Source organism: Actinopolymorpha sp. NPDC004070 (assembly GCF_040610475.1).
In the GTDB taxonomy this organism is placed as follows: Bacteria; Actinomycetota; Actinomycetes; order Propionibacteriales; family Actinopolymorphaceae; genus Actinopolymorpha.
In genome coordinates this window covers 1-56,528 of sequence record NZ_JBEXMJ010000008.1, presented here as the reverse complement: position 1 = coordinate 56,528, position 56,528 = coordinate 1, and the positions used below count along the sequence as shown (strand labels likewise).

Below are 56,528 nucleotides of genomic sequence, written 5' to 3'. Positions count from 1 at the left end.
TTGCACCAGTCTGCCACTTCGGCCATGGCTGCGGCGCGACAGTGCCGACACGATGTGATGCGGCAAGCGGAGGCGAGTTGTTTGGTCCCACCACTGCCCGATCGCGCTTTCCTGGACTTGATCAGCGTCCATCGCGAGGCGCTCGAACCCGGGACCCGTCACGTCGACGCTCACCCTTGTCACCGTGGTCGCGGGTCGGGTCGTCGGATTGCAGCGTCTGTTTGCGGTCCAGTTCCCGGTGCGGCGCGAGGTTGCCAGTGGTTCCTGGCTGACAGCCGACTCCCGCGGGAGGGGCCTCGGGACCGACACCGCCGCTTCCGCCTCGACCGTGACAGGTGGGAGGCTCAGAGGCTTATCCCTGTCGAGATTCGCGGTCTCCGGCCCTGTCTGTCCATGTTCGGCGCCGTCTGAGTGCCGACTGCGTATCGATGATCAGCCCACCCAGGCCGCCCACTGCTCGCCGGCGTCGCGTTCGAGCGCCCTGAGGTAGACACTCAGCTTGCCGTAGAAGATGTACACCGCCTCGCGGTAGATCTGGTGCTGGACGAACGGCGAAGCGACGAAGCCGCCGCCGCGGTCGATACGGTCGATGTGCAAGTCCTCCTCCGTGAACCTGTCCAGCGCGCCCTTCATCGCGTCGTCCTGCGCGTCGAACCACGTGCGCAGACCGCCGACCGTCATCGGCGCTGGAGGCGGAAGCCGGCGGTGCGCCCAGTCGAGAGTGAAGTTGTCGAACGAGTGGGTGTAGACGCCCTGGAGCTCACCCAGCTCGACCAGGAGTCCGCCCAGGGTCGGGTTGTGGCCCGGAAGCTTGTAGCCGAGGTCGGTGTCGGAGAGCAGGGTCAGCAGGTGATCCCGCATGCTGTGGTGCCCGCGAATCTCCTCCTCGAACAGGCCGTTCATCGACTGTCTCCTCATCGCTTCGAGGCTGCCGACAAGGCCGTCGACCGCCGGTGTTCCTCATGGCCCGTGAGGATGGCAGAGGCCACCGACAAGCGCCACAGACCCACAGACGTCGACCGTTCTCGCAGACGTTCCGCTGCCGGCGAACGCGATCCGCTGTCAGCAGATGCGATGGACAGGTGCCCGCGCCGGCTTCGAGACGGGGCGTTGATCACGATGACGGCCTCCAACCGGAGCGGCGGCAATGACCGAAGGAGCTGCGTTGACACCGACGCGGTGACTCCCCTACGCAGGAACCGCGACTTCATGGTGCTGTGTGTGGACCGGGCACGCGTCCCACCATCACCTGCATGTCCGCGGCCATCACCGCCATGGTGCTCGTCGCTCCACGATCAGGCACATGCGCCTGGCCCCGGCGAGTGATCGGGAGAACGCTGACTGACAGGCAATGGGCGTGTGATCATGTCGCTGAGCGCGGGTGGAGGCGCCGCGTCAACCGGCAGTTGCGCTGGACCAACGGTCCCCCGGCGTGGCGATGTAGCTATCGGGTGAAGATCAGAACCAGGACAATCGTGACGATGAGCGAGAGCAGTACCGAGCCGATGCAACCCAGTCTGTTGCTGAAGAAAAAGAACATGGCGTACCTGTCCGGTCGAGAAGTGGGGGCGAAACGCTTGGGCTACCTTCTCCGGCGCGGCGTGCCCACGACGATACATCCGCCGGTGGCAGCATCGGGCGGCTGACCTCGGTTGATGGCGCACCCGACGGGCGGTCGAGCAGATCAGTTCGGCCGGCTCCGCTGAGTTTCCGCGCGAGCGCCGGTCTGTCCTTCAGCGCCCGACCGGTCGGGTCCGACATCGAGTGGGGAGACAGACATGGCGGTAGGAGTGTTCGCAGGGATCCCGGTGCGCGACTATGCCAGCGCGCTGGAGTGGTACAAGCGTTTGTTCGGTGCTGAGCCGACCTTCTATCCGAACGACGTCGAGGCGGTCTGGCAGTTGGCCGAGGACCGGTACGTGTACATCATTCAGGACCCCGGCAGGGCCGGCGGTGCCGTCAGCATGATCTGGGTCGACGACCCGACGGCCGAGGTGGCGAGGATCTCCGACCAGGGCCTGGAGCCGGTCGACGTCGAGAAGCACGGCTCGGTATGGAAGTACGTCTTCCATGACGGCGACGGCAACGAAACCGGAATCGGCGGCGAGGTCTCGACGGCCGGGTGACAACTGGCCCCGCGTTCCCGGGGCTTGGTTTGCCGTTGCTGCCTTCGTTTTCTCATGCGAAGTGACGAGCCGTCCACAATCGGTCGCCGCGTGCTTTCTCGTTCAAGCCCATCTGCCGGAACGTCGCCCAGGGACCGCTGCGCGTCGACACCCGTCGTTCGTACTCCGCCTGTGCTCGAAGCACCACCTGGACGAGTTCGCGGCTGGAGACACCGGCTCCGGTCGCGAAAGCCTCGAGCCGTGCGTGTCGGTCCGGGGGACTCGGGAAGCCCCGTTGGCCGGCTCGGTCATCGTCCATCAGGGGCACGGTGAACCACGCCAGATGGCCTGTGTCGTACCAAGGATCGCCGGGCCCCGCGAAGTCCCAGTCCAGTACGCCGACGACCCGCTGCCGGTCACCCCACAGGAGGTTCCAAGGTCCCAGATCGCCGTGCTGCAGCGCCTCGCCCGGTGTGGGAGCGCCCTCCGCACACTGCCATCGCGCGTCGGCCGCGCACGGGTAGGCGCTCAGGAGTTCTCGGAGGCGGCGCGTGAGCCGACCCAGTTCTTCAGCGCCCTCGTCGCTGAGGATTTCGGGAATGAACGGGAAGCCCTGGTCACGTCCCTCGATGTAGCTCAGCACCTCCCTGCCGTGCCGGTCGACACCTCGCGGATCGGGCGCGAGGTCGAACCCCCTGGCTCGAAGGTCCCCCAGGAGGTGCTGGACGGAGGGAGTCCAGTGACCGGCCGGACGCCGCACGGTGTCGCCGACACGTACCAGGTTTCGGTCTTCCAGGCCCGCGCCGGAGATGGGCTCCTCCGGGTACTCGTCCATGACCGCACCCTCGCGGAAGCCCGGCGCCACCGCAACTTTCGGCGGGCTGGGATCTACACCTGCGGTTCGGTGATGTCGCGAACCGGCTGCCGGAGGATGGTGCGCAGTTTCTCGGGTGCGGTCTTCCGGGGGTCGCTGAGATAGATCTCGTGGTGCTTGCCGACCATGCGAAGGCTTTGAGCAGGAATGAACTCGTGGTGCATCCGGGCGAGGACGTCGGCCTCGTCGTCGTACGACCCGACGTGCAGTGTCTGGACACACCGGCCCTCGGACAGCGTTTCCAGGCGGACGTCGCCGAGCCGTGCGGGTCGGTCCCTGGCGCCGGCCTGCTCGACGGCATCGTCGAACACCTGCTGGTCGATCCAGTCCGGAGTCATGATCATCAACGTCCAGTCCCACCGCGCCTTGTCGCGCGAGGCCGTGAAGGAGTCCATGTCCTCGGCCCACCACAGACCTTCCAGCGGCATGACGACGTAATCGCGTCCGAGGTCTCGCTTGCTGGCGAACTTCAGCTTGTAAGCGACTGGACAGAGCGCGTTGACCGAGTCGGCGTACGCGGGTGAGGTGTTCGGGTCGCCGTGACCGTCGATCATGAGGTACTGCATGTCGGGCACGTTCACGAGCCGGAACCGGCCTCGTTTCGCCTGGTAGGGGTCGAGGTCCTTCTTCAGGTCGAGCTTCGTGCCGGTCATCGGGCACCGGTCCCCCGGCCGCGTCGTTGTAGCTGGTCCGTCGATGCCCGCGCTGGGGCTCGTCGAGGGAGGCGGGTCAGAGGCCCTGCGATCGCCTGTGCCCCGCGGCGACGTTGTTCACTTCGTGTGTCGGGCTGGCGGGATTTGAACCCACGACCCCTTGACCCCCAGTCAAGTGCGCTACCAAACTGCGCTACAGCCCGTGGCCGGCGACTCCGCCGAACCGACCGAAACCTTACCGCATGGTCCGTCGGCGGTACGTCACCGGCTCCGAGTCCACGGTCAGCTCTTCTTCCGCTTCTCCCGTACCTTCACCGAGATCATGATCGGCGACCCGGAGAAGCCGAACTCCTCCCGCAGCCGCCGCTCCACGAACCTCCGGTACGACGCCTCGATGAAGCCCGTGGTGAACAGCAGGAACTTCGGTGGCGACGTCTGCGGCTGGGTGGCGAACAGGATGCGGGGCTGCTTGCCTCCGCGGACCGGGTGCGGATGGGAGGCGACGAGCCGGCCGAGGAACGCGTTCAGCTGCCCGGTGGGAATCCGGGTCTCCCAGCCGGCCAGCGAGGTCTCCATCGCCCGGACCAGCCGGTCGACGTGCCAGCCGGTGCGGGCGCTGACGTTGATCCGCGGCGCCCACTGGACGCGCACCTGCCGGTCGAGTTCCTTCTCCAGCCGCAGCCGGCGGTCCTCGTCCACGAGGTCCCACTTGTTGAATGCCAGGACCAGGCCGCGGCCCGCCTCCACGACGGTGGTGATGATCCGCAGGTCCTGCTCCGACAGCGGCTGGGAGGCGTCCAGGAGTACGACGGCCACCTCGGCGCGGTCGATCGCGGCGGAGGTACGCAGGCTCGCGTAGTACTCGTGCCCGGACGCCTCGCGGACCCGGCGGCGGATCCCGGCGGTGTCGATGAACCGCCAGGTCTTGTCGCCGAGTTCGACCAGCTCGTCCACCGGGTCGACGGTGGTGCCGGCCACGGAGTCGACGACCACGCGTTCCTGCCCCGCGAGCCGGTTCAGCAGGCTGGACTTGCCGACGTTCGGCTTGCCCACAAGGGCGATCCGCCGCGGCCCGCCGGTGCCGGGTTCGCGTTCGGGGGGCGCCTCGGGGAGCACCTCGAACACCGCGTCGAGCAGATCACCGGTCCCCCGCCCGTGCATCGCCGACACCGCCAGCGGCTCACCCAGCCCGAGCGACCACAACGCGGTCGCGTCGGCCTCCCCGCGATGGTCGTCGGCCTTGTTGGCGGCGACCACCACCGGCTTGCCCGACCGGCGCAGAATCTTCACCACGGTCTCGTCCACGTCGGTCGCCCCGACGGTGGCGTCGAGCACGAACAGCACCACGTCGGCGGCCTCCACGGCCAGCTCGGCCTGCGCGGACACCCGCGCCATGAAGCCCTTCGCCTCGGGGTCCCAGCCGCCGGTGTCGACCAGGGTGAAGCGGCGTCCGCGCCAGTCGGCGTCGTAGGCGACGCGGTCCCGGGTGACGCCGGGCAGGTCCTCCACGACCGCCTCGCGGCGGCCGAGGATGCGGTTGACCAGGGTGGACTTGCCGACGTTCGGCCGCCCGACGACGGCCACCACTGGTACGTTCTCGGCCGCCTCGTCCTCGGCCCCGAATGCCGTTCCGTCGAATTCTCCGAACCCGTCGATATCGTCGACGTAGTCCTCGACGCGGCGCTGCTCCTCGTTGCTCACAAAAAGTCCTCTATGTCGGGGCCGGTGTCCCAGGCCTCGGTCGCGGGCGCATGGGGGTGCCCGCGGTGGTGCTGAACGGTCGAGCTGTGCGAACTGCCCGTGCGCTCAGTGCCCCCGGCTCCGCCCCGGACGGGGCAGCCGGTGCGCTCAGGTGTCCAGGCTACGGCGTGACCACCGGACCGGGTTCGGGCTCGGGGTCGGCGACCGGTCCGGGCAGGTCCCGGCCGGTCAGCTCGCAGGCATAACGCAGGTGGCCCACCAACCATTTCTGCAGCCACTGCGCCTGCTCGCGGACCACGCCCTGGCGCCGGGGCCAGTCCGTGCGCGGCAACGTCACCGGCGGCCCGAACACCAGGTCGACCGGGGACCGCGCGGGCGGCACCGAACTGATCGAGGACCCCGACAGCCTGGTGCCCAGGCACACGACCGGAACCACCGGCGCTCCCGTGCACAGCGCGAGGTAGGCCACGCCGGACTTGATCACCGTGAAGTCGCCGGCCCCGCGAGCCCCCTCGGGGTAGATCGCCAGCGCGTCGCCGCGGTGGAGCACCGCCAACGCCGCCTTGACGGCAGCCGGGTCGGTGGCCCGGCGGTCGACGGGGATCTGCCCCATCCCGCGCAGTGCGCGGCCGACCGCGCCGCGGAACATCTCCTTCTTGACGATGGCGTGCACCGGCCGCCGGGCGACCGCGCACAGCACCGGGCCGTCGAGGATGCCGACGTGGTTGGACGCGAGGATCACCGGGCCGGTGGGGGGTACGTGGTGGTCGTCGTGCACCCGGACCTTCCAGGTCGCCCGCACCAGCCGCTCCACGAGGGGGCGCGACACCGCCAGGCTGCGCCGGGGCGGTCCGATCACGTCGTGCCAGTACGGAGTCACAGCCGGCTCACTCATCGTCGGCCCCCATCAGTCGCTTGCCCGGTCGCGCGGTCGGTCGCTCGGTCGCCCGGTCAGCGACGGCCGGGCGTGCCGGCGCGCTCGTCGGCGAGGGCGCAGATGCGCTCGATGACCTGGTTGAGGTTGAGCTCGGTGGTGTCCAGCACGATCGCGTCTGGCGCCTGGTTGAGCGGCGAGGCCGTCCGGGTGGAGTCCTTCCTGTCCCGGAGGGCGAGCTCCTGCTGGGTGAGGGTCACCTCGACCTTCGCACCGCCCAGGCCCTCGGCGGCCCGGCGGCGGGCACGCTCCTGCTCGTGCGCTGTCAGGTAGACCTTGACGGTGGCGTCGGGCGCGACGGTCGTCCCGATGTCGCGACCCTCGACGACGATCCCACCGGCGCCGATGAGCTCACGCTGCAACGCAACCAGCCGCTGGCGGACGGCCGGGACCGCGGAGACCGCGGAGACCGCGTTGGTCACCTCACGGGACCGGATCGGGCCGGACACGTCCACCCCGTCGACGGTGATCGTCGGGAGGTCGGGGTCGGTGCCGGCCCGCAGGTCGGGCTCGCCGGAACGCGCGGCCACCTCGTCGGCGTCGTCGACCGGTATGCCGGCGCGCATCATCCACCAGGTCACCGCGCGGTACATCGCACCGGTGTCGAGGTAGCGCAGGCCCAGCCGGCGTGCGGTGCCGCGGGCGGCGCTGGACTTGCCGGAACCGGACGGCCCGTCGATGGCCACCACGATCCCCGCCGTGCCGGACCGCTCGGCCTGCTCGGTACGGTCGGCCTGGTCGGCTCGCTCCACCTGTCGTCTCCCTCCGGGTACTCGTGGGGAGGCTACCCGTGCACGTCCCACCCGTGGTGAGCCAGGGCCTCCAGCAGGGCGGGAACGGTGTCCTGGTGGACCCACAGCTCCACCAGGCCGGCCGGTGTGTTCGGGCTGTGATCGATGCGTACGTCCTCGATGTTGACTCCGGCGGCGCCCACGTCGGCGAACAGGCGGGCCAGCTCCCCCGGCTGGTCGGGCAGCAGGACGGGTACCGCGCTGAACGCCTCCGGACGCGCGCCGTGCTTGCCCGGCAGCCGGCGTACGCCGGTGGCGCCGCGTTCCAGGGAGTTGCGCAGGTCGGCCAGCCCGGCCTCGGCCGCGTCCCGCTTCTCCAGCGTGTGCGCGACCCGGTGCAGGTTGTCGGCGGCCTCGTGCAGCAGCCGGGCGACCGGCTCGGCGTTGGCGGACAGGATCTGCGTCCACAGCTCCGGGTCGCCGCCGGCGATCCGGGTCACGTCCCGCAGCCCCTGGCCGGCGAGGACGAGGTGTCCCTCCGCGGCGGTGGTCAGCAGGCCGGCGACCACCGTCGAGGCGACCTGCGGAAGGTGGGAGACCAGCGCGACCGCCTCGTCGTGCTCACCGGGTGAGAGCTGGACGGGAAACGCTCCGCAGGTGCGGGCCAGCCGCTCCATCGCGGCCACCGCGTCCGGCCGGCTGTCGGCGTGCGGGGTCACCGCCCAGGCCCGGCCGTCGAACAGGTCGGCGCGCGCGGCCAGCGGACCGGACTGTTCACTGCCGGCCATCGGATGCCCGCCCACGTAGCGGTCCAGCGCCGCCCCCACGGACGCGTTGGCCCGGGCGCCGGCGAGTGCGGCGGCCTTGACGCTGCCGAGGTCGGTGACGGCGGCACCGGGAAAGCGGGCCAGCGCGCCGGCGATCACCGGGCCGAGTGCCGCCGGGGGTACGCCGACCACCACCAGGTCCGTCGAGTCGCTGCCCGGCGAGTCGTCCGCCACCACGGGCACGCCCGCGCCGAGGGAGACCGCGACCCGCAGGTTGCCCGGGTCGGCGTCCTCCAGCAGCACCTCCACGCCCGACCGGCGCAGCGCCAGCGCGACCGAGGTGCCCATCAGGCCCGCCCCGATCACCACCACGCGGCGGAACGGCGGCTCGGTCATGCCTTCGTCTCGTCGGGTACGGCGTGCACGTGGGCCAGGTCGCGTCGCAGCGCGGCCGCGCCGTGCAGGTAGACGTGGGTCACCTCGTCACGGGTGAGGTCGGTCTCCACGTGGGCGAGCAACCTCACCACCAGAGGCATCCCGCCGCCGATCTCCAGCTCCCGCGCGCACAGCAGCGGGACGTCGGTCATCCCCATCAGCCGGGCGGCGTAGGCGGGGAACTCCGACTGCACGTCGGAGGTGGCGGTGAAGATGACGCTGATCAGGTCGTCGTTGGTGAGGTCGTTGCTGTGCAGGACGGTGCGGACGAGCTCCGCGACCCGCTCCAGCAGGTGTTCGCGTTCGTCGACCTCGAGCTGGGTCGCGCCACGCACTGCCCGGACAGCCACCGTGGTTTCCTTCCGTACGGGGTTCCGGGTCAGCCTATCGACGCGGGCCCCGAGGCCCTCCCCGGGCGCACCCCGGGCGGCGCCGCGTTCCCGGACGGAAGGCGCAAACCGGGCGTTCGCGAGGCGAGCGGATGCCGGCGAAACCGACGTGACGACCGCGACCGGCCGCCGGTATGGTCCCCGCCGGGATGCGCGCTCGCCCGGAGGCCCGCCCCGGACAGGGAGCAGCATGCGGATCGTCGTACCCCCGAGCTTCGTGGCGGAGCGGGTCATGCTCGCCGGACCGGGCGCCCACGCGTGGCTCGACCGGCTGCCCGACTTCGTGGCGGAGCTGGCCCGGCAGTGGGCGGTGGAGGTGCTGCCCGACCCGCCGCGGCACGGCGCCAACAGCCTGGTCTTCGAGGTTCGGCGCGGCTCCGAGCCCTGCGTACTCAAGGTCTGCTGGGACCCGGCGAGCACCGCGGTGGAGGCCGACGCGCTGCGGGCCTGGGACGGACGGGGCATCGTCCGCCTGCTCGCGGCCCGGCCCGAGGACGGTGCCCTGCTGCTGGAACGCCTGGATGCGGGGCGTTCGCTCGCCGACCTCGAGCTGTTCGAGGCGGCCGGGATCGCGGGCGGGCTGCTGCGCCGGCTCGCGGTGCCGGTCATGGCCGACCAGCCGCTGCCGGTCGGTACGCCGCGACTCGCCGACCTGGGCGCCGAGATCGCGGCCACCGTGCGCGACCGGCAGCGCGAACTCGGTGGCCCGGTGCCGGCCCGGTGGATCGACCTGGTGGCCGCCACCGCCCGGGACCTCGCAGCCGGCGCGGGCGGCGACCTGGTGCACGCCGACCTGCACTACGGCAACGTGCTGGGCGCCGATCGCGAACCCTGGCTGGCGATCGACCCCAAGCCGGTCGCGGGCGAGCCGGAGTTCGCGGTGCCGGAGTTGATGTGGACCCGGGTCGACGAGGCGCCCGATGCCGGGGCCATCCGCGACCTGCTCCGCGTCCTGACCGCGGCCGGCGGCCTGGACCCCGAGCGCGCCCGCGCCTGGGCGATCGTCCGCGCGGTCGACTACTGGCTGTGGGGGCTGGGCGTCGGCCTCACCATCGACCCGCCGCGCTGTGAACGCGTGGTGGCCGCCCTCGTCTGAGGACGGCCACCACGACCCGCGCGGTTCACTGCGTACGGACGCCCTACAGGGCGACCCAGCCCGACCGCACCTGCCAGTGCTTGCCGGCCTCGAGGTGCGCGGCGACCGCGCGTTCCAGCGTCGTACGCCGGGGAAGCTGGTCGACTGTCGGGTTGATCATCCGGAAGACGAACTGGAACACGTCCCGGTCGCCGTCGTGGCCGCCCGGCAGGAGCTCGAACCGCCGCTGGAACCGGATGATGTTGGAGTCCTCGGGGAGGTACTCGGCCAGCTGCGGGTCGAGCAGCCAGGACGAGCAGACGCCGTAGCGGTACTTGTCCTCGGGGAAGTACCGGTCGTAGAACTCCTTCGCGCGGCGGAACGACTCGTCGCAGGCCTCGGGGGTCATCGGCCCGGACTCCGGGATGTGGACGCCGAGCACCGGGTCGCCCTTGCGGAACGGCGCTCCCCCGGCCGAGATCGTCTCGTCGTCGAAGGTGACCAGCGCCCGGTTGAACTGCAGCCGGCCGAAGTCGTAGATCAGGCCGCGGAAGTGCAGGGAGAACCAGCCCTGCACGTCCAGGCCGCCGACCCCGTGGATGCGGCGGTAGATCGCGATCTGGCGGCCGAGGTCGGCCAGGATCGCCCAGCTGTCCGACGCCGGGATGCCGCGGCTCTCGTGGTAGCGAAGCAGTGCCGGAATCGAGGCGAGGAAGACGTGGACGTAGAAGAACCTCCCCTTCGCGTCCAGCTCGGCGGGGAGGTTCGGCCAGCGCAGCCACGGCGTGTCCAGGGTGCCCGTGCCGGAGATCAGGTGCTCGTGGCACCGCTGCAGCAGCCACCACAGCTGCGGGTCTTCCGCCGCGGTGAACCGCGTGGCCACGATGTCGGCCGCGTCGTCGGCGTGCAGGCCGAGCGGCTCGGCCAGCGCCTGCACCTGGGCGGGTTCGGCCAGAGTGACCTCGGTCTCGGGCGGGCCCACCCGGTCCAGCTCGCTCACCCAGGTGGCGTACTCCTCGCCGCCGCCCAGCCAGGCCGTCACCGCGGCCGCGTCCAGCTCACTCACGCACGTCCTCCTCAGACTCCGAACCTGCCCACTCAGCCCTCGACCTGGAGCTGCCGCATCAGATGGTCGGCGTCCGAGGACACCCAGTACTCAGCGGCGCGGCCGTCTGCCAGCCGCACCAGGTCCAGCCCAGAGAATGCCACCCGCGTCCCCTCCGGCGCCCGCGCCCCCGGCAGTCCGCCTCGGTAGCTGCCGGTGAATGTCCAGCGCGCTGCCACCATGTCACCGTCCGCGATCGGTCCCTGGTCGATCCGTACGTCGATGTCGTCGAACAGCGCCGCGCTCTGCTCGACCAGCGCGAGCAGGGCCTTGGGGCCACGGGCAGGGTCGTCGTGCCCGCCGCGGCGGATGGCGAAGTCGTCGGTCACGAGTTCGGCGGCGAGCTGGGTGCGCCGGGCGGGTTCGGCGCCCCACAACTCGACGAGGAAGCGGTAGTAGAACTGCCGGGCGCTCGGGCGGTCCGGCGTGCTCGCTGTGCTCGGTGTGCCGGGTGTGCCGGGTGTGCCGGTCATCGGAGTGCTCCTCCCGTGTGTGCGAAAACCGATTGCGTACGCCCATGCCGGTGCCACCAGGATGGGCCTCGTGCCTGCCACCTTCGTTCCCTCCCTGGAGCTGAACGCGGCCTTCCACGCGGAGGTCGTCGCTCCCCTCGTACGTCCGGTCGAGCACGCCGCCGCCTTGCTGGGCTGGGGATCGGACGTGCTCGGCTACGACACCGCCCGCTCCACCGACCACGGCTGGGGGCCGCGGCTGCAGGTGTTCGTCGCCGAGAACGACGTGGACGCGGTGCGCGGCCGGGTCGACGCCGGGCTGCCGAAGGAGTTCCGGGGCTGGCCGGTCCGGTTCGGCTGGGACAACGCACCCGAACAGCACCGGGTCGACGTCCTCACCTGGCGTGACTGGCTGCAGGGCCAGCTCGGCGTGCAGCCGCTGGACGGGATGAACACCCTCGACTGGCTGACGGTGCCGCAGCAGCAGCTGCTCGGGGTGGTGCGCGGAGCGGTGTACGCCGACCCGGCCGGTGAGCTGGCGGCGACCCGGAAGGCGCTGGCGTGGTACCCACCGGACGTGTGGCGGTGGCTGGTGGCCGCACAGTGGGGCCGGATCGCCCAGGAGGTCGCGTTCGTGGGCCGGACCGCGGAGGTGGGTGACGACCTCGGCTCGGCGGTGCTGGCCGCCCGGCTGGTCCGCGACCTGACGGGCCTGGGATTCCTGCTGGCCAGGGAGTACCGCCCCTACACCAAGTGGGTGGGCACCGCGTTCGCCCGGCTGCCGGGGGCGGACGCGCTCGTCCCGCCGCTGCGCCGGGCCGTCGCCGCCACCGACTTCGAGAGCCGCGAGCAGGCGCTCGTCGAGGCCTACGAACTGATCGGACGGTGGCACAACGAGTCCGGGGTGAGCGGGCCGGTCGACCCGCACGTGCGGCCGTATCACAGCAGGCCGTTCCGGGTGCCGGACGCGGAGGGGTTCGCGCAGGCGTGCCGGAACGCGATCGAGGACCCCTGGCTGCGGGAGCTGCCGCTGGTGGGTTCGGTGGACCAGTTCGTCGACTCCACCGACGTGCTGAGCGCCGCCGACCGGACCCAGCACCTGCGCGCGCTGTACACCGGGCTGAGCACCCAGCAGGAACCCGCACAGGGCTGACACCCCGGGCCGCCTCACCGGCAGAGCCGGGCCACCTCCGCGGCGATCTGGAGGTCCTCCCGGGCCTCGATCACCAGCGTCCTGGCCCGCGCCGTCGGCGCGGTGACATCGGTGTCCCCGTCGGCCCGGGAGTTCGCCTCGTCGTCCAGCGCCAGCCCGAGGAAGGCCAGGCCCTCCACTGCCCGGGCGCGCACCAGCGGGGCGTGCTCGCCGACGCCGCCGGTGAAGACCAGGACGTCCAGGCCGCCCATGCTCGCCGTCATCGCCGCGACCAGCCCGCGCAGCCGGTGGACGTACACCCCGATGGCGAGGTTGGCCTGCGCGTCCCCCGCCTGTGCCCGCTCGACGACCTGCCGCATGTCCTTCGTGCCGGCCAGGCCGACCAGTCCGCTCTCGCGTTCCAGCGCGGCATCCAGCCCCTCGACGTCGACCACGCCGTTGCGCAGCAGCCACACCAGCAGGCCGGGGTCGACGTCGCCGGGCCGGCTGGCCATCACCAGCCCGGCCAGCGGCGTGAACCCCATCGAGGTGTCGACGCTGCGGCCGGCCCGGACGGCGGTCGCCGACGCGCCGGCGCCGAGGTGGCACACCACCGTCCGCAGCTCCTGCACCGGGCGGTCCACCAGCTCGGCGGCGCGCCGGGCGGCGTAGGCGGCGGACAGCCCGTGGAAGCCGTACTTGCGCAGGCCGTACTCCTCACGCCAACTCGCCGGGACCGCGTAGGTCGAGGCGGCCGGCGGCAGCGTGGAGTGGAACGCGGTGTCGAAGCAGGCCACCGCCGGCACGTCCGGGAGCTGTTCGGACACCAGGTCGATCCCGGCGAGCGTGGTGGGCTGGTGCAGCGGCGCGAGTGAGGTGTACTCCCCCAGCCGTTCACGTACCCGTGGGTCGATCCGCACAGCACGGGTGTACGCCGGACCGCCGTGCACCACCCGGTGGCCGACCGCGTCCGGGCGCTCCATCGCCTCCAGCGCCTCGGCCAGCGCCTTGCGGCCGGCGTCGGTGTCGGCGGTCTCCACGTGCCGGCTGTCCAGCAGCTTGTCGTCGTCGAGGAGCGACAGCTTCAGCGTCGCCGACCCCGCGTTGACGACCAGGACGCGCATCACGCACGCTCCGGCGCCCGGCTCGGGGCGGGCGCGTGACCCGATTCGGCAGGCTGGGCCGGGTGGCCGCCCGGCCAGGTCCAGTCGCTGACCTCCGGCGTGTCCTCGCCGTTGTCGCGGGTGTAGCGGCGGGCCCACAGCCGGGCGTCCACCATCTCCTGTCGCAGTCCCGCCGCCCGGACCGCGAGTCCCGGCACCCGGTCGATCACGTCGATGACCAGGTGGTAGCGGTCCAGGTCGTTCAGCATCACCATGTCGAACGGCGTGGTGGTGGTCCCCTCCTCCTGGTAGCCGCGGACGTGGAAGTTCGCGTGGTTGGTCCGCCGGTACGTCAGCCGGTGGATCAGCAGCGGGTACCCGTGGAACGCGAAGATCACCGGCCGGTCGGTCGTGAACAGTGCGTCGAACTCCCGGTCGGGCAGCCCGTGCGGGTGCTCCGACGCCGGCTGCAGCCGCATCAGGTCGACCACGTTGACCACCCGCACCTTCAGGTCGGGCAGGTGCCGGCGCAGCAGGTCGACCGCGGCCAGCGTCTCCAGCGTGGGCACGTCCCCGGCGCAGCCGAGGACCACGTCGGGCACCTCGCCGTTGTCGTTGCCGGCCCACTCCCAGATCCCGATGCCGCGGGTGCAGTGGGCGATCGCGTCCGTCATCGACAGCCAGTTGGGCGCGGGGTTCTTGCCGGCCACGACGACGTTGACGTAGTCGCGGCTGCGCAGGCAGTGGTCGTACACCGACAGCAGCGTGTTGGTGTCCGGCGGCAGGTAGATCCGTACGATCTCGGCCTTCTTGTTCACCACGTGGTCGAGGAAGCCGGGGTCCTGATGGGAGAAGCCGTTGTGGTCCTGGCGCCACACGTGGGAGGACAGCAGGTAGTTGAGCGAGGCGATCGGTGCCCGCCACGGGATCTGCCGGGTCACCTTCAGCCACTTGGCGTGCTGGTTGACCATCGAGTCGACGATGTGGATGAACGCCTCGTAGCAGTTGAACAGCCCGTGCCGGCCGGTGAGCAGGTAGCCCTCCAGCCAGCCCTGGCACAGGTGCTCGGACAGGACCTCCATCACCCGCCCGTCCGGTGCGAGGTGGTCGTCGCCCGGCTCGACCGCGGCGTCCCACGCCCGGTCGGTCGCCTCGAACACCGCCGACAGCCGGTTGGACGCGGTCTCGTCCGGCCCGAACATCCGGAACGTCGTGGGGTTGTCGCGGATCACGTCCCGCAGCCAGGTGCCGAGCACCCTGGTCGGTGCGGCAGTGGTGGCGCCGGGCGCCGGCACGTCCACGCCGTACGCCGCGAAGTCCGGCAGGTCCAGGCCCTTGAGCAGCAGACCGCCGTTGGCGTGCGGGTTGGCGCCCATCCGCCGGGTGCCGGTGGGTGCGAGGGCGGCGAGCTCGGGCCGCAACCTGCCGTCGTCGTCGAAGAGCTCCTCCGGGTGGTAGCGGCGCATCCACTCCGCGAGCAGCTCCAGGTGGGCGGGGTTGGTGCGTACCTCGCTCAACGGCACCTGGTGCGCGCGGAACGTCCCCTCGACCTGGATCCCGTCGACCTCGCGCGGGCCGGTCCAGCCCTTGGGAGTACGCAGGACGATCATCGGCCACCGCGGCGGCACGCCGTCCGGCCCCGTCGATCCCGCCGTCGACCGGCCCGAACGCGCTGCCTCCTGGATCGCCCGGATCCCGTCGTACGCGGTCTCCATCGCCGCGGCCAGCTTCCGGTGCACCGCGGCCGGATCGTCACCGGCCACGACCATCGGCTGGTAGCCGTACCCCTCCAGCAGGCTGCACAGGTCACGCTCGGGGATCCGGGCCAGCACCGTCGGGTTGGCGATCTTGTAGCCGTTCAGGTGCAGGACGGGCAGGACCGCGCCGTCGTGCCCGGGGTCGAGGAACTTGTTCGAGTGCCAGCTCGCCGCGAGCGCCCCGGTCTCCGCCTCGCCGTCGCCGACGACGCAGCAGACCAGCAGGTCGGGGTTGTCGAACGCCGCGCCGTACGCGTGCACCAGGGAGTAGCCGAGCTCGCCACCCTCGTTGATGGATCCCGGGGTCTCCGGCGCGACGTGGCTCGGGACCCCGCCCGGGAAGGAGAACTGCCGGAACAGCCGGCGCATGCCCGCGGTGTTCTGGCTGATGTGCGGGTAGACCTCGCTGTAGGTGCCCTCGAGGTAGGTGTTGGCGATCAGGCCCGGGCCGCCGTGGCCGGGCCCGGTGACGAACATCGCGGACACGTCGTGAGCGCGGATCAGCCGGTTCAGGTGCGCGTAGACCAGGTTGAGCCCGGGGGTGGTGCCCCAGTGCCCGAGTAGCCTCGGCTTGATGTCGGCGGGTTCGAGCGGCCGGCGCAACAGCGGGTTGTCGAGCAGGTAGATCTGGCCGACGGACAGGTAGTTGGCCGCCCGCCAGTACGCATCGACCAGCGCCAGTTCGGCGTCGTCGAGCTCGGTCGGCTCGGCGGGCCCGGTCAGCACGGTCGCACCCGGGCCGGTGGCGTTGGTGGTGTCCGTCGCGGCCGTTCCGGCGGTCATGGCGGCCTCCCCGTCGTGGATGTCCGGTCCGCTGCCAGCCTGCCCGACAGAGCCGGGCACAAACCATGATCAGACCGGCGTCCGCCGCTCCCGGTCAGCGGCGTCGACCACCGCGCGGTGACCCTAGGTGCGGGTCTGCCGGCGGCTCCGGGCAGGTTCGCCGGCCGGACGCAGAGCGGCGTACGCCGCTGCCGGGTCGTCGGCGAAAAGGCGCACCGTGTGTACCCGCGCCTGTCGGCAGAGCGGGCGGACGACGATGACGGGTTCGTTCGGTCAGCCGGCGTACGGGCGAGGACGACACCGTCTAGATCGAGGCGGCGAGGTCGACCAGCTGGCCGGCGAGCCTGCGGACCAGGTGATCCAGCCACTCCCGGCCCTGCGCGGCGTCGGCCTTGGCCGGGTCGTCGGTGTAACCGTCCTGCTCGTGCCAGGACGCCTGCCGCTGGATCTCCACCCCGGGCACCGCCGGAATCGTGGGTACGTCCGTGCGCGGCGCGCGTTCGGCGACGAGTTCGGGGTCGACGGCCAGCACCAGGGAGGTCTCGAACCCACCGGCGTGCCCGGGCAGCGGCGTACCACCGAGAGCGGCGTCAGCGGCGCCGTCCCAGTAGTCGAGGTAGCCCACGGCGATCGGCGACCGGACGGACGCGGCGGCGGCCGCGGCCGAGCAGATCCCGCGGTTTCCGCCGTGGCCGTTCACGATGACGAGCCGGCGCCCACCGCAGTCGGCGACCGACCGGGCCACGTCGAGGAGTAGCGCGAGCAGCGTCTCCGGCCGCAGGGACAGCGTCCCCCCGAACGGCAGGTGGTGGTCGGACGCGCCGATCGGCAGGGTCGGGGCGAGGACGAGCGTGCGCGACGCGGACTCGGCGGCGAGTTCGACCGCCCGGGTGGCGGCGGTCTCGGCCAGGAGCGCGTCGGTGCCGGTCGCCAGGTGAGGGCCGTGCTGCTCGGTCGCACCGACGGGGAGTACGACCACCGCCTCGGGCAGCAACGCGGTCAGCTGGTCCCGGGTCTGTGCCTGCCACCGGACGACGCTCATGTCGGTCCCCTCCCGCCGCGGGCGCCCGCGGACCTCAGTGGTTGTTGCCGTGCCCGTTGTCGTTGCCCTTGCCGTGACCCTTGTTGCCGGCCGGCCCCTGGTCACCCTGCCAGTCGGCGCCGAGGATGCGGTCCAGTGTCCCGCTCGCCGGGAGATCGTCCTTGTGGTACGCCTTCGCGAAGTCCTGGCGCAGCTTCCGCATCTGCTCGCGGGCCTTCTCCGGGTCACCGTCCGCGTACGCCTGACGGGCCTCGTCCACCGACTCACGCAGCCGGTCCGCGACCTTGTGGTCGATGCGCCCGGTCGAGGACAGGAACGCCAGCGCGGCGTCGAGGCGGTTCAGCCAGGCCGGGGAGCCGACGGCGGGAGTATCGGCATCCCCGGAGTTGCTGGAGTCGGACACCCGTGCGGTGGCGCGCGGCGCGGGCGTGGCCTTCTTCTGCTGGCTGACCGGCTGGTTCGGGGTCGGGTTCCGGCTCTGGCCGCGGTGGGCGGTGGCCGACGGTGTGGGAGGCTGCTCGCCCGCCACCGGGGCCTCACCGGCCCGCGCGGTGTTCTTCCAGACCCACAACGACGCGCCCAGCAACGCCACCGCGAGAACCGCGGCGACCGCCAGGACGGCGAGGTCGGCCGACCGGCGGCGAGGACGCGCGGCAGCCGCCGGGCGTGCCGGCCTGCCGTCCCCTCCGCTGCCGGCGCCCCGCCCGCCTGCGCCGCTCACCGCACCGGCAGCGTCGGGCTCCAGATCAGGCAGTGCGAACGTCCGGGTGGCCTGGTCGGAGGTGCCGGGACCTCCGGCGCCGTCGGCTGCGCCGGGCTGCCCGGCCGCGGCCCACCCACGTCCGGCGGTCGCGGCTCCCGCCACCGCGGGCGTCAGCGCGGTCGCCGCCTCGCCCGGGTCCGGTCCCGGCCATCCGTTCGCCCCGGCCGACCTGGTCGAGCTGGTCGAGCTGGTTGAGCTCGTGGACAGCAACGCGGCCCGTACCGCGGCCGCGTCGGCCGGTCGGTCGTCCGGCTTCTTGGCCAGCAGGCCCAGCACCAGCTGGTCGAGGTCCTCCGGAACGCCCGGACGCAGCCGGGACGGTGCCGCGGGCGGGTTGTGCAGGTGGCCGTACACCACCTCGGTCGAACCACCGACGAACGGCGTCCGGCCGGTCAGCAGCTGGTAGAGCACGCACCCCAGCGCGTACAGGTCGCTGCGGGGGTCTGCGGACCGGCCGCGCACCTGCTCGGGAGCGAGGTAGGACGCGGTGCCGACGATCGTCCCGGTCCGGGTGAGCCGGGTGGAGGCCTCGTCGAGCACCCGGGCGATGCCGAAGTCGACGACCTTCAGCGAGCCGTCCTTGGTGCGGACGAGGTTGCTCGGCTTGACGTCGCGGTGGACCACCCCGGCCTGGTGTGCCGCGTGCAGCCCGGCGGCCGCCTGGGCGCCGAGGTCGCGTACGTCGTCGGGGGGCAGCGGGCCGCGTTCGGCCAGGAGGGCGGCGAGAGTACGCCCGTCCAGGAGCTCCATCACCAGGAACGGCCGGCCCGACCATTCGCCGACGTCGAAGACGGCGACGACGTTGCGGTGACTGAGCTGGGCGGCAGCTCGCGCCTCGCGGACGAAGCGCTCCCGGTCCCCGGCCTCGGTGACGCCCGCGTGGAGGAGTTTGACCGCGACCGGCCGGCCCAGGGTGGAGTCGTGTGCCCGCCACACCTCGCCCATGCCGCCGCGACTCAGCAGCTCCTCGAGGCGGTAACGCCCGAGGGTTGTACCGGCCCTCACCGCACTCACGTTCACCATTCCTCAGCCGACGGACTCGTTGCGATCTTTCATTTCCACCGCCGCAGCAGCGTACGCATGCACAGCCTGGAATCGCACGCACACCGCCCTCCGGCGTGCCGCGGCCCGCGCGTCGCTCACTGAGCGTCCGGGCAGTCACACGTTCGGTCGTTCGCCGGCTCGCCCGTCAGTCGTACCCGGACGGCGGCTCGTCGTCCACCTTCGGCGTCGCCGGATTTCGGCCCGTGATCGACAGCCGGAGATGCGGGTCGCCTCCCGGCCGGTAGATTTCGCCGCGCGCCGAAGTGTCGGCGTGTTCCAGGAGACGGTCCGTGCCGACGTGCAGTCCTCGGCAACCAGGTGGTCGTCCTCCTCCGCCGGAAGTTCAGGAGAGCCCATGACAGGACAGACGCCGTCCGCGGACCGACCGGACACGCCCCGCCGCGACCGGATCCACTTCCTGTACCCCGCGGTGATCGTGGCGGTGGTCCTCGGCGCGGCGGTAGGGCTGCTGTTCCCGGACTTCGGGGTGTCGCTGAAGCCGGTCGGCGACGGCTTCGTCGCCCTGATCAGGATGATGATCAGCCCGATCATCTTCTGCACGATCGTGCTAGGGGTCGGTTCGGTCCGCCAGGCGGCCAAGGTCGGACGGGTGGGCGGCCTCGCCCTGGGCTACTTCCTCGTCATGTCGACGGTCGCGCTGGCGATCGGCCTGGTGATCGGCAACCTGATCCATCCCGGCTCCGGCCTGCACCTGACCGAGGCGCTGCGCTCGGCCGGGCACGAGCAGGTGTCCTCGGAGGCGAAGTCCACCACCGAGTTCCTGCTGGGCATCATCCCCACCACGCTGCTGTCGGCGCTGACCGGCGAACAGGTGCTGCAGACGCTGCTGGTCGCGCTACTGGTGGGCTTCGCGGTGCAGGGGCTCGGCCGGCCCGGCCAGTCCGTGCTGAGCGCGATCGCGGTGATCCAGCGGCTGGTCTTCCGGATCCTGTCCATGATCATGTGGCTGGCGCCGATCGGTGCGTTCGGCGCGATCGCCGCGGTGGTCGGCGCGACCGGCGTGGACGCGCTGATCAGCCTCGCCCAGATCATGCTCGGCTTCTACGCCACCTGCCTCATCTTCGTCGTGGTCGTGCTCGGCCTGCTGCTGCGTGTCTTCGCGAAGACGTCGATCTTCTCCCTGCTGCGCTACCTCGCCCGGGAGTTCCTGCTGATCGTGTCGACGTCCTCGTCGGAGTCGGCCCTGCCGCGGCTCATCGCCAAGATGGAGCACCTGGGGGTGAGCCGGTCCGTGGTCGGCATCACCGTGCCGACGGGGTACTCCTTCAACCTCGACGGCACCGCGATCTACCTGACCATGGCCTCGCTGTTCGTCGCGGACGCGCTCGGCAAGCCGCTGTCGATCGGGCAGCAGATCTCCCTGCTGGTGTTCATGGTGGTGGCCTCCAAGGGCGCGGCCGGAGTCACCGGAGCCGGACTCGCCACGCTGGCCGGCGGTCTGCAGAGCCACCGTCCCGACCTGCTCGACGGCGTGGGCCTGATCGTGGGCATCGACCGCTTCATGTCCGAGGCCCGGGCGGTGACGAACTTCGCCGGAAACGCCGTCGCGACCGTTCTGGTCGGCACCTGGACCGGTGAGTACGACCGGGAGCGGGCGCGGGAGGTGTTCGCGGGCCGGGCGCCGTTCGACGAGGCCACGATGGTCGACGACCACGGCGCCGGCGATGCCGGTCACGACGCCGAACCCGGCGCCGGTGTACGCGACGTGGAACCCGCCGGAGGCGGTGCCCGCGGCTGAGGTGGCCCCACATCCTTTGACGACCCTCCTACGTTGGTGGCCTCGGCACTCCGCAGGTACGGACGACGTGAAGGGTGGCCGCCATGACCGGTCCGGAAGGACCCCCGCCGGCCGCGCACATCGTCGAGGCGTTCGGCGGGGACGCCGCGCGCCTCGCCAAGTTGGCGGGCGGACAGGGCACCTCGTGGCGCGCCGGGGGCATCGCCCTCAAGCCGACGGCTCCCGACGAACCGATCGGCTGGCTCGGCGCCGTACTGAACCAGCCTCCCGACACCGACGACTACCGCGTCGCCCGGCCCGTGGCCACCGCCGACCGGCGGTGGATCGTGGACGGCTGGTCCGCCACCACCTGGGTGGACGGCGCGCACGTCGCGGGTCGGTGGGAGGAGGCGCTGAAAGTCTCGGCCGCCTTCCACGCGGCGCTTGCCCGGGTGGAAGCTCCGCCACGGCCGGCCGAGAGCGACCCCTGGTCCGTCGGGATGCGCGTCGCCTGGGGCGAACTGCCGGCACCGAGCCACAGTCGCGATGTCAACGCCCTGTTGACAGAACTCTCAGCGCTTCTGGAACAGCCCTGGCAGGGCCCGCCCCACCAGCTCATCCACGGTGACCTGGAAGGCAACATCGTCTACGCCGACGGCCTCCCACCGGCCGTCATCGACTTCTCACCGCACCGCGCCCCGGCGCCGTTCGCGGACGCGATCATCGTCGCCGACGCGACCGCCTGGAAAGGCGCTCCGGCCGAGCTCGCCGCCGACTTCGCCGCCACGCGCACCGCGGGCCCGCAACTGCTCGCGCGAGCGGCCGTCTACCGCGTGATCACGATGGTCGAACTCTCAGCCGACCCCGAGGCCGTCGCCAGCGAGATCGCCGGCTACCGGCCTGTCGTCGACGCGGCCATCGCCTTCGTCACTCACCGGTTCTTCGTTGACCCTCGGTACGGCCGGGAGTAACTTCACGTTGACCGGATGAGTTTATTTGGTCAATGACCTTCGTGCACAGCGCACGCTGAATGCTCCACGAAGGGAGCACTGTTCCGGTGAACGCCGAATCCACCGACCGGGCCGCTCGCACCTCCGTCCGGCCCGAGTCCGCTCTCCCGTACGTCGTACCCCTCGACCACCCCTCCGCCGGAATCGCCGAGGTCGGCGGCAAGGGAGCCTCGCTGGCCCGCCTCGCCTGGGCCGGCCTGCCGGTGCCGCCCGGCTTCCAGGTGACCACGGCGGCCTACCGCGCGTTCGTCGGGCGCGACGGGCGACAGGACCAGATCCTCGCCGCCGTGTCCGGACTGCGCGCCGACGAGCCCGCGCGGTGTGAGGAGGCGGCGCAGAAGATCGGCCGGCTGTTCGCCGAGGGCGTCGTACCCGCCGAGGTGGCCGAGCCGGTCGAGCGGGCGTACGCGAGTCTCGACGACGGCAACCTTCCGGTCGCGGTGCGTTCGTCGGCCACCTCCGAGGACCTGCCGGGAATGTCGTTCGCCGGGCAGCAGGACACCTACCTCAACATCCGTGGCCGCGACGCCGTGCTCGACGCCGTACGCCGGTGCTGGGGCTCGCTGTGGACCGCCCGCGCTGTCGCGTACCGCATCCGGCAGGGCATCCCCGCCGACGAGGTGGCCCTCGCCGTCGTGGTGCAGGAACTCGTCCCCGCCGAGTCCGCCGGCGTCATGTTCACTGTCGATCCGACCACCGGCGACCGCGCGTACGTCCACGTCAACGGCACCTGGGGACTGGGTGAGGCGCTCGTCGGCGGCCAGGTCACCCCCGACTCCCTGCTCATCGACCGGGACACCTTCGCCGTGGCCCATCGCGAGACCGGCGACAAGTCCGTACGGACGGTACGCACCGAGCAGGGCACGCACGAGGAACCCGTACCGCCACACCTGCGGCACGCCCCGGTGCTCGACGACGAGCAGGCCGGCGAGCTGGCCCGCCTCGGGGTCGACGTCGAGGATCTCTACGGCTGCCCGATGGACGTCGAGTGGGCGCGGCACGACGGACGGTTCTTCCTCGTCCAGGCGCGGCCGGTCACCGGCCTCCCCGCCACCACCGGCGAGGAGTGGAACGACAGCCTGCGCGGCGACTACCTGTGGACGTCGGGCAACCTCGGCGAGGCGATCCCGGACGTGATGACGCCCTGCACCTGGTCGCTGATCAGTATCTTCATGGCGGACACGATGGCGCTGTCGGCGGTCGGCGAGCACCGGCTGTCGGGCAACATCGGCGGCAGGTTCTACCTCAACCTCAGCGTCGCCGCGGCCTCCGCCCAGGCGTTCGGGATGTCGAAGCTGTTCTACTCGAGCATCCCGGAGATCTTCGGCCGGATCCCGGCCGGCGTCACGATCCCGCTGCTCCCGCTCTCGCGCTGGCGGCTGGTCGGGAGCGTGCTCGGGGAGGTCGTGCCGTTCTACCGCCGGCTGCGTACGTACCAGAAGAACTTCCAGGCCCTGATCGCCGACGCTCCCGCCCGCTTCGAGCGGGTCACCGCCGCGATCGGGGCCGCGGACACCAGGGCGGCGCTGGCGAAGGTGTGGACGGCCGAGGGTGAGCCGTACCTTCGCGACACCAGCCGGATGCTGGCCGCCGGCTCCCGAATGGACGGCAACGCGCTGGCGACCATCGGCGCCCGGGTCCGCAGGGCCGCCGGCGAAGGCGACGCGAACGCCCTGCTCACCGGCCTGCACACCGCGGGAGGCGAGCTCGCCAGCCTCGGTCCCCTGGTCGGCCTGGCGCAGGTGCGCCGCGGGCAGCTCGACCGGGACACCTACGTCCGGCAGTGGGGCCACCGGGGACCGCACGAGTTCGAGGTGTCGGCGCCACGCCCGGCCGAGGACCCCGGTTGGCTCGACCACGAGCTCACGGCCATGGCCGGCAACCGGGAGGACGCGACCGACCTGCTCGCCCGGCAGCACCGGGCGCGGGAGGCTGCCTGGGAGCGAGTGCAGGCACGGCTCCGGCCGCGGGAGGTCGCCGCTCTGCGGCGCCGTGTCGACCGTGCGGCCCACGCCGCCCGGGCACGTGAGGCCGCCCGGTCGGAGGTGATCCGGGCGTTCTGGGCGATGCGGATCTTCGTCCAGCGGGCCGGTGAGCTGACCGGCCGCGGCGACGACCTCTTCTTCTGCGACGTCCACGAGATCTGCCGGGTGCTGGACGGCGACGACGCTCCACTGGCGGCAGTCCCGGCGCGCCGGACGGCGTACGACCGTTACCGCGCGCTGCCGGCCTATCCCACGCTGATCCGCGGCGCCTTCGACCCGGCGCGCTGGGCCGCCGACCCGAACCGCCGGATCGACCTGTACGACGCGACCGCCGACCACGCTCCGGCGGCCGACACGGTCACCGGGCACGCCGGCTCGGCCGGAGTCGTGGAGGGCATCGCCCGCGTCGTCGCCGGCCCGGAGGACGGTGAGCAGCTACGGCCGGGCGAGATTCTCGTCACCTCGGTCACGAACATCGGCTGGACGCCGCTCTTCCCGCGAGCCGCCGCGGTGGTCACCGACGTCGGCGCTCCCCTGTCGCACGCCGCGATCGTCGCCCGCGAACTCGGCATCCCCGCCGTGGTGGGCACCGGCAACGCGACCATCCGCCTGCGCAGCGGCGACCGGATCCGGGTGGACGGCGGGCACGGCACCGTCGACGTACTGGAGGCCGCTGCGAGGTAGGGCGTGGGCGCGGCTCCCGGGCAGGCCGGGCAGCTGCCGGGTCAGAGTTCGACGGTGTCCAGCAGGATGCCGAGCTCGGCCTGGCTGAGCGGCCGGACCTGTCCGGGAGCCAGGTCGCCGAGCTTCACCGGGCCCAGTGACGTACGCGCGAGCCGGCGGACCGGATGCCCGACCTCGTCCAGCATCCGCCGGACGATGTGCTTGCGCCCCTCGTGGATGACGATCTCGACCATGGCCTTGCCACCGGACTGGTGGACGACGCGGAACGCGTCCGCCTTGGCCGGTCCGTCGTCGAGTTCGACCCCTTCCCGCAGCGCCCGGCCGACCCGCGCCGGTACCGGGCCGGGAACCTCGGCCACGTAGGTCTTCTGCACGCCGTACGACGGGTGGGCCAGCCGGTGGGCGAACTCCCCGTCGTTGACCAGCAGGATCAGCCCCTCGGTGTCGGTGTCCAGCCGGCCCACGTGGAACAGGCGCTCGGGCCGGTCACGAACGAGATCGCCCAGGCAGCGGCGGCCCTGCGGGTCGCTCATCGTGCTGACCACGCCGCGAGGCTTGTTCAGGACGAGGTAGACCTTGGTCTCGTCCACCGCGATCCGCTTGCCGTCCACGCGTACCGAGTCACGAGCCGGGTCGACCCGGGTGCCGAGGACGGTCACCACCTGGCCGTTGACCTCGACCCGGCCCTCGACGATGAGCTCCTCTGCGGCGCGCCGGCTGCCGACCCCGGCCTGGGCGAGCACCTTCTGCAGCCGAACGCCCTCGGACTCACCCATCGGCGTCCGTCCTCCACTCCGTGCTCACGTTCTCCTGGTCGGCCGGGGTGGCCTCAGGCTCGTGCCCGGCCTCAGCCTCATGGTCAGCCTCGGGCTCATGCTCGTATTCCGGCTGCGGCGCCGTCTCGGCGTCCGCTTCGGTCTCGGCGTCGGCCTCGACGGCGACGTCCGAATCGTCCTCCGCGTCGCCCAACGGCATCTGCGCGGGCACCGTCGGCGTGACCTCCGCGGGCGTACTCACCTGCTCGGCTTCCATCTCGTCGATGTCCGGGAGATACGGCGCGAGGTCCGGCAACTCCTCCAGTGACCTGATGCCGAGGCGTTCCAGGAAGTACGACGTGGTGCGGTACAGCGTGGCGTTGCTCTCCCCCTCCGCGCCGGCCTCCTCCACCAGCCCTCGCGTCACCAGCGTGCGCATCACGCCGTCGCAGTTGACGCCGCGGATGGCCGACACCCGGGCCCGGCTGACCGGTTGCTTGTACGCGACCACCGCCAGGGTCTCCAGCGCCGCCTGGGTGAGCTTGGCCTGCTGCCCGTCGAGCACGAACCGCTGGACGACCTCGGCGTACTCCTCCCGCGTGTAGAGCCGCCAGCCGCCGGCGACCTCACGCAGGTCGAACCCGCGTTCCTGCTCGGTGTACTCCGCCGACAGCGTGCGCAGCGCCTCGTCGATGTCGGGCCTGGGCCGCCCGAGCACCTGCGCCAGTGTGACCGGAGAGAGCGGCTCGTCGACGATCAGCAGGATTGCCTCGATCGGCCCGTGCAGATCACCGGGTACGACGACGTCGAGGGTGTCCTCGGCCTCGTCGTCAACCTGACCTTGCTCCTCGACCGGGGCCCGCTCGTCGGGCGGACCTTGCTCGTCAGCGGACGCCGGCTCCTCGACGGCAGGCTGCTCCTCCGCCGTGACCTGCTCGTCAACCGGAGCTTGCTCCTCCGCCGGGGCCTGCTCGTCGGTGGACGGCGCCGGGCGCTCGACCTCGGGCGCGTCGTCGGCACCGCTCATGTGCTGTCTCCTGTCGAATCCGGCTCGGCCTGCTCGTCGCTCGTCTCCTGCTCGCCGCCGCCGTCCTGCTCGTCGAACTCGTCGCTGACCACGACCGTGCCGTCGTCGCTACCGGCCCAGCGCACTGTCAGCTCGGCCAGGGCCTCGGCCTGCTCGAAGGTCACCGCGCCCTCACGGAAGAGTTCCAGCAGGGCGAGGAACCGCGCGATCGTCGTCACGACGTTCGGCGAGTCGGCCACCAGCGCCCGGAACGTCGTCGAGCGTATCCGGCGCAGGCGTTCGACCAGGATGGTGCCCTGCTCGCGGACACTGACCCGGGGCGCGTGGATGTGCGTCAGCGACACCACCGGCTCAGGGCGCGGGCGCATCGCCCTGGCGGCGAGCCGGGCGAAGTCGTCGACACCGAGGCCGATCAGCACCTCGGGCAGCAGCTTGGCGAACCGGTCCTCCAGACCCACGGCCCGGGGGAAGCGGCGCGCCTCCCTCGTCATCCGCTCCGCCAGCAACCCGCCCACCTGCTTGTACGCGCGGTACTGCAGCAGCCGGGCGAACAGCAGGTCCCGGGCCTCCAGCAGCGCGAGGTCCTCCTCGTCCTCGACCTCTCCCTGCGGCAGCAGCCGGGCGGCCTTGAGGTCGAGCAGGGTGGATGCGACGAGCAGGAACTCCGTGGTCTGGTCGAGGTCCCACTCCGGGCCCTTCGCCCGGATATAGGCGATGAACTCGTCGGTCACCACCGACAGCGCCACCTCGGTGACGTCCAGCTTGTGCTTGGAGATCAGCCCGAGCAGCAGGTCGAACGGGCCCTCGAAGTTGTCCAGCCGGACGGTGAACGTGCTTCTCCGGCCGATCGCGGCCGCCGGCTCCTCGGCCTCGCCGGGGTTTCCGGGCGCCGGTTCGCCCGCCGGCACGTCGTCTCCGGGCACGCTCACGTGGTCGGTCACGTAGGTCTGTGCGGTGGTGGTCAGCCGAGTCAGCCGGATCAGCCGAGCCGGCCGACCAGCTCGCGGGCGAGCTGGCGGTAGGCCTCGGCGGCGACGCTGTTCGGTGCGTACGTGGTGATCGGCTCGCCGAGCTTGTTGGTCTCGGGGAAGCGGACCGTACGCGAGATCACGGTGTGGAACACCGTCTCGCCGAACCGGCCGACGACCTCCTCCAGGATCTCCCGGGCGTGCAGCGTCCGCATGTCGAACATCGTGGCCAGGATGCCCTCGATCTTCAGCCGCGGGTTGATCCGCTCCTGCACGGTCTTGATCGTCTTGTCGACGAGGAAGCCGAGCCCGCGCAGGGCGAAGTACTCACACTCCAGAGGGATGATCACGCCGTCGGCGGCGGTGAGTGCGTTGACGGTGAGCAGGCCCAGCGACGGCTGGCAGTCGATCAGGATCAGGTCGTACTCGGGCCGCAACACTTCCAGCTGACGGGCCAGCGTGGTCTCCCGGGCGACCTCGGTGACCAGCTGGATCTCCGCGCCGGACAGCGAGATGTCCGACGGCAGCAGGTCCATGCCGTCGACCGCGGTCTTGACCCGGATGTCCTCCGCGGTCACGTCGCGGTCGATGACCATGTCGTAGGTCGTGGCTTCCAGCGCCAGCGGGTCGATGCCCAGCCCGATCGTCAGCGATGCCTGCGGGTCGAAGTCGACCAGCAGCACGCGACGGCCGAGCTCGGCCAGCGACGCACCGAGGTTGATGGCGGTGGTCGTCTTGCCGACGCCACCCTTCTGGTTGACGATCGCGAGGATCCGGGCCGGTCCGTGGCGCTCCAGCGGCGGCGGGTCGGGGAACTGCGGGCGGGTCCTGGGCGAGGACGACTTGACGCCGTTGGCGCTCGGTGCGGGCGCCAACGGCGTGAGGTCGGGCTCGTCGGTCTCGGCCGGCTCCGCGGGGTCGGCAACGGGCACGGTGGGTGTGGCGGGCACGACAGGGTCGGCGGGTCCGGTGGGGTCGACCGGCACCGAGGGCGTCGTCGGCCCGACCGGCGGCGGCACCACCGACGGGTCCGCGGGCGTGGACGGGTCGATCACCGGAACGACGTCCGGCTCGGGCGCGGGTTCGGGGTCGATGGTGGGAGTCGTGCCCCACTGCTGCGCCGACGGCTGCACTGCCTGCTGCTCAGGCTGGTACGACTGCTGCTCGGACTCGTGCGACTGCTGGGCAGACTCGGTTCCGGCACCGTTCGTCGAGTCGTTCACGGCTCGCGTAACCTCCTGCCACGTCGGGCCCACCTTCTCGGGCAGCGACTCTGCGGTTTGGGAACTCTAGTCTCACCTGCCGGTGAACCCGGCGGGGAGGCCAGGGGCACCGAGCCACCGCCGGTCCTCGAGCGATCCCGGCGGCACATGCGCCGTACTGCATACGACCGTAGTGCCACCCGGGCTTTCACGCCCGCGCCCTGGGGTGTGTCGCGGCATACACCTCGCGCAGCTTGTCGACGGTGACGAGCGTATAGACCTGCGTGGTCGTCACCGACGCGTGCCCGAGGAGTTCCTGCACCACCCGGACGTCCGCGCCGCCGTCGAGCAGGTGGGTCGCGAAGGAGTGCCGGAGCGTGTGCGGCGACACCTCCGCGGGCACGTTCGCGCGTTCGGCCGCGTGCCGCAGGACGGTCCACGCGCTCTGCCGGGACAACCGGCCGCCGCGGGCGTTGAGGAACAGGGCCGGGGTGCCTTTGCCGCCGGCCGCGAGCGCGGGCCGGGCCCGCACCTGGTAAGCGGTGACGGCCTGGCCGGCGTACGAGCCGACCGGCACGATCCGCTCCTTCCCGCCCTTGCCCCGCAGCAGAACCGCACCGGCGTCCAGGTCGAGGTCGTCGACGTCCAGGCCAACGGCCTCGGAGATGCGCGCGCCGGTGCCGTAGAGGAGCTCCAGCAGCGCCCGGTCGCGCAGCGCCAGCGGGGTGTCGCCGGCTCCGGACGCCTCCAGGATGCGTTCGACCTCGGCCACCGGCAGCGCCTTCGGCAGCCGGCGCGGCGGCACCGGCGGCCGCACCTCCCGGGCCGGGTCGTCGCCGGTCAGCCCCTCCCGGTGGGCGAACCTGTGGAACCCGCGTACGGCGACGACGGTGCGCGCCGCCGAGCTCGCGCCGAGCGGGGGGTGGTCGGCGTCGCCCTCCCGCAGCCGGACGAGGAACGCACTGACGTCGGCGGGCCCGATCCGATCGGCCCGGTCGAGCCCCCGCGCCGCCAGGAACTCCGCGTACCGGCGCAGGTCCCGGCGGTAGGACGCCAGCGTGTTGGCGGCCAGCCCGCGTTCGACGCCGAGGTGGTTGAGGTAGCCGGTGACCGCCCGCTCCACCCCCGTGGCTGTCACCTCAGGCCACCACCGCGGCGAAGTCCGTGTGCGGCAGGCCGTGCGCCTCCGCGACCGCGGCGTTGACCAGCTGTCCCTCGTGGGCGTTCAGCCCCAGGCCGAGGGCGAAGTCGGCCCGGCTGGCCTCCTGCCACCCCCGGTCGGCGAGATCGAGCACGTAGGGCAGTGTGACGTTGGTCAGGGCGTACGTCGAGGTGTGCGGCACCGCCCCGGGCATGTTCGCCACGCAGTAGAACACCGAGTCGTGCACCCGGTAGGTGGGCTCGTCGTGCGTGGTGGGCCGGGAGTCCTCGAAGCAGCCGCCCTGGTCGATGGAGATGTCCACCAGCACGCTGCCCGGCTTCATCCGGGACACCTGCTCGGTGCTGACCAGCGTCGGCGCCTTGGCGCCGGGGACGAGGACGGCGCCGATGACCAGGTCGGCGTCCAGGACGGCCCGCTCCACCTCGTAGGCGTTCGACGCCACCGTCTGCAGGTGGCCGCGGTAGACCCGGTCGGCCTGGCGGAGGCGATCGATGTTCTTGTCCAGCAGCAGGACCTCGGCCTGCATGCCGAGCGCGATGGCGGCGGCGTTCAGCCCGGACACCCCGGCGCCGATGACCACGACCTTCGCGGCGTACACGCCGGAGACCCCGCCCATCAGGATGCCGCGCCCGCCGCCCTGGCTCATCAGGTGGTACGCCCCGACCTGCGGCGCCAGCCGGCCGGCCACCTCGCTCATCGGCGCCAGCAGCGGCAGCGAGCCATCGGGCAGCTGCACGGTCTCATACGCGATCGCGGTGACCCCGGACTCCAGCAGCGCGGTGGTGAGCTGCCGGGACGCCGCGAGGTGGAGGTAGGTGAACAGCACCTGGCCCTTGCGCAGCCGGGCGTATTCGGAGGCGATCGGCTCCTTCACCTTGAGCACGAGGTCGCTCTCGGCCCACACGTCGTCGGGACCCTCGATGATCTTGGCGCCGGCCCGCTCGAACTCCTGGTCGGGGATCGACGAGCCCTCCCCCGCGCCGCGTTCGACCACCACGTGGTGACCGTGGCGGACCAGTTCGTGCGCACCCGCCGGGGTCAGCGCGACGCGGTACTCGTGGGTCTTGACTTCCTTGGGGACACCGATCTTCACGGTCGCTCGTTGCCTTCCGCTGCTCTCGCGGGACGGCTCCGTTGCCGTACCGCCTGGGTGCCGCGGACCCGGCGGGGAGCACCTGTCGCGGCGGGGCGAGTGTAAACCGGCCGGGGCGGGCCGAGCGCCTCGTGCACAGGCGTGGCGTCGATCAGCGCCCGGTCGACCACGATCCCGGCAGGATGGGGGCATGGACATCGCCGCCGCCCAAAAGCTCTTCGACGCGGAGCCCGGCTGGCTGAACACCGCCAGTTTCGGCCTGCCGCCCCGCCCGGCCTGGGACGCCCTGCAGGAGGCACTGGAGGGGTGGCGGCGCGGCTCGACCGGCTCCGAGCCATGGCTCGACGCCACCCAGCGGGCCCGGGAGGGGTTCGCCCGGCTGATGGGTGCTCCGGCCGCGGACGTCGCGATCGGCAGCACGACCTCCGGCCTGCTCGCCCCGGTCGCCGCGGCCCTGCCCGCGGGGTCGCGGGTGGTCGTGCCGGAGGTGGAGTTCACCTCCAACCTGTTCCCCTGGATGGTGCACGCCGACCGGGGCGTGGAGGTGGTGACGGTGCCGGTCGACGACCTGGCCCGGTCCGTCGACCGGCGGACCACGGTGGTCGCGTTCAGCGCGGTCCAGTCGGCGACCCGGGCAGGTGGCCGAGTTCGACCAGCTGGTCGAGGTCGCCCGCGACGCCGGCGCCCTGGTGGTCGTCGACGCCAGCCAGGCGGCCGGCTGGCTGCCACGGGAATGGACCCGCGCCGACGTGGTGGTGGCCTCGGCGTACAAGTGGCTGATGGCGCCGCGCGGTGCGGCGTTCGGCTACTTCGCGCCTTCGGTGCGTGAGCGGCTGCGCCCGGTCCAGGCCGGGTGGTTCGCCGGGGAGGACGTGGAGTCGTCCTACTACGGCCCGCCGTTGCGGCTGGCGGCGGACGCCCGGAGGTTCGACGTCTCGCCCGCGTGGTTCTGCTTTGTCGGCGCCGCGCCCGCCCTGGACCTGCTGGCCGACCTCGGCGTCGACCGGGTGCACGACCACGACGTCGGGCTGGCGAACAGGTTCCGCGAGGGGCTCGGCCTGCCCGCGGGCGACTCGGCGATCGTGTCGGCCGAACTCCCCGGCGGGGACGAGCGGCTCACGGCTGCCGGGATTCGAGCCGGCTTGCGGAACGGCCTGGTGCGCGTATCGTTCCACCTCTACTCCACCGAGGACGACGTTGATCGGGCGGTCGAGGCGCTTCGGCCCGTCAGCGCTGGCAGATCGTCACGGTGAAGCTGCCGACGCCCAGCGACATCACGAGCCGCAATTTCCGGCCAAGCGTGAGGCAGTTCATACCGCGACACGCCGCAGCCAGCCATGCAGCAACATCACATGTGAGATACGGTCTCGCCCCATGACCGAGGACTACCTACGCCGCATCGGCACGCTGATCCGGGACGCGCGCCAGCACCGCGGCTGGACGCAGGCCCAGCTCGCCGAAACGTTGGGCACCAGCCAGAGCGCCATCAACCGGATCGAGCGCGGCCACCAGAACCTCAGCCTGGAGATGCTGGCCCGCATCGGCGACGCGCTCGACAGCGAGATCGTGTCGCTCGGCAGGTCCGGACCCATGCACCTGCGGGTGGTCGGTGGCCGTCAGCTCTCCGGCAGCATCGACGTGAAGACCAGCAAGAACGCCTGCGTGGCGCTGCTGTGCGCGTCCCTGCTCAACCACGGCCGGACGACGCTGCGCCAGGTGGCCCGGATCGAGGAGGTCAACCGCATCCTCGAGGTCCTGCACAGCATCGGCGTCCGCACCCGCTGGCTGAACGAGAACAACGACCTGGAGATCGTCCCGCCCGCCACCCTCGACCTGGACGGCATGGACGTCGCGGCCGCCCGGCGTACCCGCAGCGTGCTGATGTTCCTCGGCCCGCTGATGCACCGCGAGGACCGCTTCCAACTGCCGTACGCCGGTGGCTGCGACCTCGGCACCCGTACCGTCGAGCCGCACATGGTCGCGTTGCGCAAGTTCGGCCTGGAGGTGAAGGCGACCTCAGGGTTCTACCACGCCGAGGTCGACCACACCGTCTCTCCCGGCGCCATCGTGCTGACCGAGCGCGGCGACACCGTGACCGAGAACGCCCTGCTCGCCGCGGCCCGCCACGACGGCGTCACCGTCATCCGCAACGCCAGCCCCAACTACATGGTCCAGGACCTCTGCTTCTACCTCGCCGAGCTCGGCGTGCACATCGACGGCGTCGGCACCACCACGCTCACGGTGCACGGAGTGCCGACCATCGACCGCGACGTCGACTACGCGCCCTCGGAGGACCCGATCGAGGCGATGAGCCTGATCACCGCGGCGATCGTCACCTCCTCCGAGCTCACCGTCCGGCGGGTCCCGATCGAGTTCATGGAGATCGAGCTGGCCCAGCTCGCGGAGATGGGCCTGCACTTCACCCGCAGCGAGGAGTACGCCTCCCACAACGGCCGGACCCGGCTGGTCGACGTGACGGTCTTCCCGTCCACGCTGCACGCACCGATCGACAAGATCCACCCGATGCCGTTCCCTGGCCTGAACATCGACAACGTTCCGTTCTTCGCCGTGATCGCCGCGGCCGCCAACGGCACCACGCTGATCCACGACTGGGTGTATGAGAACCGCGCGATCCACCTCACCGAGCTGAACAAGCTCGGCGGCCGGGTCCGGCTGGCCGACCCGCACCGGATCTACGTCGACGGCCCCACCCACTGGTCGGGTACGGAGGTCATCTGCCCGCCGGCCCTGCGCCCCGCGGTGTGCATCCTGCTGGCGATGCTGGCCGCCAAGGGCACGTCGGTGCTGCGCAACATCTACGTCATCAACCGCGGGTACGAGGACCTCGCCGAACGCCTCAACCAGCTCGGCGCGCAGATCGAGTCCTTCCGCGACATCTAGGAGTTGGTCAGCGGTGTGGTGCCGGCGTCAGGCGGTGACTGTGTCCGCCGTCGCGCGCGCCACTCGTCCTCGAGGATGCCGAACGTCTCGGAGTCCCGCCACCCGTCGCGCAACAGCATGGTGTGCCGGAGCCTGCCCTCGTAGGCCATGCCGAGTCGCCGCAGGAGCGCCGCGGAACCCGCGTTACGCGGGTCGCAGGTGGCGGGCGATCCGGTGCAGGCCGCGTTCGGCGAAGCCGATCCGACCATGCGCCGACCGCATTCCTGACGAACTCCTCCGCCTCGGCATCGTCGCGGGTGGTCAGGAGGCGGTCCATCCGCCGTCGAGGGTGAGCGCGACGCCGGTCAGGGACGTGGTTGCCGGCCCGCACACGAACGCCACGAGTTCGGCCACCTCGTCGGGTTCGACCAGGCGCTTGAGCGGCGTGCGGGCCAGGAGCACGTCCTCCAGCACCTGCTCCTCGTCCACGCCGTGCACCTTCGCCTGGTCGGCGAGCTGCTTTTCGACCAACGGTGTCCGGACGTAGCCCGGGCAGATTGTGTTGGACGTGACGCCACGCCCGGCGGCCTCCAGCGCGAGCACCTTGGACAGACCTTCCAGTCCGTGCTTGGCCGCGACGTAGGCCGACTTGTACGCCGAAGCCCGCTGGCCGTGGGCGGAGGAGACGTGCACCAGCCGTCCCCACCCTCGCGCGTACATGCCGGGAAGCACCAACCGCGCCAGGCGGAACGGCGCCTCCAGCATCACTCGCTGGATCAGCGCGAACTTCTCCACCGGGAACTCCTCCACCGGTGCGACGTGCTGCAGACCCGCGTTGTTGACCAGGATGTCGGCCTCGCGGAGCGCGTCCAGCCGATCCAGGGCGTCCAGCCCGGCCGCGTCGCCGAGGTCGACCGCGTGCGCTCGCCCGCCCACCTCGGCAGCCACCGCCGTGGCGCCGTCGGCGTCGAGGTCCAGAACGACCACGTGCGCGCCGGCGCGGGCGAGCCGGTGGACACAGGTCCGGCCGATGCCGCTCGCACCGCCGGTGACCACGGCCGTCCGGCCGGACAGGTCGATGCCGCCGTCAGGAGCCGAGGCCGCGCTTGCGCCGGGTGCCGCAGGTGTCGATGGTGCGGCTGGTGTGGTGTCGGTCATGCCGACCTACCGTACGTCCGTACCCCCCGGCGGGTTCGCGGTCGGTCAGGTGGCCACCCCGCGACTGACCCCGATCCCGGACACCGAGCCCGGCGACGTCGACATCAGCGTTCCCTGCAAGGCGCACATCATCTTGGGCACATCGGTGGCGCACTTCAAGTTCGCCGACGCGGACGGGCACCTGTACTCCCCACCACCGACTATGCGGGAATCCTGTTGTCCATCACCGTGCTCGACGACCGCCGCTCCCACTGAGAGCGAGGCACGGCGACGCCGGGCGGTGCCGGTCGCCGACTGGTGATCGGCCGGCGATCTGCCGGACGTCGTAGCCTGAGTGGCCGGAAGGTGGTGTCTCGTGGGAACCGAACCAACGACGGACGGCGGGCTGGCCCTCCCCGCCGACGCCGATCCGGAGACCGAGAAGCTGTTCCGTGCCTACGTCCGCGACGGACGGATCACCGCCATGCCGGCGAAGTCCGGCCGGCGCCGGCTGCTGCTGGACCACGTGGCCCAACTGTTCGAGCCCGGCGTTCGCTATCCCGAGCCCGTTGTCAACGAGACCTTGCTGCGGGTGTACGACGACCAGGCGGCGCTTCGGAGATACCTCGTCGACGACGACTTCCTCGCTCGCGACAACAACGCCGTCTACTGGCGCAGCGGCGGCACCATCCGTCCCTGACGCCCTTCGTCGACTTCGGCGCCATGCGGTCAGGCGGTCGCGTAGTCGACGAAACGCCCCATCCAGGCGCTGGCCTCACTTGGCGGCATCGTCGCCAACAGTTCGGGAGCGGCGTCGCACAGCCGCGCCACCTCGTTGCGGTAGGCCGCCTCGATGAGGACCTCGCGGGTGGGAAAGTTGCGGTAGAGCGTGCCGGTTCCCACGCCCGCCTCCCTGGCGATGCGCTCGAAGTGAGCGTCCAGGCCCTCTTCGGTGAACACCCGCACCGCCGCGGCCAGGACCGTGCACGTTCCACTTTCGGAGGATCTCGTGCCAGGAATCGAAGGCAAGGTCGTCGCGATCACCGGCGCCAGCAGTGGGATCGGCGCGGCGACCGGGCTGGTCAGGCTCGCCCGCGACCGGTACGGCAAGCTCGACGCCCTGGTCAGCAACGCCGGGGTCGGTCTGATCTCCCCGCTGGACGACCTGAGGGTCGAGGACCGGGAGGAGATGATCGACGTCAACCTCCAGGGAGTCCTGTACGGAATCGCCGCAGCGCTGCCGTCTTCCGGGAACAGGGCTTCGGACACTTCGTGAACAACCGTCTCCACGGCCGGGCTGCCATCGTGCCGACGCAGTCGGTCTACGCGGGGACCAAGAACGCGGTCCGCACTCCGAGGGCCTGCGCCAGGAGGCCGGCGGCCACCTGCGCGTCACGGTCGTCTCGCCAGGCGTCACCCGCACGGAGTTCGCCGACTCCATGGCTCCGGAGATGAGGGCCCAGGCCCTCGACCGGATGGGTGACATCGCGATTCCGCCGGACGCTGTCGCCCGTGCGATCGCGTTCGCCATCGAGCAGCCGGACAATGTCGACGTCGGCGACATCGTGGTCCGCCCCACAGCGCAGAACTAGATCACCCGCCGGCGCAGACGGGGGACATCACTTCGCCCACCGGCCGCCGACCGCCACGTCCGGCGTGTCGGCGCCGATGAGGTTGGGTGACCGGTGCAGTCTTCCTCCCAGCCGTGGCAGACCGGCGGCCGGCGGCCCACCGAGCCAGAAGAAGGCGGGAAAGACCGATGAGTGACCTGAACGACCTGCTGAGTACGCACGTCGGCAGCGGATCGCTGCCGGGCGCCGTGGCCGTCGTGGCCCGGGGCGACGACCTGGAGGTGGCGGTCGCCGGCTCGGTGGACGTCGAGGGCACCGCACCGATGACGAGTGACACGATCTTTCGCCTCGCCTCCCTCACCAAACAGATCACGGCCGCCGGCGTGATGCTGCTGCTCGAGGACGGCCGGATCGGCCTGGACGACCCGATCGCCAAGTGGCTGCCGGAGCTCGCCGAGCCGAAGGCGGTGCGTACGCCGGGTAGTCCGGTCGACGACGTGGTGCCCGTGGCGCGGCCGATCACCGTCGAGCACGTGCTCAGCTCCCGGGCCGGCTGGGGATTCCCCTCCGACTTCACGCTGCCGGCGATCGGCCTGATCTTCGACGTTCAGAAGAGTGGGCTGGACCCGCAGCACGTCGCGGCCCCGGACGCCTGGCTGGCCGCGCTGTCCGGCGTTCCGCTGCTCTACCAGCCGGGCGAGGCGTGGCTCTACAACACCTGCTCCGACCTCCAGGGTGTGCTGATCAGCCGGGTCACCGGTCAGCCGCTGCCGGAGTTCCTCGGTGAGCGGCTGTTCGACCCGCTCGGAATGGCCGACACCGGGTTCGAGGTACCCGCCGGCAAGCTCGGCAGGTTCACCAGCATGTACCGCAGGGATCCCGGCGGCAGTGGACTGATCCTGGCGGACGCTCCCGACGGGCAGTGGAGCAGCCTGCCGGCGTTCCCGTCCGGTGCGGGCGGCCTGGCCGGCACTGCCGACGACTGGCTCCGCTTCGCGCGGATGCTGCTGGCCGGAGGTACGCACGAGGGCCGCCGGGTGCTGTCCGCCGAGTCCGTACGGCAAATGACGACCGACCATCTGACCGACGCCCAGCGCGAGATCGGCGAGTTGTTCCTCGACGGCCAGGGTTGGGGGTACGGCGGGTCGGTCGACCTCGCGCCCACCCGGCCGTGGAACGAACCCGGCCGCTACGGCTGGACCGGCGGCAGTGGAACGGCCGCGTACATCTCCCCCGCGAGTGGCACGATCTCGCTGTTGCTCACCCAGGTGGCGATGGACAGCCCCGTGGCGCCGCCGGTCATGCGGGACTTCTGGACCTACGTGGGCCGGGGCGGCTCGTAGGGCACCGCCTCGCGGGCCGGCCACGGCACGTCGGCGGGGCGGAGCGCGTCGAAGCCCGCCCCGTTGCGGGCGGCCCACGCCGCGAGCGCACCCATCACCAGCGAGGGATTGTGCAGGTCGCCGGCCAGTACGCCGGCCACGACGTCGGCCAGCGGAGTCCAGGAGACGGTCATGTCCGCCTCCTCGTCGACACCGTTGTGCCGCTCGTGGTGCGGCACCTCCGACAGGCCGCGGGCGAGGTAGATCCGCAACGACTCGGTGGTCATCCCCGGCGAGGTGAAGGCGTCCACCAGCACCCGCCAGTCGCAGGCCCGGACGTGCCCCTCCTCGTACAGCTCCCGCTGCGCCCCGGCGAGGTAGTCCTCCCCCTCGACGTCGAGCAGCCCCGCGGGCGGCTCGAACAGGCGGTGGCCGACCGGGTGGCGATACTGGTGCACCAGCAGCATCCGGTCGCGGTCGTCCAGGGCGATGATGCCGACCGCGCCGGAGTGCACCACGACGTCACGGGTGAACTCCCGGCCGCCGCCACCGTCGACCACGTCCTCGCGGACGTCGATCACCCGGCCGGTGCGCAGCGTGTACGACGAGGAGATGACCGGCCAGCGTTCGGGTACGTCGCGCGGCGGGGCTCCGTCGGCTTCCTGGTTGCCGAACCGGCCGTCCACCGTCGCACCGCTCACCGGCGTACTCCCGTGCGCAGCCAGCCGTCCCGCTGCCGCAGCGGCACCGCTCCGTGCGTGCCGTCGGCCTCATCGGCAACCTCGGCACCGTCGACGTCCCCCACGCTGTCGGCGTCGGACGACCTGAACGCGCCGTCCTCGGCGTGCACCAGCCCGAGGTCACCGACCGGGAGCTGCATCTCCCGCTGGCGGGTCAGCGCCGCCTCGACCAGCCCGGCGAACAACGGGTGCGGACGAGTCGGCCGGGACCGCAGCTCGGGGTGGGCCTGGGTCGCGACGAAGTACGGGTGCAGGTCGCGGCGCAGTTCGATGAACTCCACCAGCCGGCCGTCCGGCGACGTACCGGAGATGACCAGACCGGCCTCTTCCAGCTGCGTGCGGTAGGCGTTGTTGACCTCGTAGCGGTGCCGGTGGCGCTCCTCGACGTACGGCTCAGCATAGGCCCGGCGCACCAGCGAGTCCTCGGCGAGCTTCGCGGGATACAGCCCGAGCCGCATCGTGCCGCCGAGGTCACCGGACCCGGCGACGATCTCGCGCTGCTCCTCCATCGTGGCCACCACCGGGTGGGCACAGGTGGCCTCGAACTCGCTGGAGTTGGCGTCGTCCAGCTCGGCGAGGTTGCGGGCCACGTCGACGACCATGCACTGCAGGCCGAGACACAGGCCCAGGACGGGGATCTGGTGTTCGCGGGCGTACGTCGCCGCGCCCACCTTCCCCTCCACGCCCCGCACCCCGAACCCGCCGGGAATGCACACCGCGTCCACGTCGGCCAGAAGCCGGGCCGCGCCCTCGCGCGTCGTGCACTCGTCGGAGGCCACCCAGCGGATGTTGACCCGGGTGTCGTGCTGGAAGCCGCCCGCGCGCAACGCCTCGGTCACCGAGAGGTAGGCGTCGGGCAGATCGATGTACTTGCCGACCAGGGCGACCGTCACCTCGTCGGCGGGATGGTGGACCCGTCGCAGCAGCTCGTCCCACTCGGTCCAGTCGACGTCGCGGAACGGGAGGTTCAGCCGGCGTACGACGTAGGCGTCCAGACCTCCGCCGTGCAGCACCTTGGGAAGGTCGTAGATGCTCGGGACGTCGGGATTCTCGATGACGGCTTCCTCGTCGACGTCGCACATCAACGAGATCTTCCGCTTGACGTTGGGCGGAAGCTCGCGGTTGCACCGGCAGACGATCGCGTCGGGCTGGATACCGATGCTGCGCAGGGCCGCGACGGAGTGCTGGGTCGGCTTGGTCTTGAGCTCACCGGACGGCCCGAGGTAGGGCACCAGGGACACGTGCAGGAAGAACACGTTGTCGCGGCCGACGTCGTGGCGTACCTGCCGGGCCGCCTCCAGGAACGGCAGCGACTCGATATCGCCGACCGTGCCGCCGATCTCGGTGATCACGACGTCGATGCCGGGACCCGCCATCCCCCGGATCCGGGCCTTGATCTCGTTGGTGATGTGCGGGATGACCTGGACGGTGTCGCCGAGGTAGTCGCCGCGGCGCTCCTTGGCGATCACGCTGGAGTAGACCTGGCCGGTGGTGACGTTGGCGCTGCGGCCGAGGTCGACGTCCAGGAACCGCTCGTAGTGGCCGATGTCGAGGTCAGTCTCGGTCCCGTCGTTGGTGACGAACACCTCACCGTGCTGGAACGGGTTCATGGTGCCGGGATCGACGTTGAGATAGGGGTCGAGCTTTTGCATGGTGACCCGCAACCCGCGCGCCTTCAGCAGATTGCCGAGGCTCGAGGCGGTGAGGCCCTTACCAAGAGAGGAGGCGACGCCCCCTGTGACGAACACGTGCCTAGTCGGCGAAGAGGCGGCCAAAGCTACTCCCCGTGGTCGGTCGGGGCCGGAAACCCGGGCGGAATCCAGCATGTCCACGGGCTTTCAGCCTAGCAACAGCCGATCGGCCCGCCACACACCACGCCGGTCCGCGGGACCGGGCGGATGGTCGGACGTTACACCCCCGCGGCGACACCCGGGCACGCCCGGGGACCCGGGCGAGGACCCGGCCGGGACCCGGCTCGCAGGGCCGCCACGCCACGTCTCCACAGCCGCCGGGCAGAACGGCGTCGAGGCCCCGCTGACGCCGGCGAAGCGCCCGTTCCACCGGCGATGCCCGGATCATCCGGGAGTGATCACCTCGTGGTAGATCTTGGCGATCTGCCGTGCCGTCTCGTCCTCGTCCGGCCAGGTAGCCGCCTGTCGCGGACCGGCTGCACGCAGTCGTCCCGCCACCTCCGGACGATCGAGCACCTCCGCGAGCGCGGCGGCCACCGCCCCGGGATCGCCCGGTGGCACCAGCAGCGCCGCCGAACCCACCAGGTCGGGGATGCCGCCCACGGCGGTGGCGACGAGGGGTACGCCGGACCGCAGGGCCTCCTGCGCCACCAGGGCCCGGGCCTCCCACTGGCTGGTGAGGACGGCGACGTCGGCCGCGGTGAGGAGGTCGGCGACATCGGTACGGTGCCCGGCCAACCGCACGGGCAGCCGTTCGCGCTCGATGCGTTCGGCCAACTCCGCGTCCAGAGGCCCTTCGCCCGCGACCAGGACCAGCGGCGGTAGCGCGTCGCGGTCGACCAACCGGGCCACGGCGTCGAGGAGGACGTCGTACCGCTTCTGCGGGGCGAGCCTGCCCACCGCCAGCACCAGCGGCCGGGAAGCGAGCCCCAGCGACCGGCGTACCTCCTCCCGGCTGCGGGAGGCGGGCGCGAGCGTCGGCGCGGACACCGGCAGCAGCCGGGCGTCGCGGGCACCGAGGGAGGCGGCGTCCTCGGCCAGGTCGGCGGAAGCTGCGAGCACGACCGTGGCCCGGCGGACGACCCACCTGCGGGCCAGGTGCAGCGGAAGCCCTCGCCAGCCGGTGGCCGTGACGGTGTTGTGCCAGCTCACCACCAACGAGGTCGAACGATGGCGGGCCAGCGCCGCGACCACCGAGGCGGCGTGCCCGTGCGCATGGATCACGTCGGCGCCCGCCAGGACGGCTCGCCCTCTCCGGACCGAACCCGGCGCCGGGACGTCCAGGGGCACGAACTGCCCCACCCGGCCGAACCCGAACCGGCGATCCGTCGCGGCCGGCCCGGCGATCCGGACGGTGTGGCCGGACTCGACCAGCCGAACGGCGAGGGAGCGTACGTGTTGCCCGATGCCGCCCGTGCTCGGCCCGAGCACCAGGGCGATGCGCGGTGCCCTCACCGTCGCCCGGCCGAGCTGTCGTCGCCGGCGCGGTCCGCGACCAGGGCGGCGGGACGCCGGCGAGCAAACCTGCCGAGCCGACGGGACAGTGACAGCAGGCCCTCGCGATCGACCGCCGCCACGAGCAGGACCACGAGCGCGGCGAACACCGTCACCACGGCCAGCCCGGCCACCGTCGCCCCTGTCACCGCACGCACGATGTCACCGTCCGCGAACCCCCGTCCCGTCCACCGGCCGGCCGCCGCCGAAGCCGTCGCGGCGACGCTACCGGCGAGCACCGACAGCCCCAACCCGCGCAGCGATCCCGGTCCGGTCGCCCGGCGTACGCCGGTGAGCAGCAGAACGGCACCCAGCAACAGCCCCGCGGACGTCGCCGCCCCCAGGCCGCCGGCGGTGGCCGAGGCCGGCAGGCCGGCGGTGGCGGCGACCGCGGCGGCGGCGACGGCCAGCCACCCGGTCGCCGTTCCGCAGGCCGCCCAGGCGGAGTACCCGCGGGCGTAGAGCAGCCGGCCGGCCAGGGTCACCAGGCCCAGCGCGGGCACCGCCGGGGCGAACGCGGTGAGGGCACCGGCCAGCGCCGACGTCGCGTCGCCTCCGCCGGGTCCGAGGACGAACAACCTCGCCAGCGGAACGGACGTACCGGCGAGCAGGGCCCCGCCCAGCGCGCCGAGCAGAACGACCGCCCGGACCGCACCGGCGGTGAGCCGGCCCAGCTCGGCGGAGTCGGCCTCCTCCGGTGAGCCGGCCTGCGGCGGCGAACCGGGCGGCGGCGAACCGGGCGGACGTGGCGCGGTGGGGCCGCCCGCCGCGCCGAGTGCTGCGGCGTGCGGAAAGACCGTGGTCGCAACCGGGACCACGAGCACCGCGTACGGCAGCGTGAACAGTGCGTACGCCCAGGTGTAGAGGGTCAGCGTCCCCGGCTCGCCACGGTGGTTGGCCAGCCAGGTGAGTACCAGCGCGACGAGTTGCTGGGCGACGAGGGCGAGCATCCCGGCAGCCGCCAGCCGGCGCGCACGGACCGCGACACCGGGCGGGAAACGCAGCGTCGGCCGGATCGGCGCCGCGGGCCCCTTCACCCGTGCGAACGCCACCAGCACGGTGAGGGCCATCGCCACCACCCCGAGCGAGGTGCCCCCGGCGAGCACGGCCACCGCACGGCCGGACACCGCCCGTGCGTCGAGGGAGCCGGCGACCACCGCGAACCCCGCGTACGCCGCGATCACCACCAGGCTGCTGGCCAGCGGGGCGAGGGCGGCGGCCAGGAATCTGCGCTGTGCCTGCAGGGCGCCGGAGACCACCACGGCCACGCCGTAGAACCACATCTGCGGCGCGAAGATCACCAGCATGCGACCGGCGAGGTCGGCGGTGGCTTCGCCGCAGCCGGCGTGGCCGGCCAGCATGAGATGGGCGTACGGGCCGGCCAGCGCTGCCGCCAGAGCTGTCACCGGCGTGAGGACGAGCAGCGTCCAGGTCAGCAGTGCGGACAGCGTGCGGGCGGCCTCCCCGGCGGAGGCCCGGGCGGTGACGCCCGCCAGCAACGGAACGACCACCGAGGCCAGCGCCCCGCCGGCGACGATCTCGAAGGCGACGTTCGGCAGCTGGTTCGCGGTGTTGTACGCGTCTCCCAGGCAGGTGTCACCGACCGTCTTGGAGAACACCAGCCACCGGCCGAACCCCACCACCCGGGCCGCGACGGTGACTGCGGCCACCAGCACCGCCGCGCGGGCCAGACCTGTGCCCCATGCGCGCGGGCCAGCCGCCGCCGGCTCCCGCGCCGTTGTCATCGGTTCGGCGAGCGCCGACCGAACTCGTCCAGTCGGCGCAGCGGCGCGTGTCGCTCGATCACGGCGGTGAACGATACCCGTTCGGAAGCGAGAATCAGCCCGGCCAGTCCGGCGAGAACCATCAGTCGGGCGGGTCGCGGCAGCCGCGCGGCCATCGCCACACCGAGCCCCGCGCCGAGCGCGTTGGCGCCGCAGTCGCCGAGCATGCCGTTCTCACCGAGGTCGTCGGCCAGCAGGCCGGCTGCCACCCCGACCGGCGCTGCGAGCACAGGACCGGCCGACGTCAACAGGAACGGCGCAGGTGCTACTACGACCTTCAGCGCGCGGCCGGGCCGAAGGTCCAGGAGATTGACGAGGTTGGCGGACGCGGCGACCAGCGCGCCGTCGGCGAGGATCGTCGCCAGGCCGGGCCGAGGTCGTCCGGCGCGGCCGAGCAGCGCCGCGGCGACGAGGCCGCTCACCCCGATGCCGGCGACCTTGACCGCACCGCTGGTGACTTCTCCGCGGCGCAGAGCGCCCAGGTGACCCCGGAGTCCCTTCGCCGCCGGCGTACCGGCCAGGTCGTCGTAGGCGCCGACCGCTCCGCTGCCGAGGACCGCGGCCGCCACGGCCAGCCGCTCCGCCGGCGTGAGGCCGGGCATCGCCATCGTCGCCGCGAACGTCCCCGCGACCGCGGCCGGACCGAGCAGCAGGCTGACCTGTTCGCCGCGGTGGTTGGTACGACTCCAGCGGTCGGCGTCGCGGTCACTGCCCGCGCGGGCCCGGACGCGTCGAAACCCCTGCCGAGCGGCGAGCGCGGCGCCCGCTGCGACGACTAGCTGTGCGGTGGCTTCGCGGGTGCGGAACGGTGTCCGGAACCCGTGCCGCGAGGGGTGCTGCGTCCGCGGGAGCGCGTCGAGGTTGTCGGCGGGTGCGCCGGTGGTCATGAGCCGGCGGTCGGCTGCTTGGGCAGCGCCCCGTCGGTCGAGCCCACCGCGCCGTACTGACCGACGCCGCCGGTGGCCTGCTCGGCCAGCGCCCACACCGCCGCCACCTGGCCGCTGGCGAGGTCGGCGACGTCGACCGAGGAGACCTCGCTGCGGGCCTGTTTGTCCGCGCGGAGGCTGGCGAGCACACCGCCGTCTCCGGCAGCGGACGGGTCGCCGACCACCACGGCACCCCGGCTGGCGGAGTCCAGTGAGCGGGCGAGCGACACCCATGCCTGGTTGGCGTCGGCGTTCGAGGTGGGCTTCGCCTTCGGTGGCACCACCGGCGCGACCACCACGGCCAGGTCCGCCTGCGGGAGGTCGTTGTCACCGTCGACCAGGTCGCCCTCCCCGAACGCGCCCATGATGGTCGGCGTGGCGCTGTCCTTGCGTCCAGCGGCCTTGGCGTCACGGGTGACCAGAGCCCTGGCGAGCACCACACCGGCCCGGTCGTACGCCGAACCGTTGTCGGGCATTCGTACGTCACCGGTGACGAGCCTGGTGGCGAGCTCCTCGAGGAACTGCCGCTGACTCGGGTCGGACCACTTGTCGGTCATCGAGACGGTGCCGGTCACCGTCGCGCCCGCACCGGCCACGCTCGCCTCGACACCCTTGACCACACCGCTGTCGGCGTTCGGCAGGGCGACCACCACGACCTTCTGGCCGTTGAGCCGTCCGTTGACCAGGCCGGGTGCTATGTCGGCGGCGAACGAGTCGCGATACTTGTCGCCCTGCTGCAGATCGGCGATCTGCTTGCGCAGGCCGTCCTTCTCCTTGCTCACCGCGGAGATGGTGCCCCGCAGCTGCTGGTCGAGTTCGCCCTTCAGCGGGCCGGCGCCCAACGCGACCCCGATCGCGAGTGCGAGGAAGATCGCCGCGATGGAGACGAGGAAGTAGCGGAAGTCGATCACGTGAAGAGTCCTCGGATCCAGAAGACCAGGTCGTTCCAGCGGATGCCGACAACCTCCAGCCAGGCCTGTCCGGCAGGCGTGGCCGCGAGCGCGACCAGGAACGCGAGCAGGCCGGCGACCAGCAGCATCACGATCTGCCAGGTCTGAATCCGGGAACGGTAGAGCCGGCTTACTCCCTTGGCGTCGACCAGCTTCCCGCCCACCCGAAGCCGGGTCAGGAACATGCTGGCCGCTCCGGATCGGCCCTTGTCCAGGAACTCCACCAGCGACAGGTGAGTACCCACGGCGACGATGAGCGCGGCGCCCTTGGAGTCGGCGAGGAGCATCGCGATGTCCTCACTGGTGCCGGTGGCTGCGAAGACACGCGACTCCAGGCCGAGGCGTTCGAGCCGGTCCGCTCCCGGCGCCCGGCCGTCACGGTAGGCGTGCACGATGAGTTCGGCGCCACAGCGCAGTGCGGTGTCGGACACGGAATCCATGTCACCGACGATGATGTCCGGCTTGAGCCGGGCCTCCAGCAGCGCGTCGGCCCCGCCGTCGACTCCTACGAGGATCGGGCGGTACTCCCGGATGTAGGACTTGAGGGCGACGAGGTCCTCGCGGTAGTCGTAGCCGCGCACCACGATGAGGACGTGCCGGCCCTCCATCTCGGTGCTGACGTCGGGGACTCCCACGCCGTCCAGCAAGAGTTCACGGTCGCGCCGGAGGTACTCCATCGTGTTGGCGGCGAACGCCTCCAGCTGGATGGCCAGCCCCGACCGCGCGTCCTCGGTGGCCTTGGCGACCGTCTCCCCGGTCTGTTCCACTCCGAAGGCGACCTCGGCGTCGCCGCGGTAGAGGCTCGCGCCGTGCAGACGCACCGCGTCCCCTTCGCCGACCTTGGCGAAGACGTCGGCGCCCACGTCGTCGACCAGCGGGATCCCGGCCGCCATCAGAATTCCCGGGCCGAGGTTGGGATAACGCCCGCTGATGGAAGGGGCGGCGTTGACGACGGCGGCGACCTGTGCGGAGACCAGCGCCTCCGCACTCACCCGGTCGAGGTCGACATGGTTGATGACGGCGATGTCACCGGGACGAAGCCTCTTGGTGAGGTTCTTCGTCCGCGAGTCGAGTCGGGCCGAACCGACGACACCAGGCAGGGCCACCGGTCGTGGACGGCGCAAAGTAGGAAGTCTCATCGCAGTCCAGATACTGCCACGTGCGCACCGCCAGTGGGCGCATGTTGTTTCGTGGGCGTGGCGCAGTGCGGTCGCACCGCTACGGGTGTTGTCGCCGCCTGACGATCAGCGCACGTACCCAACCCTGACGATCAGCCCACGTACTCAACACCGGTTCGCTTACCAGTGTTCAGGTGAACCTTCCTTGACCGACCGGCGCCCCAGTGTGAACACGCCCTAGCCAGATCCGCGGCGAGACCTGCTTGCCTTCGTGGCCCTCTTGGATCTGCTGCCCGCTGCGTCCTCGCCGACCTTCGTGTCCGCGGCGACCTCGGCCTGCTTGGCGCTCCCCCGCGTTGCCTTGGCGGCGCTCCGGGGCTGCTTCTCCTCACTGGCCACGGCCCTGCCGTCCGTCGCGTTCGTACGTGAGGCCTTGGTGGGTCTGATCCCCTTTGCGGACATGCCTTTCGTGGATTCGTCCTCTGTGGACCTGTTGGCCTCGGTGGACCTGCCGTCCTCGTCGACGTCGGCGGCACTTGCGGACGTCTTCGCGGAACTGCTGTTCACGGGCTCGGCCGACGAGGTCCGTTTTCCTGCGGCCGACGGCTTCCGCACGGCCGACGACTTCCGCGCCACCGACGAACTGGCGGTGGGCGACGAAGTCGCGGTGGCTGACGACTTTTCCGTGACCGACTGCGCGGGTCTCCGGGTCGCCGTGGCCGCAACGGCCCTCTTGTTCGCAGCCGGAGATTTCGCCGCGTCCGCCCGTGCCTCGGCCGCGGTAGCGAGGAGTTCCTCCGCATGTGCCCGTGCGCTGGCGGACCCGTCCAGACCGGCCAGCATCCGGGCGAGCTCCGACACCCGGCCCTCGTCGTCCAGCCAGGTCAGGCCGCTGCGGGTCACCGACCCGTCGTCGCTCTTGCGTACGACGTAGTGCCGGTCGGCGAACGCGGCCACCTGCGGAAGGTGAGTGACCACCACGACCTGCGCGTTGGCGGCGAGCCGGGCCAGCCGGCGGCCGATCTCCACCGCGGCGCGGCCGCCGACGCCGGCATCAACCTCGTCGAACACGAACGTGGGAACGCCGTCCACGCCGGCGAAGACCACCTCGACCGCGAGCATCACCCGGGACAGCTCACCCCCGGACGCACCGCGCTGGACCGCGCGGGCGGGCGCACCCTGATGCGGTTGCAGTCGCAGCTCCACCTCGTCGACACCGTGCGCTCCGTACGCCAACCACCGGCCGCCGACCAGCAGAGCCCGTTGGCCGTCGGGGTCGCCCTCGGCTCCGTGGCCCGCCGCGGAAGCGGTGGCGGTGGCCGACTGGTCGGGCTCGACGGGCCGGCCGCGGTCGGACTTCCGCTCTCCCCGCGTCGCTCGGCCCGGTGTCTCGGAGGCGCGGACCTCGGTCTGGGCCACGTCGGCGGTGAGCACGGCGTGCGGCATCGCGAGTGCTGCGAGCTCGGCAGTGACGGCGCGGCCGAGGAGTTCGGCGGCTGCCGTGCGGGCCGAACTCACCTCGTGGGCAAGCCGGGCCAGCTCGGTCGTCAGCTGCTGGCGCTCGGACCTGAGGGCGCCGATCGTGTCGTCGGACCCGTCCAGCTCGGCCAGCCGGATCGCCGAACGTCGTGACCAGGCAAGAACGTCGTCGATCGTGTCGCCGTACTTGCGGGTGAGCGCACCGAGCACCGCGCGCCTGTCACCGATGGCCTGCAGCCGCGCGGGGTCGGTGTCCACACCGGCGGCGTAGGACGCCAGGTCCGACCCGGCGTCGGCGAGCAGCGCGGCCGCTTCCGCCAGCCGGTCGGCCACACCCGCGAGCTCCGGATCGTGCACTCCGGCCGCGTCGAGCGCCTTGCGTGCGCTCGCCACCTGGGACAGCGCGTCGACGGGAGCGCCTGCGACGTCTTCGTCACCGGTGAGCGCGGACTGCGCCAGACTGGCGGCGGCCCTCAGCGAGTCCGCGTGCGCGAGCCGGTCCTCCTCCACCGACAGCGCCTTGTCCTCCCCCGGTTGCGGGTCGGCGGCCTCGATCTCGGCCAGCCCGAACCGCAGCAGGTCGGCCTCCTGGGCGCGGTCACGTGCTCGAGCGACCAGGCTGGAAAGCTCGGCGTCGACCTCCGCCAACCGGGAGTAGCGGACTCGGTAGGCGGCGAGCGGCTCCTGGACCGCCGAGCCGGCGTAGCGGTCGAGGATCTCCCGCTGCCGCGAGGGCCGTAGCAACCGCATCTGGTCCGACTGCCCGTGCAGGGCGACCAACTCGTCGGCCAGCTCCCCGAGCACGCCCGCCGGGACCCCCGCGCCTCCGGCGTATGCGCGGGACCGGCCGTCGCGGGCGATGGTCCGCATCACGATCAGCGTGTCGTCGTCGAGCTGCGCACCGGCTTCGACGGCCCGCCGTGCTGCTGCGGAGCCAGGGTCGAGCCGGAGTCTGCCCTCCACGACCGCGCGCTCGGTCTGACGCCGAACCAGCCCGGCGTCGGCCCGTCCGCCGAGCAGCAGCGACAGGCCGGTCACCACCATGGTCTTGCCGGCGCCGGTTTCGCCGGTGACGACGGTCAGGCCCGCGTCGAGGTCGAGCACGGCGTCGTCGATGACGCCGAGCCCCTGGATCCGGATCTCCTCCAGCATCGCCGGAACTCTACGGGGTCTCGCCGACGCCGCCGTGCCGTTCGCCCGCGGCACGCTCGTGATGGTCGGAGGAGAGGCCGGCGGAGTCGACCGCTGCGGGGTCGGGTCCACGAGGCGTCTGCGGGCCTGTGTTGGTCGTTCGGGCCGCGGCCCGGCGAGCACGGTCCTCCCGCCGCCCGCGCCATCCGTGCACCGGCAGGTCGAACTTCGCCACCAGGCGGTCCGTGAACGGGCCCTGGTGCAACCGGGCGAGCCGCACCGGCCGTGCACCGTGGCGTACCTCCACCCGGGCACCCGGTGGGAGTTCCTCGGTGCGTCGCCCGTCGCACCACAAGACGCCCGGACCCGGATTTCGTTGCATCAGCTCGACGGCCACCACCGAGCGAGGTGACACGACCAGCGGCCTGGAAAACAACGCGTGTGCGCTCAGCGGCACCACCAGCATCGCCTCCAGCTCCGGCCACACCACTGGTCCGCCGGCGGAGAACGCGTAGGCGGTGGACCCGGTGGGCGTGGCGGCGACGACGCCGTCACCGCCCCAGCGCGACAGTGGCCGCCCGTCCACCTCCACGACGACCTCGAGCATCCGCTCGCGGGCGGACTTCTCCACACTCGCCTCGTTGAGCGCCCACTGGGTCGCGGCGACCGCGCCGTCGACCAGGACTGTCACATCGAGGGTCATGCGTTCCTCGACGGCGTACTTGCGGTGGACCAGGTGGTCGATGGTGACGTCCAGGTCGTCGCGCTCGGACTCCGCCAGGAAGCCGATGTGGCCGAGGTTGACGCCGAGAACGGGAGTGCCCGAGGCGTGTGCCACCTCGGCGCCCCGCAGGATCGTGCCGTCGCCACCCAGCACCATGACGATCTCGCAGCCTTCCGCGGCGGCAGGTGAGACCTCGACCACCTCCGCTTTGTCCAGGCCGATGTCGTCGGCATCGGGGGCGAGCAGGCGCACGCCGACGCCGGCGTCGGCAAGGCGGGCGGCCGCCTCCCTCGCCAACTGGGTCGCCTCGGCTCGGCCGGTGTGAACCACGAGCAGCACCGTGCGGTCGTCGGTCACAGCGGGGTCTCCTTCGGCGAGCCAGGTGGATCCAAGGCGGCAAGCGTGGCGTCGTCCCAGGGTGGTGCGTCGGCACGGAGCCAAAGGAAGTACTCGGTGTTGCCGGCCGGTCCGGGAAGTGGGCTCACCGTAGCGCCCGCCACCCCCAGACCCGCCTCGGCCGCGGCCATGGCGACCGTGCGCACCGCGTCGTGGCGCAGCGCGCGTTCGCGGACCACGCCTCCCTTGCCCAGCCTGGAACGGCCCACCTCGAACTGCGGTTTGACCAACAGGACGAGATCTCCGCCGGGACAGACCAGATCGGACAGCGTGGGCAGGACGGCCGTGAGGGAGATGAAGGACAGGTCGGCGACGAGGAGATCCACCGCGCCGCCCACCTGGGCGGGTTGCAGGTCGCGCACATGGGTGCGTTCGTGAACGTCCACGGCCGGGTGGTCACGAAGCTCCGCCACGAGCTGGTCGTGACCGACGTCGACCGCGACCACCTGACGAGCCCCCGCGCGCAGGAGCACGTCGGTGAAGCCGCCGGTGGACGCACCTGCGTCCAGACAACGCCGCCCGTGGACCACCAGCCCCACCGGCCCGAAAGCCGCCAGGGCACCAGCCAGTTTGTGGCCGCCCCGGGAGACGAAATCCGGGCCCGGCGAGTCCACCTCGCACACCTCCTCGGCGGCGACGCGGCGGGCCGGTTTGCCGACCGGTCGGCCGTCGACGCGGACGTGTCCCGCCGTGATGAGGTCCACCGCATGCTCGCGAGACCTGGCCAGTCCTCGTCGGACGAGTTCGGCGTCGAGACGTGCGCGATGGCCCGGGGCGCCAGGCGAGCCCTGGTCACGGCCGTCCAGCGTGGTCCCCATGGTCCTCGCCGGCTGCCAGCAGGGTCTCGTGCAGGCGACGGTGGGCGTCTTCGTAGATGTCGATGTGGTCACTCGGTGCCAGACCGGTGAGCTCGTCGAGCCGGTCGAGAACGGCGTCCACGTCGGGTCGACCGGTCGGGTCGTAGTCGGGCGTGTGCTTCTCTGTGGCCACCGTCTGGACGGTGGTGTCCTCCACCGCAGTGTCGTCTTCCACAGTGCCCACGTCTCCTTGGTCTGAGCTTCCCCACCGCGCCACCGGCCGTGTGGACGAGCCGCTCCGCTCGCTGCGTACGTGGTGGTCGGCGAGCCGGCCGCCGACCACATCTGGCCCGTCACTTGACACTAACCCATCGCCGCGTCCTGGCCCCGCAGCAGTGCGAGGGCCTCCGACGCGTCGACCCGGGCGGATTCGGGTGCAGACCACACAGCGGCGAGCAACGCGCGAGCACCGTCCAGCGGATCCCCGCTCCCTGACAGCCTGGCCATGAACTGCTGCTGCCGGTCGTCGGTGCCGGTCTCCTGGCGTTCGAGCACGGCGGTCCACTCCCCGCAGGTGGCAGTGCCGTCACCGAGCCGGGGAGCCGGATGCGGAGCGAAGAGCCCGGCCAGATCCCGGGCGAGATAGGTCGGGCGCTGGTTTTCCGGAGCGGTCAGAAGGTCGCCGAGCTTCGTCACACCGGTGAGCACGAGCATGCTCGGCATACCGGAGGCGTTCGCCCCCTCGATGTCGGTGTCCAGCCGGTCTCCGATCACCAGTGGGCGTTCGGCGCCTACGCGTTCGACCGTCTCGTGGAACAGCGGGGGCGCCGGCTTCCCCGCGATCACCGGTGTCCGGCCGGTCGCCATCCGGATCACCTCGACGAGGGTGCCGTTCCCCGGCGCCAGCCCTCCGTCCGTCGGCAGGGTTCGGTCCACGTTGGACGCGATCCACGGGACGTCTCGCCGCACCGCGTAGGTGCCCTCGGCGAGCTGCCGCCAGCCGACCTCCGGGTGAAACCCCTGCACGACCGCGGCCGGATCCTCCGCGGCTGTCTGCACCGGGACCAGCCCACGCTCCCTGACAGCGACCAGCAGGCCCTCGCCACCCACCACCAGCACCCGCGATCCCTCGGGAACGCGCTCGGCGACCAGTCGCGCGGCGGCCTGTGCCGAGGTCACCACGTCGCTGACCTCCGCACGCACCCCGACCTTGCGAAGGTGCTCGACCACCGCGTCGGGAGTGCGGGACGCGTTGTTGGTCACGAACGCGACCCGCATGGCCGCCGCCCGGGCCCGCTCCAGATCCTCAGGGGCCCGGGGGACGGCGTCCGCACCCACGTAGACCACGCCGTCGAGGTCGAAAAGTCCGGTGTCGTACTGCTCGACCAGGGGCCGGTCGGCCTCGGACAACGGCTCGCACGCCGCGTCGTGCTCGGTCGCGGTCTCGTCGGTCACTTCATGTCCTCCCGGGCCCTGAGGGTCGCCCTGACCTGCCGAAGTGCGTTGTTGTAGTGGCCGACAGTGGGACGCATCGCCGCCGCCATCGCGAGGTGGGGCGCAGCCGCGTCGTGGCGGCCCAGTCGGCTCAGAGCCAGACCGAGACCGAAATGGGCGTAATCGTCGGACGGATTATCGTCCACAAGCCCCTCGAACGCCTCGGCGGAGTCCGCATAGTGCCGGCTGTTGAAGAACGCCCGTGCGAGTGCCTCCCGGATCGACTTCGAACCGGGCTCGGCCTCCCGGGCGCGCTCGAGCAGCTGCGCCGCGGCGGCGGAGTTGCCGCCTTCGAGCAGGGCGAGACCCCTGCGGTACCAGTCGTAGACGTCACCGCCGGGCGTGCCGACACTCGTTTCGTCGTTGATCATGGTGTCCTCCCTCCTCGGCGCCCTCAACCGGAGGTTGGGCAGGGCTATTCCACCCAGTGTGCCGACCTCGGTTTCGCACGGACACCTGCCCGAGGATGCCCCAGACACCTCGCCCGGACGGGGTGGACACCTACGATGCCCCCCGTGACCGACCGATCCGCGACTCCCGACCCCGGCGGCGCCCGGCCGCTGGTGCTGTCGCCCTTTCCGGGCGTCCGCTACGACCCCGAACGGGTCAGCGATCTGGCCGCTGTGACCTCGCCGCCGTACGACGTCCTCGATCCTGGCAGCGTGGCCGCCCTCACGGCGGAGGAACCGCACAACATCGTCCGGGTCGTGCTCCCCCGGCCCGCGGGTCCGGCCGACTGGACCTCCGACGAGCGGGCAGTCGGCTTCGAAAGCGACCAGTCCACCGGAAGGGACGAAGCGCCCGGGACCGGCGACCGAGGTGAACCCGGCGAAGCGGGCTGGACTGCCGGCGATCGCGAGGCGGGTCCGCCGCTCCCGTCGGAGACGGACCACTACCGGCGAGCCGCCCGCCTGCTCAACCGATGGCGAGCCGAGGGAATCCTGCGGGCCGACACCGAGGCAGCGTTGTACGTCTACGAGCAACGGGTTCCCGAACCCGAGGAGCGCGGTGGTCAGCCGTTCGTTCTGCGGGGGATGTTCGGCGCCGTGGCACTGCGAGAGCCCGAGGAACGGGTGATTCTTCCGCACGAGGACGTGATGCCCGGTCCGGTGGCCGACCGGCTGGCCCTGATGAGCGCGTGTGAGGCCAACCTGGAACCGATCCTGCTGGTGTACGACGGCGGCGGGCCGGCGAGCGATCTGGTGGAGGCGACGGTCCGAGGCGAGCCGCTGGTGTCTGCGCGCACCGCGGACGGAGTCGATCATCTGCTGTGGCGGATCACCGACGCGGACGCTCTGAGCACCATCGCGGCCGACCTGGCTCCGCGCCAGGCCCTGATCGCCGACGGTCACCACCGGTACGCGACCTATCTGAAGCTCCAGCACCGGATCCGGGCCACGGGCGCCGGTCCGGGCCCGTGGGACAGCGGACTCGCGCTGCTCGTCGACCAGCGCGCTCACCCGCTGCGGCTCACGGCGATTCACAGGACGATTGCGGGGATCACGCTGTCGGAGCTGCTGACCCGTGCGAGCGCCGACTTCACTGTCGAGTCCTTCGACGACGCTGACCGGGCACATGACGCGCTCGCGGCTGCTCGCGGCCGACGGAACGCGTTCGTCGTGACCGACGGGCTCCGATGGGAACTGCTGAGTGTCCCCGTCGAGACCGCCTCCGGCCGGATCCGCCTGGACACGGAGGTGCTGCACGAACGGTTGTTCGGGCAGATCCTCGGGCTCGCCGAGGAACACATCGGCTACGCGCACAGTAAGCGCGCCGCCGTCGAGCACGCCCGGCACGGCAAGGGCGTCGCCGTGCTGCTGAACCCGGTCGACGTGGCCAACGTGCAGGCGGTCGCCCGGGAAGGTGGCCGGATGCCCCGCAAGTCGACGTCCTTCGGGCCGAAGCCGCGCACCGGATTCGTCATGCGGATGTTCGACCAGCACTGACCGTCTCCTTGTCGACGAGCAGGCGCACGGCGGTCGCCTCCACCTCGTATCGGCTGATCGGCCCGGACTCAGCTCGCCGGAACCGGCGTCGCAGCGCGCCCACCACCTCCACGATGTCGCCCGAACCCCACCGCTCCATCTCCGCGTGGCACTCGGTAGACCAGGAGGCGCATTCGATGGTGTCCACGACGGCCGAGCGTGGCGGCAGGGTCTTTGGGTCTCGCTGCACCACCAGACGGACGCTCACGACGGCCGAGCCACTGGGCAGCTCGCGCCGCGACGCCGGCGCCGACACACGGCCGACCAGCGTCACTTCGTTTCGGTGAGGGGGACATGGCGCCGGCGGCTTCTGTGCGTCGGAGTCTGTCATCGGGGCTGCCTCCCTCTCTGGAAGGTCCGTCGTCGCGGGTTGGCAGCCCCAATCTTCTCCGTTCCGGCACCAGCGACCAGGTGAGATCCACCGGCCTGTGTACAAGGTCGCCGATCAGGCAGCTGTGGACAACAGGCACCGGTAGAACGTTCGGTCAGCCTTCCCGAGCCGTCGCTCTCACCCCTCGCCGAGCCGGGCCAACCGCTCCTCGGCGTCGGTCTGGGCATCGACGTCCACCTCGAGGACACGCGCGAACCAGCGAGCAGCCTCCTCACGCCGTCCGAGCTCCTCCAGGGTGTCGGCGTAGGCGTACCGAACGCGGGTGACCGCGGTGGCCGAAGCCCGGCCGTGCAGAGCGGGTACGTCGAGGAGCGCCAGAGCCGCCGCGGGCTGCCCAAGGTCACGTCGTGCGCCGGCCTCGACGATCAGCAACTCGACCCGCGCCACCGGGTCCAGTTCCGAACGGTCGACCGTCGCGATGAGATCCAGCGCGCGTTCCGGGCGCCCCAGGCCACGCTCACTGTCGGCCATCGCGGGGAAGTACTCCGGCGAGCCGGTCATCCGGCGGGCGGCGCGAAACTCCGCCAGCGCCTGCTCGTACTTGCCGGCCGCGTAGGCGGTGTATCCCACCGCCTCCCGCACGATCCCGAGGCGGGAGCCTTCGCTGCGCGCGGCCAGCGCGTGGTCGAGCGCTGCCTCCGGGTCCTCGTCGACGAGCTGACCCGCCATCACGAGGTGGCGGGCAACCCGGTCGGCCGTGGCCTTGGTGAGGGTCCCGAGCTGCGCCCGGACGTCGGGGTCCAGTTCGAGCCCGGTGACGTCCGCGGGTAGCTCCGGGCCGACAGGCTCGTTCACCGGTCGGCTCCGGTCGCGGGTGCCTCCTCGCCGACGGTCGTCACCAGTGGAGCGCGGGTCCCGCACAGGGTGGTCCGAGTCGCGACGGCGACCGGCGTCCGCGGAGCGTCCGGGCCGTTCGTACCGGTTGTCACCGGTGGATCCGGAAGAGCGCGCCTGCTGAGAACGCCCTCGTCCGCCCGGCGCGTCACTCCGGGACCGGTCACGGTCCCCGAACCCGCGCTCACGCCCCCCACGGTCCGACGCCCCGCCACGGGACCGGTCACGGTCCCCGAACCGCCGGTCTCGCCCCCCGCGGTCGTCGTTTCGGTCGTACCTGTCGCCTCGTGCTGCATCCGAACGGCGGCTTCCACGGTCCGGGCGCTCGGTGCGCGAGGTCCGCTCGTAGCCTCCGGTAGCTCCGTCACGCCGCGGTCGATCTGCCCCACGCGCCGTCGAGTCACGCCTGGAGGAGTCCGAACGCCTACCGCCGCCCTGCGCGCCGCGATCGCCGCTGGGGCGGCCTCGATCGGCACCAGGACGGCTACCGCCGCTCCGCTGATCCCCGCCGTAGCGATCCGAACCGGACCTCGAGCCGCTGGCACGATCCGTACGAGCGCGGTCGCCACCGGGACCCTCTCGGTCACGTCGGGGCCGCGAGGACCAACTCCCCTCGGCCGATCGGCCACGCCTCGCGTCGCTGTCGCGCTGATCATCGGTCCGTCGGCTCGGCCTGAACCCGCTCCCCGAGTCCTGTCCGCCCGAGGTCCGATCCGTACTGCCACGCTGTCCGCGGCCGGAGGACCGGTCGCCGCCGGAACGCTCACGCCCGTTTCCGGACCCTCGAGTCCCCGGCTCTGACCGGCGGCTCCCAGACCATCGCGATCCGGACGCAGCACCACGGCCACTGCCTCGGTCGTTGCGACCTTCAGCCGAACGCCCCTTGTCTCGGTCGCGGTCACGTCGATCGCGGTCTCGATCCGGGCCGGGCTTCGAACTGTCGCTCATCGTGCTCCTCAGGGGGACGGCTTACGTCCCCATCTTGCCGCGTGGGTCGATCGGGCTTCTCGGCGGTGTGGTGCTGGCCGCCGGCGCCAGAGGTCTGGGCGGGCCTGCCGCGGCTCTCCCGCTCCGGCCCCTATGAAATGGGTTGCCGATCAGTGCAGCCGAATTGGTGCCGGAAATGACTGAGGGCCACCCCGTGTGGGGTGGCCCTCAACCAATGTATGTCCGGCGGCGTCCTACTCTCCCACAGGATCCCTCCTGCAGTACCAT

The 56,528-nt window shown here is 71.8% G+C and carries 53 protein-coding genes, 1 tRNA gene and 1 pseudogene; 16 read left to right on the top strand and 39 right to left on the bottom strand.

The window, feature by feature from the left end:
- Positions 1–432: 432 nt before the first annotated feature.
- Positions 433–903 (bottom strand): hypothetical protein, encoded by a 471-nt coding sequence (locus ABZV93_RS15830; RefSeq protein ID WP_354935829.1) that lies wholly within the window; start codon positions 901–903, stop codon positions 433–435.
- 578 nt (positions 904–1,481) lie between these two features.
- Between ABZV93_RS15830 and ABZV93_RS15825 the strand changes: the two genes are divergently transcribed.
- Together ABZV93_RS15825 and ABZV93_RS15820 are read left to right on the top strand one after the other, a co-directional pair.
- Positions 1,482–1,646, top strand: coding sequence for a hypothetical protein (locus ABZV93_RS15825; RefSeq protein ID WP_354935826.1), 165 nt, complete (start codon positions 1,482–1,484; stop codon positions 1,644–1,646).
- Between the two features lie 132 nt (positions 1,647–1,778).
- Positions 1,779–2,126 carry a VOC family protein gene (locus ABZV93_RS15820; RefSeq protein ID WP_354935824.1) on the top strand — a complete coding sequence of 116 codons (348 nt, stop codon included), beginning with the start codon at positions 1,779–1,781 and terminating at the stop codon, positions 2,124–2,126.
- A 52-nt stretch (positions 2,127–2,178) separates the two neighbouring features.
- Here the strand turns inward: ABZV93_RS15820 and ABZV93_RS15815 are convergent, their stop codons facing one another.
- The 8 genes from ABZV93_RS15815 to aroH form a co-directional block, all read right to left on the bottom strand.
- The gene (locus ABZV93_RS15815) at positions 2,179–2,940 is read right to left on the bottom strand and encodes an aminoglycoside phosphotransferase family protein (RefSeq protein WP_354935821.1); all 762 of its coding nucleotides are present in this window, start codon (positions 2,938–2,940) and stop codon (positions 2,179–2,181) included.
- Between the two features lie 53 nt (positions 2,941–2,993).
- Positions 2,994–3,632, bottom strand: a complete 639-nt coding sequence (locus ABZV93_RS15810; RefSeq protein ID WP_354935818.1) for a GyrI-like domain-containing protein — start codon at positions 3,630–3,632, stop codon at positions 2,994–2,996.
- A 129-nt stretch (positions 3,633–3,761) separates the two neighbouring features.
- Positions 3,762–3,835: transfer RNA gene (locus tag ABZV93_RS15805), tRNA-Pro, on the bottom strand.
- A gap of 79 nt (positions 3,836–3,914) precedes the next feature.
- Complete coding sequence (gene der / locus ABZV93_RS15800; protein ID WP_354935815.1) at positions 3,915–5,333, bottom strand: ribosome biogenesis GTPase Der; 1,419 nt, start codon at positions 5,331–5,333, stop codon at positions 3,915–3,917.
- A 160-nt stretch (positions 5,334–5,493) separates the two neighbouring features.
- Complete coding sequence (locus ABZV93_RS15795; RefSeq protein WP_354935812.1) at positions 5,494–6,228, bottom strand: lysophospholipid acyltransferase family protein; 735 nt, start codon at positions 6,226–6,228, stop codon at positions 5,494–5,496.
- Between the two features lie 56 nt (positions 6,229–6,284).
- On the bottom strand, positions 6,285–7,019 hold the full coding sequence (cmk, locus tag ABZV93_RS15790) for a (d)CMP kinase (RefSeq protein WP_354935809.1): 735 nt from the start codon (positions 7,017–7,019) through the stop codon (positions 6,285–6,287).
- A gap of 32 nt (positions 7,020–7,051) precedes the next feature.
- The gene (locus ABZV93_RS15785; RefSeq protein WP_354935806.1) at positions 7,052–8,161 is read right to left on the bottom strand and encodes a prephenate dehydrogenase; all 1,110 of its coding nucleotides are present in this window, start codon (positions 8,159–8,161) and stop codon (positions 7,052–7,054) included.
- Positions 8,158–8,550: a chorismate mutase gene (aroH, locus tag ABZV93_RS15780; protein ID WP_354935803.1), complete on the bottom strand. Its 393-nt coding sequence runs from the start codon at positions 8,548–8,550 to the stop codon at positions 8,158–8,160. Before aroH ends, ABZV93_RS15785 begins: the two co-directional genes overlap by 4 nt.
- A 229-nt stretch (positions 8,551–8,779) precedes the next feature.
- Here aroH and ABZV93_RS15775 point away from each other — a divergent pair, with 229 nt between their 5' ends.
- Positions 8,780–9,685, top strand: a complete 906-nt coding sequence (locus tag ABZV93_RS15775; RefSeq protein ID WP_354935800.1) for an aminoglycoside phosphotransferase family protein — start codon at positions 8,780–8,782, stop codon at positions 9,683–9,685.
- Between the two features lie 43 nt (positions 9,686–9,728).
- Here the strand turns inward: ABZV93_RS15775 and ABZV93_RS15770 are convergent, their stop codons facing one another.
- Both ABZV93_RS15770 and ABZV93_RS15765 read right to left on the bottom strand, forming a co-directional pair.
- Positions 9,729–10,730 carry an acyltransferase domain-containing protein gene (locus ABZV93_RS15770; RefSeq protein WP_354935797.1) on the bottom strand — a complete coding sequence of 334 codons (1,002 nt, stop codon included), beginning with the start codon at positions 10,728–10,730 and terminating at the stop codon, positions 9,729–9,731.
- A gap of 32 nt (positions 10,731–10,762) precedes the next feature.
- On the bottom strand, positions 10,763–11,242 hold the full coding sequence (locus ABZV93_RS15765; protein WP_354935794.1) for an ester cyclase: 480 nt from the start codon (positions 11,240–11,242) through the stop codon (positions 10,763–10,765).
- A gap of 70 nt (positions 11,243–11,312) precedes the next feature.
- Here ABZV93_RS15765 and ABZV93_RS15760 point away from each other — a divergent pair, with 70 nt between their 5' ends.
- Complete coding sequence (locus tag ABZV93_RS15760; protein WP_354935791.1) at positions 11,313–12,374, top strand: DUF4037 domain-containing protein; 1,062 nt, start codon at positions 11,313–11,315, stop codon at positions 12,372–12,374.
- Between the two features lie 14 nt (positions 12,375–12,388).
- On the opposite strand, the gene ABZV93_RS15755 is transcribed toward ABZV93_RS15760, so the two are convergent.
- The 4 genes from ABZV93_RS15755 to ABZV93_RS15740 form a co-directional block, all read right to left on the bottom strand.
- Positions 12,389–13,477, bottom strand: coding sequence for an acetate/propionate family kinase (locus ABZV93_RS15755; RefSeq protein ID WP_354935788.1), 1,089 nt, complete (start codon positions 13,475–13,477; stop codon positions 12,389–12,391).
- A complete protein-coding gene (locus ABZV93_RS15750; RefSeq protein WP_354935786.1) occupies positions 13,477–15,996 on the bottom strand; it encodes a phosphoketolase family protein in 2,520 nt (839 codons plus the stop codon). Before ABZV93_RS15750 ends, ABZV93_RS15755 begins: the two co-directional genes overlap by 1 nt.
- Before the next feature lie 304 nt (positions 15,997–16,300).
- Positions 16,301–17,038, bottom strand: a complete 738-nt coding sequence (locus ABZV93_RS15745; protein ID WP_354935783.1) for a creatininase family protein — start codon at positions 17,036–17,038, stop codon at positions 16,301–16,303.
- A 34-nt stretch (positions 17,039–17,072) separates the two neighbouring features.
- Positions 17,073–18,815 (bottom strand): protein kinase, encoded by a 1,743-nt coding sequence (locus tag ABZV93_RS15740; RefSeq protein ID WP_354935780.1) that lies wholly within the window; start codon positions 18,813–18,815, stop codon positions 17,073–17,075.
- Positions 18,816–19,200: 385 nt separating this feature from the next.
- Between ABZV93_RS15740 and ABZV93_RS15735 the strand changes: the two genes are divergently transcribed.
- From ABZV93_RS15735 to ABZV93_RS15725, 3 genes are all read left to right on the top strand, one after another.
- Positions 19,201–20,604 (top strand): cation:dicarboxylase symporter family transporter, encoded by a 1,404-nt coding sequence (locus ABZV93_RS15735; RefSeq protein ID WP_354935777.1) that lies wholly within the window; start codon positions 19,201–19,203, stop codon positions 20,602–20,604.
- A gap of 83 nt (positions 20,605–20,687) precedes the next feature.
- A complete protein-coding gene (locus tag ABZV93_RS15730; protein ID WP_354935774.1) occupies positions 20,688–21,554 on the top strand; it encodes a hypothetical protein in 867 nt (288 codons plus the stop codon).
- Between the two features lie 86 nt (positions 21,555–21,640).
- Entirely contained in the window at positions 21,641–24,262 is a 2,622-nt protein-coding gene (locus ABZV93_RS15725; protein ID WP_354935771.1) for a PEP/pyruvate-binding domain-containing protein, read from the top strand.
- A 41-nt stretch (positions 24,263–24,303) separates the two neighbouring features.
- Here ABZV93_RS15725 and ABZV93_RS15720 read toward each other — a convergent pair whose 3' ends face one another.
- The 6 genes from ABZV93_RS15720 to ald form a co-directional block, all read right to left on the bottom strand.
- Positions 24,304–25,038: a pseudouridine synthase gene (locus tag ABZV93_RS15720; protein WP_354935768.1), complete on the bottom strand. Its 735-nt coding sequence runs from the start codon at positions 25,036–25,038 to the stop codon at positions 24,304–24,306.
- Positions 25,031–26,044 carry an SMC-Scp complex subunit ScpB gene (scpB, locus tag ABZV93_RS15715; RefSeq protein ID WP_354935765.1) on the bottom strand — a complete coding sequence of 338 codons (1,014 nt, stop codon included), beginning with the start codon at positions 26,042–26,044 and terminating at the stop codon, positions 25,031–25,033. The genes ABZV93_RS15720 and scpB overlap by 8 nt, the downstream gene beginning before the upstream one ends.
- Positions 26,041–26,892: a segregation/condensation protein A gene (locus ABZV93_RS15710; RefSeq protein ID WP_354936527.1), complete on the bottom strand. Its 852-nt coding sequence runs from the start codon at positions 26,890–26,892 to the stop codon at positions 26,041–26,043. The genes scpB and ABZV93_RS15710 overlap by 4 nt, the downstream gene beginning before the upstream one ends.
- Positions 26,893–27,023: 131 nt before the next feature.
- A complete protein-coding gene (locus ABZV93_RS15705; protein WP_354936524.1) occupies positions 27,024–27,887 on the bottom strand; it encodes a ParA family protein in 864 nt (287 codons plus the stop codon).
- 535 nt (positions 27,888–28,422) lie between these two features.
- Positions 28,423–29,352 carry a site-specific tyrosine recombinase XerD gene (gene xerD / locus ABZV93_RS15700; protein ID WP_354935762.1) on the bottom strand — a complete coding sequence of 310 codons (930 nt, stop codon included), beginning with the start codon at positions 29,350–29,352 and terminating at the stop codon, positions 28,423–28,425.
- Between the two features lies 1 nt (position 29,353).
- Entirely contained in the window at positions 29,354–30,469 is a 1,116-nt protein-coding gene (gene ald, locus ABZV93_RS15695) for an alanine dehydrogenase (RefSeq protein WP_354935760.1), read from the bottom strand.
- A gap of 190 nt (positions 30,470–30,659) precedes the next feature.
- Between ald and ABZV93_RS15690 the strand changes: the two are divergent.
- From ABZV93_RS15690 to ABZV93_RS15680, 3 genes and pseudogenes are all read left to right on the top strand, one after another.
- Positions 30,660–31,037, top strand: a pseudogene (locus ABZV93_RS15690) (aminotransferase class V-fold PLP-dependent enzyme); the annotation flags it as partial.
- Between the two features lie 70 nt (positions 31,038–31,107).
- Positions 31,108–31,722, top strand: a complete 615-nt coding sequence (locus tag ABZV93_RS15685) for an aminotransferase class V-fold PLP-dependent enzyme (RefSeq protein ID WP_354935757.1) — start codon at positions 31,108–31,110, stop codon at positions 31,720–31,722.
- A gap of 121 nt (positions 31,723–31,843) precedes the next feature.
- Entirely contained in the window at positions 31,844–33,370 is a 1,527-nt protein-coding gene (locus ABZV93_RS15680) for a UDP-N-acetylglucosamine 1-carboxyvinyltransferase (protein WP_354935754.1), read from the top strand.
- Here ABZV93_RS15680 and ABZV93_RS15675 read toward each other — a convergent pair.
- A complete protein-coding gene (locus ABZV93_RS15675) occupies positions 33,367–33,618 on the bottom strand; it encodes a GNAT family protein (protein WP_354935751.1) in 252 nt (83 codons plus the stop codon). The genes ABZV93_RS15680 and ABZV93_RS15675 overlap by 4 nt on opposite strands.
- 52 nt (positions 33,619–33,670) lie before the next feature.
- The gene (locus ABZV93_RS15670) at positions 33,671–34,507 is read right to left on the bottom strand and encodes a 3-hydroxybutyrate dehydrogenase (protein ID WP_354935748.1); all 837 of its coding nucleotides are present in this window, start codon (positions 34,505–34,507) and stop codon (positions 33,671–33,673) included.
- Between ABZV93_RS15670 and ABZV93_RS15665 the strand changes: the two genes are divergently transcribed.
- Both ABZV93_RS15665 and ABZV93_RS15660 read left to right on the top strand, forming a co-directional pair.
- Positions 34,506–34,808: a hypothetical protein gene (locus tag ABZV93_RS15665; protein WP_354935745.1), complete on the top strand. Its 303-nt coding sequence runs from the start codon at positions 34,506–34,508 to the stop codon at positions 34,806–34,808. The two genes, ABZV93_RS15670 and ABZV93_RS15665, sit on opposite strands and share 2 nt — an antisense overlap.
- A 54-nt stretch (positions 34,809–34,862) precedes the next feature.
- Entirely contained in the window at positions 34,863–35,186 is a 324-nt protein-coding gene (locus ABZV93_RS15660; protein ID WP_354935742.1) for a DUF2087 domain-containing protein, read from the top strand.
- Positions 35,187–35,215: 29 nt separating this feature from the next.
- Here ABZV93_RS15660 and ABZV93_RS15655 read toward each other — a convergent pair whose 3' ends face one another.
- Entirely contained in the window at positions 35,216–35,452 is a 237-nt protein-coding gene (locus ABZV93_RS15655; protein WP_354935739.1) for a helix-turn-helix domain-containing protein, read from the bottom strand.
- Positions 35,453–35,495: 43 nt separating this feature from the next.
- On the opposite strand from ABZV93_RS15655, the gene ABZV93_RS15650 reads away from it, so the two are divergent.
- From ABZV93_RS15650 to ABZV93_RS15640, 3 genes are all read left to right on the top strand, one after another.
- Positions 35,496–35,762 carry an SDR family NAD(P)-dependent oxidoreductase gene (locus tag ABZV93_RS15650; protein WP_354935736.1) on the top strand — a complete coding sequence of 89 codons (267 nt, stop codon included), beginning with the start codon at positions 35,496–35,498 and terminating at the stop codon, positions 35,760–35,762.
- A 175-nt stretch (positions 35,763–35,937) separates the two neighbouring features.
- Complete coding sequence (locus ABZV93_RS15645) at positions 35,938–36,078, top strand: hypothetical protein (protein ID WP_354935733.1); 141 nt, start codon at positions 35,938–35,940, stop codon at positions 36,076–36,078.
- A 167-nt stretch (positions 36,079–36,245) separates the two neighbouring features.
- Complete coding sequence (locus ABZV93_RS15640; protein WP_354935730.1) at positions 36,246–37,400, top strand: serine hydrolase domain-containing protein; 1,155 nt, start codon at positions 36,246–36,248, stop codon at positions 37,398–37,400.
- Here ABZV93_RS15640 and ABZV93_RS15635 read toward each other — a convergent pair.
- The 13 genes from ABZV93_RS15635 to ABZV93_RS15575 form a co-directional block, all read right to left on the bottom strand.
- On the bottom strand, positions 37,376–38,080 hold the full coding sequence (locus ABZV93_RS15635; protein WP_354935727.1) for an NUDIX hydrolase: 705 nt from the start codon (positions 38,078–38,080) through the stop codon (positions 37,376–37,378). The genes ABZV93_RS15640 and ABZV93_RS15635 overlap by 25 nt on opposite strands.
- Complete coding sequence (locus ABZV93_RS15630) at positions 38,077–39,894, bottom strand: CTP synthase (protein ID WP_354935724.1); 1,818 nt, start codon at positions 39,892–39,894, stop codon at positions 38,077–38,079. The genes ABZV93_RS15635 and ABZV93_RS15630 overlap by 4 nt, the downstream gene beginning before the upstream one ends.
- 300 nt (positions 39,895–40,194) lie before the next feature.
- On the bottom strand, positions 40,195–41,265 hold the full coding sequence (locus tag ABZV93_RS15625; RefSeq protein ID WP_354935721.1) for a glycosyltransferase family 4 protein: 1,071 nt from the start codon (positions 41,263–41,265) through the stop codon (positions 40,195–40,197).
- Positions 41,262–43,049 carry a lipid II flippase MurJ gene (locus tag ABZV93_RS15620; protein ID WP_354935718.1) on the bottom strand — a complete coding sequence of 596 codons (1,788 nt, stop codon included), beginning with the start codon at positions 43,047–43,049 and terminating at the stop codon, positions 41,262–41,264. Before ABZV93_RS15620 ends, ABZV93_RS15625 begins: the two co-directional genes overlap by 4 nt.
- Entirely contained in the window at positions 43,046–43,975 is a 930-nt protein-coding gene (locus ABZV93_RS15615; protein ID WP_354935715.1) for a hypothetical protein, read from the bottom strand. Before ABZV93_RS15615 ends, ABZV93_RS15620 begins: the two co-directional genes overlap by 4 nt.
- Positions 43,972–44,925 carry a copper transporter gene (locus tag ABZV93_RS15610; RefSeq protein ID WP_354935712.1) on the bottom strand — a complete coding sequence of 318 codons (954 nt, stop codon included), beginning with the start codon at positions 44,923–44,925 and terminating at the stop codon, positions 43,972–43,974. The genes ABZV93_RS15615 and ABZV93_RS15610 overlap by 4 nt, the downstream gene beginning before the upstream one ends.
- Positions 44,922–46,103, bottom strand: a complete 1,182-nt coding sequence (steA, locus tag ABZV93_RS15605; protein WP_354935709.1) for a putative cytokinetic ring protein SteA — start codon at positions 46,101–46,103, stop codon at positions 44,922–44,924. The genes ABZV93_RS15610 and steA overlap by 4 nt, the downstream gene beginning before the upstream one ends.
- A gap of 216 nt (positions 46,104–46,319) precedes the next feature.
- On the bottom strand, positions 46,320–48,713 hold the full coding sequence (gene recN / locus ABZV93_RS15600; protein WP_354935706.1) for a DNA repair protein RecN: 2,394 nt from the start codon (positions 48,711–48,713) through the stop codon (positions 46,320–46,322).
- Positions 48,714–48,723: 10 nt separating this feature from the next.
- Entirely contained in the window at positions 48,724–49,773 is a 1,050-nt protein-coding gene (locus tag ABZV93_RS15595; protein ID WP_354935703.1) for an NAD kinase, read from the bottom strand.
- Positions 49,770–50,630 carry a TlyA family RNA methyltransferase gene (locus ABZV93_RS15590; protein ID WP_354935700.1) on the bottom strand — a complete coding sequence of 287 codons (861 nt, stop codon included), beginning with the start codon at positions 50,628–50,630 and terminating at the stop codon, positions 49,770–49,772. The genes ABZV93_RS15595 and ABZV93_RS15590 overlap by 4 nt, the downstream gene beginning before the upstream one ends.
- Complete coding sequence (locus ABZV93_RS15585) at positions 50,605–50,844, bottom strand: hypothetical protein (RefSeq protein WP_354935697.1); 240 nt, start codon at positions 50,842–50,844, stop codon at positions 50,605–50,607. The genes ABZV93_RS15590 and ABZV93_RS15585 overlap by 26 nt, the downstream gene beginning before the upstream one ends.
- A gap of 128 nt (positions 50,845–50,972) precedes the next feature.
- Entirely contained in the window at positions 50,973–52,064 is a 1,092-nt protein-coding gene (locus ABZV93_RS15580) for an HAD-IIA family hydrolase (protein ID WP_354935694.1), read from the bottom strand.
- Positions 52,061–52,474 (bottom strand): tetratricopeptide repeat protein, encoded by a 414-nt coding sequence (locus tag ABZV93_RS15575; protein ID WP_354935691.1) that lies wholly within the window; start codon positions 52,472–52,474, stop codon positions 52,061–52,063. The genes ABZV93_RS15580 and ABZV93_RS15575 overlap by 4 nt, the downstream gene beginning before the upstream one ends.
- 144 nt (positions 52,475–52,618) lie before the next feature.
- Here ABZV93_RS15575 and ABZV93_RS15570 point away from each other — a divergent pair, with 144 nt between their 5' ends.
- The gene (locus tag ABZV93_RS15570; RefSeq protein ID WP_354935689.1) at positions 52,619–54,049 is read left to right on the top strand and encodes a DUF1015 domain-containing protein; all 1,431 of its coding nucleotides are present in this window, start codon (positions 52,619–52,621) and stop codon (positions 54,047–54,049) included.
- On the opposite strand, the gene ABZV93_RS15565 is transcribed toward ABZV93_RS15570, so the two are convergent.
- Entirely contained in the window at positions 54,024–54,419 is a 396-nt protein-coding gene (locus tag ABZV93_RS15565) for a single-stranded DNA-binding protein (RefSeq protein ID WP_354935686.1), read from the bottom strand. The two genes, ABZV93_RS15570 and ABZV93_RS15565, sit on opposite strands and share 26 nt — an antisense overlap.
- A 177-nt stretch (positions 54,420–54,596) precedes the next feature.
- Complete coding sequence (locus tag ABZV93_RS15560; RefSeq protein WP_354935683.1) at positions 54,597–55,274, bottom strand: hypothetical protein; 678 nt, start codon at positions 55,272–55,274, stop codon at positions 54,597–54,599.
- Positions 55,275–56,528: the final 1,254 nt, after the last annotated feature.

Excerpts from the sequence above, each read along its gene's own strand:
- ABZV93_RS15575 (WP_354935691.1), bottom strand. The coding sequence starts at position 52,474 with ATGATCAACGACGAAACGAGTGTCGGCACGCCCGGCGGTGACGTCTAC.
- ABZV93_RS15830 (WP_354935829.1), bottom strand. The coding sequence starts at position 903 with ATGAACGGCCTGTTCGAGGAGGAGATTCGCGGGCACCACAGCATGCGG.
- recN (WP_354935706.1), bottom strand. The coding sequence starts at position 48,713 with ATGCTGGAGGAGATCCGGATCCAGGGGCTCGGCGTCATCGACGACGCC.
- ABZV93_RS15795 (WP_354935812.1), bottom strand. The coding sequence starts at position 6,228 with ATGAGTGAGCCGGCTGTGACTCCGTACTGGCACGACGTGATCGGACCG.
- ABZV93_RS15620 (WP_354935718.1), bottom strand. The coding sequence starts at position 43,049 with ATGACAACGGCGCGGGAGCCGGCGGCGGCTGGCCCGCGCGCATGGGGC.
- ABZV93_RS15615 (WP_354935715.1), bottom strand. The coding sequence starts at position 43,975 with ATGACCACCGGCGCACCCGCCGACAACCTCGACGCGCTCCCGCGGACG.
- ABZV93_RS15675 (WP_354935751.1), bottom strand. The coding sequence starts at position 33,618 with ATGGTCGGATCGGCTTCGCCGAACGCGGCCTGCACCGGATCGCCCGCC.
- ABZV93_RS15785 (WP_354935806.1), bottom strand. The coding sequence starts at position 8,161 with ATGACCGAGCCGCCGTTCCGCCGCGTGGTGGTGATCGGGGCGGGCCTG.
- ABZV93_RS15775 (WP_354935800.1), top strand. The coding sequence starts at position 8,780 with ATGCGGATCGTCGTACCCCCGAGCTTCGTGGCGGAGCGGGTCATGCTC.
- ABZV93_RS15670 (WP_354935748.1), bottom strand. The coding sequence starts at position 34,507 with ATGACCGACACCACACCAGCCGCACCATCGACACCTGCGGCACCCGGC.
- ABZV93_RS15765 (WP_354935794.1), bottom strand. The coding sequence starts at position 11,242 with ATGACCGGCACACCCGGCACACCCGGCACACCGAGCACAGCGAGCACG.
- ABZV93_RS15755 (WP_354935788.1), bottom strand. The coding sequence starts at position 13,477 with ATGCGCGTCCTGGTCGTCAACGCGGGGTCGGCGACGCTGAAGCTGTCG.
- ABZV93_RS15665 (WP_354935745.1), top strand. The coding sequence starts at position 34,506 with ATGCCGACCTACCGTACGTCCGTACCCCCCGGCGGGTTCGCGGTCGGT.
- ABZV93_RS15820 (WP_354935824.1), top strand. The coding sequence starts at position 1,779 with ATGGCGGTAGGAGTGTTCGCAGGGATCCCGGTGCGCGACTATGCCAGC.
- ABZV93_RS15810 (WP_354935818.1), bottom strand. The coding sequence starts at position 3,632 with ATGACCGGCACGAAGCTCGACCTGAAGAAGGACCTCGACCCCTACCAG.
- ABZV93_RS15750 (WP_354935786.1), bottom strand. The coding sequence starts at position 15,996 with ATGACCGCCGGAACGGCCGCGACGGACACCACCAACGCCACCGGCCCG.
- scpB (WP_354935765.1), bottom strand. The coding sequence starts at position 26,044 with ATGAGCGGTGCCGACGACGCGCCCGAGGTCGAGCGCCCGGCGCCGTCC.
- ABZV93_RS15720 (WP_354935768.1), bottom strand. The coding sequence starts at position 25,038 with ATGGGTGAGTCCGAGGGCGTTCGGCTGCAGAAGGTGCTCGCCCAGGCC.
- ABZV93_RS15565 (WP_354935686.1), bottom strand. The coding sequence starts at position 54,419 with ATGACAGACTCCGACGCACAGAAGCCGCCGGCGCCATGTCCCCCTCAC.
- ABZV93_RS15735 (WP_354935777.1), top strand. The coding sequence starts at position 19,201 with ATGACAGGACAGACGCCGTCCGCGGACCGACCGGACACGCCCCGCCGC.
- ABZV93_RS15825 (WP_354935826.1), top strand. The coding sequence starts at position 1,482 with ATGAGCGAGAGCAGTACCGAGCCGATGCAACCCAGTCTGTTGCTGAAG.
- ABZV93_RS15745 (WP_354935783.1), bottom strand. The coding sequence starts at position 17,038 with ATGAGCGTCGTCCGGTGGCAGGCACAGACCCGGGACCAGCTGACCGCG.
- ABZV93_RS15640 (WP_354935730.1), top strand. The coding sequence starts at position 36,246 with ATGAGTGACCTGAACGACCTGCTGAGTACGCACGTCGGCAGCGGATCG.
- ABZV93_RS15680 (WP_354935754.1), top strand. The coding sequence starts at position 31,844 with ATGACCGAGGACTACCTACGCCGCATCGGCACGCTGATCCGGGACGCG.
- ABZV93_RS15815 (WP_354935821.1), bottom strand. The coding sequence starts at position 2,940 with ATGGACGAGTACCCGGAGGAGCCCATCTCCGGCGCGGGCCTGGAAGAC.
- ABZV93_RS15645 (WP_354935733.1), top strand. The coding sequence starts at position 35,938 with ATGAGGGCCCAGGCCCTCGACCGGATGGGTGACATCGCGATTCCGCCG.
- ABZV93_RS15590 (WP_354935700.1), bottom strand. The coding sequence starts at position 50,630 with ATGGGGACCACGCTGGACGGCCGTGACCAGGGCTCGCCTGGCGCCCCG.
- ABZV93_RS15730 (WP_354935774.1), top strand. The coding sequence starts at position 20,688 with ATGACCGGTCCGGAAGGACCCCCGCCGGCCGCGCACATCGTCGAGGCG.
- steA (WP_354935709.1), bottom strand. The coding sequence starts at position 46,103 with ATGAGACTTCCTACTTTGCGCCGTCCACGACCGGTGGCCCTGCCTGGT.